The sequence below is a fragment of the Castellaniella sp. FW104-7C03 genome, from assembly GCF_040276085.1.
Taxonomy (GTDB): domain Bacteria; phylum Pseudomonadota; class Gammaproteobacteria; order Burkholderiales; family Burkholderiaceae_B; genus Castellaniella.
In genome coordinates this window covers 342,761-397,655 of record NZ_JBELOK010000001.1, presented here as the reverse complement: position 1 = coordinate 397,655, position 54,895 = coordinate 342,761, and the positions used below count along the sequence as shown (strand labels likewise).

Genomic DNA, 54,895 nt, shown 5'->3' with positions numbered 1-54,895 from the left:
TTGCCCGTGATTTCCCCGGGCTTCCGGCCTGGATCTGCAAAACAGTGGGCGGTACCACAACCCACTGGGCAGGAGCATCGCTGCGCCTGCAAGCGCACGAATTCAAGACCAAGAGCACCTACGGAGATATCCAGGGGGCCAACCTGCTCGATTGGCCGGTGACGCGCGAGGAAATGGATCCCTACTACGAGCGTGCCGAGAAAAAGATGGGTGTCACCCGTACCAACGGCCTGCCCGGATTGCCGGGCAACAATAACTTCAAGGTGATGTACAACGGAGCCACCAAGCTGGGCTACAAAGAGGTCAGCACGGGCCATATGGCGATTAACAGTGTTCCTTATGATGGTCGGGGCGCCTGTATCCAGCAGGGTTTCTGCTTTCAGGGGTGCAAGTCGGCGGCCAAGTGGTCTACGCTCTACACAGAAATCCCCAAGGCTGAAGCCACCGGCAAGCTCGAGCTGCGCGCGGGTTGCCATGTGTCACGCATCGAGCACGATGCAAAGGGCCACATCAGCAGTGTGGTGTATTTTGATGCCGATGGCAAAGAGCAGCGCCAAAAGGCCCGGGTGGTTTGCGTTGCCGGAAACTCCATCGAAAGTCCCCGTTTGCTCCTGCTGTCCGAATCCTCAAAGTTCGCTCACGGGCTGGCAAATGGGTCGGGCCAAGTGGGGCGCAACTACATGCGGCATACCACGGGTTCGGTGTATGCCGTATTTGACCAGCCGGTTCACATGTATCGCGGTACCACGATGGCGGGGATTGTTCAGGACGAGGTCATCCATAAGCCGGATCGTGGTTTTGTGGGCGGCTACGAGCTTGAAACCATCAGTCTGGGCCTGTCGTTTTATGCGGCCTTCCTGGATCCGGGTGCCTGGGGGCAGGGGTTTGCCGGCTTTATGGATGATTACACCCGGACAGCCGGCCTGTGGATCGTGGGCGAAGACCTGCCTCAGGCGTCCAATCGCATCACGCTCAATTCGGCGGTCAAGGATCAATTTGGCCTGCCTGTGGCCAATGTGCATTACGATGATCATGCCAACGATGTGGCCATGCGTGATCATGCTTTCCGCCAGAGCGAGGCCATGTACAAGGCTGCGGGGGCCAGCCGAACCTTCCGGACGCCGCCGTATCCCTCCACGCATAATCTGGGAACATGCCGCATGAGCCAAAAAGCCGAGGACGGCGTGTGTGATCCGCATGGGCGGGCGCATGAAGTTCCCAATCTATATATCTCGGACGGTAGCCAGTTCACCACCAGCGGCGCAGAAAACCCGACACTGACCATCGTGTCTCTGGCAATCCGGCAGGCCGAGCACATTGCGGATCGCATGGCTCGCAAAGAGCTCTGATGTAGGTGTTGCCGGGCCTGTCGCAAGGCTTGTCCGGCAATATGGCGGATAGCTTTAACGTAGCAATCGCATGTATAGAGTGGTCAGGCGAAGTGTTTTCCGGGCAGGAGGCGACATGTGTCACATCTATTACAGCACAGATCCGATTCTCTACGAATCACGCAGCCGGTCTGTGCGGATCGATCGCGTAGTCACCAACATCAAGCTGGAAAATCTCTTCTGGGACATTCTGTCTCAGATGGCTCACGAAGAAAGCATCACCACCAATCAGCTGATTTCCCGGCTGCATGACGAGGTGTTTGCCAGTGGTCACGAGGTCGCCAATTTTGCCTCTTTCCTGCGGGTTACCTGTTTGCGGTATTTCGAGCTGCGCTGCCGCTCGATCCGTGATGCCGGCCGGGTGCTCGAGCGCTCGGCGTCTGTCCCCGAGGTTCAGCGTGTGGGTACGGATGTGCTGGCCGCGATGCCCGTAGCTGGGCGCACGTTGGGCTGGGACGATTAATTTTTCATTCTTGCAATGCTTCAAATTCCAGGGAGATCATGATGGCCAAGAAACTATTGATGCTGGTGGGTGATTACGCCGAAGATTACGAAACCATGGTGCCTTTTCAGGCCCTGCAGGCGGTGGGCCATACAGTGCATGCGGTATGTCCGGGCAAGAAATCCGGAGACACCATTGCCACGGCCATCCATGATTTCGAAGGTGCACAAACCTATAGCGAGAAGCGTGGGCATAATTTCACGCTCAATGCCGATTTCGACCAAGTAGACGTTGCGCACTACGATGGCCTGGTGATTGTCGGCGGGCGGGCCCCCGAATACCTGCGCCTGAATGACAAATTGCTGGATATGGTGCGGGCGTTTGATGCGGCCAAAAAGCCCATTGCGTCAATCTGTCATGGTGCGCAGATTCTTGCGGCGGCCGGCATCCTCAAGGGGCGTACCTGCTCGGCGTATCCCGCCTGCGCACCCGAGGTTCGTCTGGCCGGGGGCACGTATGCCGAGATCGGCATCGACCAGGCACACACCGATGGGCACTTGGTAACCGCACCCGCCTGGCCGGCCCATCCTGCCTGGCTGGCGCAGTTTCTGGCGGTGCTGGGTACGCGCATCTCGCACTAGGTGTTTATTACGGGTGCCGCCGTCTGGCCGGCACCCGTCTGGCATGGGCATTCATCGGCTGCTTCTCTTGCGACACGCTTGGCGTGTGTCGCTGATTGAGGCTAGACTGGTCCATAAAAAAAGATCAGGCCTTTTGTATAGCCCAGCCAGGAGACACTCGCATGTCCAGCAGTTCGTCTGCACCAGAAACAACGCTTCAGTTTGATTACGTCATTGTTGGGGCCGGATCAGCAGGCTGCCTGTTGGCCAATCGCCTTTCCAAACAGCATCGTGTGTTGCTGATCGAAGCCGGCGGTCCGGATGATTGGCGCTGGATCCACATCCCGGTGGGGTATCTGTACTGCATTGGCAATCCGCGCACCGATTGGTGTTATCACACACAACCCGATCCTGGCCTCAATTACCGCTCTCTGGGTTATCCACGCGGGCGTGTGCTGGGCGGGTCATCTTCCATCAATGGCATGTTGTACCTGCGTGGCCAGGCGGCCGATTACGACCACTGGCAGTCGCTTGGCAATCCGGGTTGGAGCTGGCAGGATGTATTGCCGCTGTTTCGGGATGTCGAAGACCACCACGGTGGTGAAAGCGAGTTTCACGGGGCCTCTGGTACCTGGCGGGTAGAGTCCCAGCGTCTGCGTTGGGCTGTACTCGACGCGTTTCGTGATGCGGCGGCACAGGCCGGCATCCAGCGCACGCCCGATTTCAACCGGGGCGACAACGAAGGCTGCAATTATTTCGAAGTCAATCAGCGGCGCGGTGTGCGCTGGAACGCAGCCAAGGCGTTTTTGCACCCGGTCATGGGCCGTGCCAATCTGCAGGTGCTTACTGGTGCCCGTGTCGAGCGCATCGAATTCTCCGGGCGTCGTGCCACCGGCGTGGCGTTTGTGCAAGATGGTCTGCGCCGCCATGCCGTGGCGGGGCGCGAGATCATCCTCGCGGCCGGGTCTATTGGCTCACCACAATTGCTGCAAGTGTCGGGGGTCGGGCCCGCAGAGCGCCTGCGTCAGCTGGGGGTTCCAGTGGTGCACGATCTTCCAGGGGTGGGCGAAAACCTGCAGGATCACCTGCAGCTGCGCATGATCTATCGGCTGTCCAAGGGGATGACACTCAATACCCTGGCCAATGCCTGGTGGGGCAAGGCGTATATGGGGATGCAATATGCCCTGTTTCGCCGTGGGCCGTTATCCATGGCGCCGTCTCAGCTTGGGGCGTTTGCGCGTTCTGATGCGTCTCGTACGCGGGCCAATCTCGAATACCACGTGCAGCCCTTGTCGCTGGATAAATTTGGCGATCCTCTGCACCGGTTTCCGGCGCTCACGGCATCCATCTGCAATCTGCAACCCAGCAGCCGGGGGTATGTGCGTATTACCTCGCCCAATGTTGCCGATCACCCCGATATTCTGTGCAATTATCTGCAAACCTCCGAAGATCGCGCGGTGGCTGCCGACGCCTTGCGCCTTACCCGGCGCATCATGACGCAGCCCGCCATGGCGCCCTATCAGCCGCAAGAGTACCTGCCTGGCGAAGCCGTGCAAACACAGGCACAGCTCGAATCCGCGGCGGGCGATATCGGCACCACCATTTTCCATCCCGTCGGGACATGTAAAATGGGCGTCGATCCTTTGGCGGTGGTCGACCCCCAGCTTCGTGTCCGGGGTATCGAAAACCTGCGGGTAATCGATGCGTCGATCATGCCGGTGATCACGTCAGGCAATACCAATTCGCCCACCATCATGATCGCCGAGAAAGGCGCGCGCATGATTCTAAGCGGCGCCTGACACCCTTCTGGCGAACCCAAAGGCCGTCAGGCAATCCTGTGGTGCCTGTGTTGTCCCTCACAATACAGGTCATTCGAAGACACCCCTTTACCGGACTCGGACATGGTCAGTCACACCGAAGTCGTGGCCAGCATACTGTTTGCCATTGCCATCATCCATACATTTTCTGTTCCCGTCTTTGCGCGCCTGGCCAATAAGGGCGGGACCCACGCCGGCTTGTGGCACATGCTTTCCGAAGTCGAGGCAGTGTTTGGCGTCTGGGCCTGTGCGCTGTTTGTCTGGATGGCCCTCACGCTTGGGGTCAAGGGTGCAGTCGACTATCTCGACACCCGCAACTTTACCGAACCCGCCTTTGTGTTCGTGATCATGGTGGTGGCCGCCAGCCGGCCCATCATCGAGTTGATCCGCATGGTGGTGGAAGTCGTTGCCCGGGCGTTGCCTGTCAACAACGAGCTCTCCCGCTTCTTTGTCATCATGACGCTCGTGCCGCTGTCGGGGTCACTGATCACCGAACCAGCCGCCATGACGCTGGCGGCGCTGCTGCTGCGTCAGGCGTATTTTTGTCGTCCCGGGCAGGATGGTTTCAAGTACCTGGCCATCGGGGTGCTGTTCGTCAATGTCTCTATTGGTGGTGTGTTAACCGCTTACGCGGCTCCTCCGGTCTTGATGGTGGCAAACACGTTTGGCTGGGATTCCGGCTTCATGGCCACCCACTTTGGCTGGCGCGCAGTGGCTGCTGTACTGTTCAACGGTCTGGTGCTTACCTGGATTTGCCGCCCCTTTTTGCTCAATGGCGAGATCGGCGGTACGCCGGCCGACACCCGGCCGCCGGTGTCCCGCGCAGTCATCCTCGTCCATGTACTCTTTTTGCTGGCGGTGGTGCTGTCTTCGCATCACATCAAGATCTTCCTGGGGCTGCTGGTGCTCTTTATGGGCTATGCCCATGCCTATAAGCGCCATCAGTCGCCTCTGCTCTTGCGTGAGGGGCTGATGGTGGGCTTCTTTCTGGCCGGTCTGGTGGTGTTGGGCGGTTTGCAGCAGTGGTGGTTGCAGGATCTGCTGGCAGGTCTGTCGCCCCTGGCGCTGTATGTGGGCGCTACAGCGCTCACGGCGGTTACTGATAATGCCGCACTGACGTATCTGGGCTCTCTGGTCGAGGGTACCGATGAGCTTTGGCGCTATATGCTGGTGGCGGGTGCGGTCACCGGAGGCGGCCTGACAGTTATCGCCAATGCGCCTAACCCGGCGGGCTTTTCGATTCTCAAAGGCTGCTTCAGCGATGGTTCGATCTCGCCGCTGAAGCTGCTGGGGGCGGCTGCTGTTCCTACGCTGGTGGCAGCCGTGATGTTCATGCTGCCCAATGCCTTCAGTTAAATAATCCTTGCAAAAAGGACTAGAATTCAGGCAGTTGAGATTTACAGGACAAGATTGTGCCTATTTATGTTTACCGGTGCAGCCAGTGTGGCCATCAGCAAGACGTGCTGCAGAAAATTTCCGATCCACGCCTGAGCACCTGCCCGGCCTGTGGCCAGGGAACCTACGAAAAACAAGTGACTGCAGCCGGTTTCCGGCTCAAAGGCTCGGGTTGGTACGAAACCGATTTCCGCGGTAAGTCCGGGTCGCACTCCGAAGGCGTGCTGGGCTCATCCAGCCACTCAGATGCTGCCTCCGGCGGAAATTCAAACGCCGCACCCGCCAGTGGGGCGTCGACGGGCGCAACCAGCACGGCGTCTTTGGCCAGCACTGCGTCATCGTCGGCCAGCACGGCCTCTTCAGGCAGTCCGTCTGCCTCACCGGCTTAAGGCCTGTCACAGGACCCATGCGATTTTTCAAACGCTATTTCGTCACTGGGCTGCTGATCTGGCTGCCTCTGGTGATCACCGTCTGGGTGCTGCTGATGCTGGCAAATACCCTGGATTCTCTGGTGCCTTCGTTTTTGTCGCCAGAGGTTTTGTTTGGTGTGGCAATTCCGGGCTTCGAACTCGTTCTGGTGCTGTTGATCATCCTGATCACAGGCCTGCTGTGCGCCAATTTTATTGGCCGTGCCATTTTGTCCCGCTGGGAATCCCTGTTGGGTCGCATCCCGTTGGTGCGCTCCATTTATAATTCAGTCAAGCAGGTCAGCGATACCGTGTTTGCGCCTAACGGCCAGGCATTCAGACAGGCAGTGCTGGTGCAGTATCCGCGCCAGGGTGCCTGGACCATCGGCTTTCTTACCGGCACACCCTGCGAAGAAGTCTCGCAGTGGCTGGTTGACGATTTCATCAGCGTGTATGTTCCCACCACGCCAAATCCTACGTCGGGGTTTTTTCTGATGATGCCGCGTGGCGATGTCCAGGTGCTCGAGATGTCTGTGGATGCCGCCCTGAAGTACGTCGTGTCGATGGGTGTCGTCGCCCCGCCGGTGTTGCCGCGGCCCGGCACGCCATTGCCCCCGGATACGCCTGACGTGTCTCTGTCATCACATTAACCGGCAGTATTGCTTTCAAATTTCCCGGAGTTTTTCTTGAACCGTACCTGCTACACCGGTGAGGTGTCCAAATCCCACCTCGACCAGACCGTCACTTTGTTTGGCTGGGTGCATCGTCGTCGTGACCACGGCGGCGTGATCTTCATCGATCTGCGCGATCGTGCCGGTCTGGCACAAATCGTGGTTGATCCCGACAATCAGGCCGCATTTGGCACAGCAGAACGTATCCGCAACGAGTACTGCCTGCGGATTACGGGTCTGGTGCGCATGCGCCCCGAGGGCACGCGCAATCCCGATCTTCAATCGGGTGATGTTGAGATTCTCTGCCGCGAGCTCGAAATCCTTAATCCTTCAGTTACCCCGCCGTTCCAGCTGGACGATGACAATCTGTCTGAAACCACGCGCCTGACGCACCGGGTACTTGATCTGCGCCGGCCGCAGATGCAACGCAATCTGATGCTGCGCTATCGGGTGTCGATGGTGGCGCGCAACTATCTGGATAAGCTGGGCTTCATCGACATCGAAACCCCGATGCTCACGCGCAGCACCCCCGAAGGTGCACGTGATTATCTGGTGCCGTCGCGCGTCAATCCGGGCGAGTTCTTTGCCCTGCCGCAGTCGCCGCAGTTGTTCAAGCAAATGTTGATGGTCGCCGGTTTCGATCGTTACTACCAGATCACCAAGTGCTTCCGCGACGAAGATCTCCGCGCCGACCGGCAACCCGAATTCACCCAGATCGATTGTGAAACCTCCTTCCTCAACGAAGTCGAGATCCGTGAGATCTTCGAGGGCATGGTTCGTGAGATCTACCGTCAGGTGCTGGATGTTGCACTGCCCGATACCTTCCCTGTGATGGGCTGGGGCGAGGCCATGCGTCGCTATGGGTCCGATAAACCCGATCTGCGTATCAATCTCGAGTTCACTGATGTGGCCGACCTGATGCAGGATGTGGATTTCAAGGTGTTTTCCGGCCCGGCCAAAGATCCGGCCTGCCGCGTGGTGGCCTTGCGGGTGCCGGGTGGCGCCAGCATGCCGCGCAGCGAAATCGATGCCTACACCCAGTTTGTTGGTATCTATGGTGCCCGTGGTCTGGCTTACATCAAGGTCAACGACGCCTCGGCCATCCCCGAGGGCCTGCAGTCGCCGATCGTCAAAAATATTCACGCCCAGGCGCTGCAAGGTCTGATCCAGCGTACTGGTGCCCAAAATGGCGACCTCATCTTTTTTGGTGCGGATCGTAGCAAAGTGGTCAACGACGCCATTGGCGCCTTGCGGGTCAAAATTGGCCTCAGCGAGTTCGGTCGTCAGCATGGTTTGTTCCAGGCTGGCTGGAAGCCGCTCTGGGTGGTGGATTTCCCCATGTTCGAGTACGATGAGGCTGAAAACCGCTATACCGCGGCACATCACCCGTTTACCTGCCCAAAGGCAGGCCACGAAGACTTCCTCGAAACCGATCCTGGCAAGGCATTGGCCCGAGCCTACGATATGGTCATGAATGGCTGGGAAGTCGGTGGTGGCTCCGAGCGTATCCACCGTGCTGATGTTCAAACCAAGGTGTTTAAAGCGCTCAAGATTGACGAAGAAGAGGCACGTGCCAAGTTTGGCTTCTTGCTGGATGCCCTGCAGTTTGGCGCACCGCCGCATGGTGGCCTGGCCTTCGGTCTGGATCGCCTGGTTACCCTGATGGCCGGCGCGGATTCTATCCGCGACGTCATCGCGTTTCCCAAAACCCAGCGGGCACAAGACCTCCTCGTTCAGGCGCCGTCTCCCGTCGACGAAAAGCAGCTTCGAGAACTGCATATCCGTCTGCGCCAGACCGAGGCCAAGTAAGCCAGGAGCGCCGGGTCATGCCAGTCGTGCGGGTCATCAGCTACAACATTCACAAGGGGCGCTCGGCCTCGGGTGGACATGAGTCGCTGTCAGATTTGCGGCTGGGGCTCTACGGACTGCGCCCCGACCTCCTGTTTTTGCAAGAGGTGCAGGGGCGCAACCAACGCCAGGGCAGCCTGGATGCGCAACACGAATCCCTGGCGGCAGCCATGCATATGGATGCCGCGTATGGCCGTAATGCCATTCGTACCGCGACAGACCATGGCAATGCCCTGTTGTCGCGGTTTCCCATTCTGTACCACGAGAACCAGGATATCTCCGATCACCGCCTTGAACAGCGTGGGCTGTTGCATGGTGTCGTGCAGGTCGAGCAGTCACGGGTGCATTGCATTGTGGTGCACCTGGGCCTGCTGGCAGGCGGGCGAACCCGCCAGGTGCAGGCGCTGGCCGACCGCATTGCCCGCCTGGTGCCTGATAATGAACCCCTGCTCATTGCGGGCGACTTCAACGATTGGAACAATCGTCTGGCGCCTCTGTTCGTTCAGCAGCTGGGGTTGGTCGAAGTGTTTGCAGCCGCGCCTCAGGGCGCGGATGAAATCTATCGCCTGCGTCATCGCGTGGCGCAGCTGCGTTCGCGGATGCCGTGGCTGTCGGGGTCTCAGATAGGCCCCTCGCCAGTCCTGTCGATGTCGGGGAATGCCGCCCGCCTGACACCGCCGCCACGTACTTTTCCGTCGGTGTTTCCGTGGTTGCGCCTCGACCGCATCTACCAGCGGGGATTTGCTGTGCGCCGTGCGCGGGTACTGCATGGCGCCCCCTGGAAAAAGCTGTCAGATCACGCCCCCTTGGTGGCGGATCTCGAACTGCCCTGACCCGGCTTGCAGCCGTGTCGGTGACGGAACTTTCCCGCCTGCCTATTGTCCAACCCACATTGCAAGGAAATTAGCACTCCGCCACATAGAGTGCTAACATAAAACCCGTCTCCCAAAGGATTGCCACATGAGCCACACATCATCCTCCCTGGTGTTGGCGCCGGCCCAGCTTGCGCAGGCCATCTCCAACCCAGGCGCTTTGGGCACCATTGAAGCTTACATTGGTGCCGTTAATCGTTTGCCGATATTGTCCGCCAAGCAAGAAGCCGATCTCGGCCACCGCTTGCGTGACGGCAACGATCTTGACGCTGCCCGAGAACTTGTCCTGTCGCATCTGCGGCTGGTCGTTTCGGTGGCGCGTCAGTACTTGGGGTATGGTCTGGCACATGCCGACCTCATCCAGGAGGGCAATATCGGGCTGATGAAAGCGGTGCGCCGGTTCGATCCCGATCGCGGAGTGCGACTGGTTTCCTTTGCCGTGCACTGGATCCGCGCAGAGATCCACGAATACGTGGTTCGTAACTGGCGTTTGGTAAAGATTGCCACCACCAAGGCTCAGCGCAAGCTGTTCTTCAATCTGCGGCGCATGCGGCCAGATGGCCACTCTCTGGCGCCAGACCAGATGGAAGACATTGCCCGCGAGCTGAATGTGCGCCAGGAGGACGTTGCCGAAATGGAAGTCCGGTTGTCTGGTGGCGATTGCGCCCTGGATGCACCCGCAGGAGACGAAGACCATTTCGCACCGATCGGCTGGCTCTCGGATGTCTCACAGGCCCCCGATCAGGTTTTGGCCCGCCGCAGCATGGATACCCTGCAAAGCCAGGGTCTTGCAGATGCGCTTGACACACTTGACGAGCGCTCGCAGCACATCGTCAAGTCTCGTTGGCTGGCCGATGATGGCGGTGCCACCTTGCACGAGCTGGCCGCCCAGTATGGCATCTCTGCCGAACGTGTCCGCCAGATCGAGGCTGCTGCACTTAAAAAACTTCGCTTGGCATTGGCCGATCAGCAACCGGATTTTCAGGCAGCCTGAGGGCACGTCCTGGTGGCCGGTCTCAGCCTGAGGCCACGGGTGCTGTCACGATCATTTACATCTCGACGTGGTAAAGCGCTGAACCTTTCGTACAGACACCAGACTAACTGGATATGGGCAGTTGCCAGGCTTGCTGGCCGTGCGCTGCCTGTCGTCCGGTTCAGCTTCTCCTCTTCCCCTCCCTATCGAGCCGGATGTTCACAGGATGCCTTCTTTGGCATCCTTTTTTTTGCCCAGTGGTGCCACGTGGCATACTGACGTACCGAAACCTGTTCAGTCATCATGAAAATAGGCCTTCTGGTCTTTGGCCTGGCCGGCTTGCTGGCCCTTATTTCATTTATGCCACCCCTGGCTGGGCGTCTACGCCTGCCTTACTCGGTTCTACTGGCCATTGTGGGGTTTGTGCTGGGTGTCATCATCCACGTACATGGCTGGGCGCCTGGCGTTGTCGCCGATTTCCTCGATTCTCTCCAGCATTTCGAGATCTCGTCCGAAACCTTCCTCTATGTTTTTTTGCCGGTGCTGCTCTTCGAGACTGCGTTGGCCATGAATATCAGGCGGCTGATGGATGACCTCAGTCCGATTCTGGTCATGGCCATTGTTGCAGTGGTGGTGTGCACCGTGGTGGTGGGCTTTTCGATCTCAGCCATTTCACAATACGGGCTGATTGTCTGCCTGATGCTGGGCGCCATTGTTGCCACAACTGATCCTGTGGCCGTGGTCGGGATCTTTCGCGAGGTGGGGGCGCCGCGACGTCTCACGACGCTGGTCGAGGGCGAGTCCCTGTTCAATGATGCCGCGTCGATTGCACTGTACTCGGTGCTGCTCAGCGTGATGTTTACAGGCGGCGAAGTCTCCATGACCCAAGTGGCTCGCAGCTTTGTGCTCAGCTTCGTGGGCGGAGGCCTGGCTGGTTTTGCGATGGGGCGTCTGGCCACGACACTATTTGGCTGGCTGCGGGGCTGGCCTGCTGCTGAAGTAACGCTTACCGTGGCATTGGCCTATCTCACGTTCTTTATCGCCGAGCATTACCTGGGTGTTTCGGGCGTGGTGGCTACTGTGATTGCCGGCTTGGTGGTGGGGTCAAATGGCCGTACACGGATGTCTCCCACCACCTTTGAACAGTTGGAAGGCGCCTGGGCACAGTTTGGCTTTTGGGCCAATTCGCTGATCTTTCTGTTTGCCGCCATGCTGATTCCTCGGATGATGGCGGAGATCACCTGGATGCAAGTCTTTCTTATCCTGGTGGTGTTTGTGGCAACCCTGTTTGCCCGTGCCGTGATGGTGTATGGATTGCTGCCCTTGCTGGGGCGCCTGCGTTTAAGCACGCAGGTAAGCCCCGCCTACCGGGCGGTGATGCTGTTGGGCGGCTTGCGTGGCGCAGTGTCGCTGGCTTTGGCTTTGGCGGTTACCGAGCAGCCAGCCGTGCCGCACGAGGCGCGTCAGTTTATTGCGGTGGTCACCACCGGTTTCGTGTTGATGACGCTTTTCATCAATGGGCTTACCTTGCGACCCCTGATCGCCCGGCTGGGCTTGGATCAACTGTCGGTGATCGATCGCACCTTGCGCGACCAGGCCCAGATCGTCGAGCTCGAAGCCCTGCGCGAGCGTATCGATGAAATCGGGCGCAATGAGCATATCGGGCAAGAAGTGCTCGACCGCCTGAGTGCCGTCTTTGATGCCAGCCAGGCAGGGATAGACACGGCACAGGTGCATCAGCTCACCCAAGAGCAAAAAGTGGCTGTGGGGATGGGGATCCTGGCTGGGCGCGAGGAAGAAATGTTCTTCGAGACGCTCAAGGCCCAGGTGGTGGATTGGCGCACGGCAGAATCCCTTCTGGCCCGTGCAGAACGCATGGGAGATGCGGTGCGTACAGGTGGCCTGGCCGGCTTCGAATCCGCACTGGAGGGCGATTTACGGTATGCGACCACATTGCGGGTTGCGCTTCGGCTGCATCACATTACCGGCCGGCCATTTTGGCTGGCTCAGGCGTTGGCTCAACGCTTCACCAATCTGATGAGCAAGTGGGCCGTGGCTCACCGCCTGATCCGCTTTGCGCGTGATGACGTGCAGCCTTTGCTGGGCCCTGATGTGACCAAGATCATTATCGATGCACATCGGCGGCGGCTGGCTTTGCTTGAGGGTGCGCTGCAGGCCATGACCTTGCAGTATCCGGGCTATGCCCAGCATTTGCAGGAGGCCTATCTGGCACGGATGGCGCGTTCAATGGAGCGCCTACGCTATCGCGACATGTTGGCTCAAAACCTGATCAGTGGTGAAACCTATTCCGATCTCGTCAAGCAAGTGGAAACCCGCTGGGCCCCCCTTGAACGGCACGGTGCGCTGGATATTGCCTTGACGGCCGAGGCGCTGGTTGAGAAGGTAAGCTTCTTTGAGGGGCTGGATGACGCCACCAGATCTGCCATCTGCAAGGTGCTTAAACCACGCCTGGCGTTTCCCGGGCAAGACGTCCCTACGCGGGTGGGGCGTAGCCGTGCCATGTACTTTGTGGCGTCTGGGGCCGTGGTGCTGGATTTGCCCGATAACACCACGGCAGAGCTTGGCAGTGGCCAGATCTTTGGCGAAATGGCCTTGGCCATGGATCATGATTTTCAGGCGCGGGTCCGCTCTTTGGGCTATAGCCGCCTGCTGATGCTGCACGAGCGCGACTTCAAGAAACTGGTGGCCAGCTTGCCCGCCTTGCGTGACAAGATCGATACGATTGTGCGTCAGCGGATGCGTGCAGTGGAGGTTTGGCGGCAGTTTGAGTCGGGTGAGCGCCAACATGAGCCCTTGCCAACTTTGACGACAGAGCCGCCGGCGGCAGACGATGCGGCAGGCACTACAGCAAAAGCTTGATGTCGTGGGCCATGTCTTCGGGGGTTAACGAAGGCCCCAGCAGCGCACGGGCTTCGCCCTGAATATCCATCAGGTAAAACGCCGACGAGTGGTTCATGGCGTATTGCTCGGGGGTTGGCCCGGCTTCTTTGGCGTAAAACGCCTTAAATGACCGCGCGGTTTTCTCGAGTTGCTCTGGCGTGCCGGTAAGGCCAATGAAATTGGGATCAAATACCTGCACATAAGCTTGCAGCACCGGTGGGGTGTCGCGGGCGGGATCCACAGAAATCATGATGACCTGCACCTTGCTGGCGTCTTTGCCCAGCAGTTGCAGTGCCTGTGCCGCCTGTGCCATGGCTGTGGGGCAGACATCGGGGCATTGCGTGTAGCCAAAGAACACCATCAGCACCTTGCCGGAAAAATCGGCCAGTGTTTTGTGCTGACCATGGGTGTCGGTCATGTCGAGATCGCGGCCCAAGTGGGTACCGGTGATGTCGCTGCCTTCGAAGGGCAGGGGCTTGGCTTCGGAGGAGCAGCCCAGCAGGGCCAATGGAACGCTTGCAAGCAAGCCTGCCAGCACGGTGCGGCGGGCAGGTAAAAAAGAGACAGACATACATTACCTATGTGGCCAGGGGGCTGGGCTGGCCCCGAGGACGCAGAGGGTTAGGTTGCCAGTGCCAACCCGACCCAGTGATCCAGAAGCAGTGCTGCAAAAAGCAGCGCCAGATACAAAATCGAGTACCAGAACAGTTTACGCGCTCTGGCGTCGGAATAGTGGCGATACACCCCCCAGGACTGCCAGACGAAGTAGCCACTGAGCAGGCAGGCGGCGACGAGATAGGCCGGGCCGCTCATGCGGATGACATACGGCAGCAGCGATGCGGCAAACAGCACGACGCTGTAAAGCAGGACGTGCAACTGCGTGAAATTCATCCCATGGGTAACCGGCAGCATGGGCAGGCCGGATTCTTCGTAGTCGTGGTGGCGATACAGGGCCAGCGCCCAGAAGTGGGGTGGTGTCCAGATGAAGATGATGAGGACAAGAATCCAGGCCTCGGCGGGTACGGCATCGGCCATGGCAGCCCAGCCCAGCGCCGGCGGCATGGCGCCCGAGAAGCCCCCGATGACGATGTTTTGCGGGGTAAGCGGCTTGAGGATGGCGGTGTAGATAAGGGCATAGCCCACAAAAGTGGCAAACGTAAGCCACATGGTGAGGGCATTGACCCACATATTGAGAATGAACATGCCCGCGCCGCCCAGCACACCGGCCATCAGCAGCACCTGATTTGGGGTGATTTCGCCAGATGCCGTGGCACGCCGGGCCGTGCGCCGCATGCGGGCATCGGTTTCGCGCTCGATCAGGCAATTGACTGAAAATGCCGCTGCAGCCAGCAGCCAGATACCCGCGGTAGCGGCCGCAACGCGCAGGAGATCGGGCAGGCCGGGCACTGCCAGAAACATGCCGATAACGGCGCAAAACACGGCCAGCTGGGTGACGCGTGGTTTGGTAAGCACCAGATATTGATGCAGCAGCGAAGGTGAAGAGGAATGCGGGTTGGCAGTGGTGCTTGTCATGGTGTCATTCTAGGCGTGTTGATGGCCTCTGCCGCTAGGGGGTTTCCCTGCTCGGGACAGACGCCACAGCAGTGTGGTGCTGATCAGTACCAAAGCGGCTGCCCCGCCATTGTGGATCACGGCAATCAGTAGCGGCCATTGGAAGAAAATCGTGGTGAGGCCGGTAAGCAATTGCAGTGCCAGCAGTGCCAGCAGGGCGCGTGCGGGGCCTTTCAGGCCGGAGGTATGGCGCCAGCGCCAGGCCAGAACACCCAACAGGGCAATGACCAGAAAGGCGAAATTGCGATGGGTCCAGTGGATGGCCGTCAGGGCGTCCTGGCTGATGATTTCGCCCGAGGAGGCCTGGCCCAGGCCGCGCAGCAATGCAAAGCCGCTGTCAAAGTCCATGGTGGGTAGCCAGGCGCCATGGCAGGTGGGGAAATCCATGCAGGCCAGCGCTGCGTAGTTGGTGCTTACCCAACCACCCAGGGCCAGCTGCAAAAACAGTACGATAAAGCCCAATACCATCCAGATACGGCCGTTACCGGCGTGCGCAGGTACTGCTGCATGGGACTTCTCACGTGCAGCAAGCCAGGTCAGCATGGCCAGAAGGCTCATGCCCAACACCAGGTGCGTGGTCACCACCACGGGCATCAGGCGATGGGTGACTGTCCAGGCGCCAAATGCCCCTTGCAGGCACACCAGCCCAAAAATCACGGTTGCCAGCGTGGGGCGGTAGGGCAGGCTGCGCCGCAGACGCCAGGCTAGGACCATAAAGCCGATGATCAGCATGCCCAGGATGGCCCCCGCATAGCGGTGGATCATCTCGATCCAGGCCTGAAACGCGCTAACCGGGCCGTAGGGCATGGCTTCGAGGGCTTGCTGAATAGAGGCATGTGCCCCCAGCGGCGTGAAATGACCATAGCAGCCGGGCCAGTCGGGACAGCCCAGACCCGAGTCGGTCAGGCGCACGAAGGCGCCAAACATGATCAGATCGAAAGTCAGGAACGCAGCCAGAAAGACAAGCGTCCGGTAGGTTCGGATTCCTTTGGATGCAGCCGCCGTTGCGGTTGATGCAGGCTGTGAAGTGTGGTGCGCCACGTAAACGCCTTAGCCGATGCGCGAATTTTTAAGCAGCACGCGGATATCGTCGCGTACGCCTTCAGGATCCTGGCCGTCAGGAAACATCATCATCAGGTGCCCGAGTGGGTCGATGATCCACATGCCGGTGGACAAGGCTGCGGTGGGGTCTGCCGCATCCGGCACCAACCAGGCAGCCAGTTGTGCGGGGTCGGCCCGCAACACATGAGTACCGACATAAGCCTCCGCAACAACCGGTGCAACGGGGGCGTCATCAGTAACCAGCAGGATGCGGTTGATGCGATCAACCTCTTTGCCCTGACTGGCGTGCGAATTACGCAGCACGAACAGTCCGCGCACGCAGGTTTCCGGGCATGCGCCCGGGCCTGTGCTGAGCAGGATCCACTGGCCCTTGAGCTGATTCAGATCGTAGGGTTTGCCGTCAAGCTCGTGCAAGGACAGTTGCTTGGGGATTTCTCTTTGGGGCTCGATGAGTTGACCATAATGAGGTTTTGAAGGCGGGCGCAGCCCAAGAGACGGGGCATAGTAGGCGAGCAGGGCAAAGACCACGGGGGCGATGCTGATCAGCAAAATGGCATACACCGGCATCATCGAGCGGTGTCGGGCAGTCGTGGTGGTCATGAGAGGGAATCGTCCGAAGTAGAGAGAGATTTGCGTCGCAGGGTGCGCCATAGTGTGATGGCTGCTGCGATCAGGGCGATGGCTGCAAAACTGGACCATTGCAGCGCATAGTTGTAGTTTTGGCCAGCGTTTTCCGAGGGACCGGGCCACTCCTGGATCAAGCCGGCATCCTTGGTGGGGGATTGCTGGATAATCACGGGCAATACCGTGAGGCCGGTGGCTTTGGCAAAGGCGTCCAGCGACAAATTCTGCAGGGCCGGCACTGTGCCGTCTGCAGGCGGAAACGGCTGAGGCAAGGTGTTATCCGGCGTGCCTGTAAAGACGCCCAGATCCAGCAGGCGGGGAATATGATGCAACAGCGTGCCGTTTATTGTCACCAGGCCTTCAGTGGCATACAGCGAAGGCAATTGTGCAGGCGGCATCGGGCGCGGTAACCAGCCACGCAATACCAGCACGACCGTTTGTGCAGCATCCTGCAGTGCCAGTGGAGTGGCTACCCAAAAGCCGGGCCGGCCCTTTAGGTTACGATTATCCAGCAGTACAGTTAAGGGATTAAGCCAGTGGCCCCGTACAGTGGCACGATGCCAATCGGGGCCATCGGTTTGCGAAGCAGAAAGAACCAGCGGTGCTGCCTGCTGGCCCGCCAGGCGGGCGGCATGGATGGCTTCACGGGTGTGGGCACGACGCAGCTGCCATTGGGCGGCTGCGATACAAATTGAGCCCAGCACAACCAGCAACACGATGGCTACCCAGGCCTTGGTCCGTGATGTGGGATGCTGCTGGGTCATAAAGGAAACTATCCATGAAAGTGCTGATTGTCATCCTGTTTCTGGCGATCGTCGCCAGTCTGGGCTCAGCCCTGATCTTTTTGATGCAGGACCGTGGTGGCAGCAACCGGATGGCCTGGGCCTTAACCTGGCGTGTCGGGCTGTCGATTGTGCTGTTTTTATTTTTGCTGCTGGCCCATGCCCTGGGATGGATTGACGCAACTGGCGTGCCGGTTACCGCAAGGTAGGCCGACACGCCCAAACAGCTTAAATCCAGTAAACAAAAATATACAGGCCCAGCCAGACGACGTCGACAAAGTGCCAATACCATGCGGCGCCTTCAAAGCCAAAGTGATGTTTCGGCGTAAAGTGCCCGCGCACCAGCCGGAACCAGATCACGGTTAGCATGGTAGCGCCCAGAATCACGTGGAACCCGTGAAAACCGGTAAGCATGTAGAACAGCGCGCCAAATGCCCCTGAAGTAAACCGCAGGTTGAGCTCGGTGTACGCATGGTGGTACTCGTATGCCTGGCAGGCCACAAAGGCGAAGCCCAGCAGCACGGTAATGCCGAGCCAGACGATGGTCTTGCTGCGATTGGCTGCACGCAGTGCGTGGTGCGCAATGGTAAGGGTAAGGCCCGAGGTAAGCAGCAGTGCCGTGTTGATGGTAGGCAGCCAGAAAGGCCCAACAGACTCAAATGGAGCAATCGTGCCTGCCGGCCCAAAATTGGGCCAGGTACCTGTAAACCCGGGCCACAGCAGTGTTTGCGTGTCCAGGTTGCTTAGCCACGGTGTGGAGACTTCGCGGGTGTACCAAAGGGCGCCGAAAAACGCCGAGAAGAACATCACCTCGGAGAAAATAAACCACGTCATGCTCCAGCGATAGGAGCGGTCGATGTGATGGCTGTTAAGCCCGCCTTCGGATTCGCGAATGGCGTCACCAAACCAGCCAAACAACACGAGGAACAGACACAGGATGCCTGCCGCGCACAGCCATGGGCCGATGGTGTAATTGTTAACCCACAAGGCCGCCCCCACCAGGGTAGCCAGCATGCAGAGGCTGCCACGGATGGGATGGACGGAATTGGGCGGGACGTAGTAGTAAGGAGCCTTGCCGCTATGTGCCGTCTGTGCCACTGTCATGATGCTTCTCCTCGATTTTTTTGTGTTCTAGGCTGCCACCAGCCACACGGCCAGCAACAGCAGCAATACGAAAACCAGACCTCCCAGCAACCCCGCTACCACGATATGGCCTGGCCCAATCTGGGAGAGGTCTTCGTCGTGGCCGGAGCGCTTGCGCAAGCCCAAAAATGCCCAGGCAATGGTGCGCAGCGATCTCAGGAAACTGCCAGGACCTGTGCTCACCCAACAGCCCCATACAAGTTGGCGCGTACAAACGTCCAGACCAGGATGGCCACTGCGAAGAGGCCCAAAATCAATCCCAGGCGGCGATTGCGACGACGTTGTTCAGGGGTCATGTCAGGTGTCCGTGGTTATAGGTGTCAGCCTTCGTATTGCGGCGGCGTGACAAAGGTGTGATAAGGGGCTGGCGAAGGCACTGTCCACTCGAGGCCTTCGGCGCTTTCCCAGGGGCTGGCCGCCACGGTGGGGCCTTTGCTGCGTACGGCCTTGACCACTGCCCAGACGAAGATCAGTTGCGAGAACCCGAACCAGAATGCACCAATGGTGGAAATCTGGTGGAAGGTGGTGAACTGTGCGGCGTAGTCGGCGTAGCGGCGTGGCATGCCGGCCAGGCCCAGGAAGTGCATCGGGAAGAACGCGATATTGAAGGAGATCATGCTGCTCCAGAAGTGCAGCTTCCCGAGGCGTTCGTCGTACATGTGCCCGCACCACTTGGGCAGCCAGTAGTAGGCCGCGCCAAAGAGCGCAAATAGTGAACCGGCCACCAGCACATAGTGGAAGTGCGCCACCACGTAGTAGGTGTCTTGTGCCTGTATGTCGATGGGGGCGATGGCTACCACCAGACCCGTAAAACCCCCGATGGTAAACACGAAGATGAAGCCGATGGCCCACAGCATGGGGGTTTCGAAGGTCATGGAGCCGCGCCACATGGTGGCTGTCCAGTTGAACACCTTGACCCCGGTGGGGATGGAAATCAGCATCGTGCCGTACATGAAGAACAGCTGTGCGGTAACCGGCATGCCGGTGGTGAACATGTGGTGCGCCCAGACCAGGAAGGACAGGATCGCGATGGCGCAGATGGCGTACACCATGGAGGAGTAGCCAAACAGACGTTTACGGGCAAAGGTGGGGATGATCTGCGACACGATGCCGAAGGCCGGCAAGATCATGATGTAGACCTCGGGGTGCCCGAAGAACCAGAAAATATGCTGATACAGCACCGGATCGCCGCCGCCCGCAGCGTTAAAGAAGTGTGTGCCGAAGTGGCGGTCGGTGAGTAGCATGGTGACGGCAGCAGCCAGCACAGGCATCACGGCCAGCAGCAGATAGGCGGTAACCAGCCACGACCAGCAGAACAGGGGCATTTTCATGAGGGACATGCCCGGTGCCCGCATATTGAGGATGGTGACGATGATGTTGATGGCCCCCATGATGGACGAGGCGCCCAGCACGTGCACGGCGAAGATGGCGAAGTCCATGCCTGGGCCCATCTGCAGCGACAAGGGCGCGTACATGGTCCAGCCGGAGGCATTGGCACCGCCCGGCACGAAGAACGAGGCAGTCAGCAAAATGGCGCCCACGGGCAACAGCCAGAAGCTGAAGTTGTTCATCCGGGCAAAGGCCATGTCAGAGGCGCCGATTTGCAGCGGAATCATCCAGTTGGCAAAGCCCACGAAGGCCGGCATGATGGCGCCGAAAATCATGATCAGGCCATGCATGGTGGTGAACTGGTTGAAGAGCTCTGGCTGGAAGAACTGGATGCCGGGCTCGAAAAGCTCGGTGCGCAACAAAAGGGCGAGAGTGCCGCCCTCAAGCAACATGCAGAACGAGAAAATCATGTACATCGTTCCGATGTCTTTGTGGTTTGTGGCGAAAACCCAGCGCCGCCACCCTGTTGGAACGTGGTGGTGTGCGTGGTCGTCATGACCTACAGTGGGCGGAATGTGGTCTGCGGTGACGCTGCTCATTATTGCCTCCTTCGAGGACGCGCCGCACGTTGGCGGCGCGGAAATATCAGTTAATCGATGTGTTCGGGGTGCGGGTCATCAGCGCAGGGCCTTGACATCCGAGGGCTGGACGACGGGGTCGGGCCCTTGTCCGGCGTTATCCCAGGCGTTGCGGGTATAGGTGATGACAGCAGCCAGTTGCACGTCGCTGAGCTGGTCACGGAACGCCGCCATTGCGGTGCCTGGGTGGCCGTTGAGTTCGGTGAGGATTTGTTCTTTCATGGGCGCCAGAACAAAGTTCTTGCTGCCGTTGAGTGCTGGGAAGGTGCCCGGGATACCCTGGCCGTTGGCCTGGTGACAAGCGACGCAGTTGGCGGCAAAAACTTCTTTGCCCTTGGCGACGAGCTCTTCTTTGGTCCATTTCTTGTTGGGATCTTCGGTAACCGCTGCCATCTTGGATTTTTGTTCGTCAGCCCACTTGGCGTAGTCTTCGGCGGATTTGACCTCGACCACAATAGGCATGTAGGCGTGGTTTTTACCGCAGAGCTCGGCACACTGGCCGCGGTATGTCCCTACTTTTTCGGCACGAAACCAGGTGTCCCGCAGGTAGCCCGGGACAGCATCCTGCTTTACGCCGAAATCAGGAACCATCCAGGCGTGGATGACGTCGGAGGCGGTGAGCACGATACGAACTTTTTTGTCGACGGGCACCACCAGAGGGTTGTCGACTTCGAGCAGGTAGGTATTGCTTTTGGGCTCTGTGCCGTCGATTTGCGCTTGCGGGGTAGAAAGCGTGGAAAGGAAATGCACACCAGTGGCGGGGCCGTCGATGTATTCGTAGCCCCATTTCCATTGATAGCCCGTCACCTTGACGGTGAGATCGGCGCCACTGGTGTCTTTCATGGCGACGACCGTCTGGCTGGCGGGGATGGCCATGCCGATAATGATCAGGAACGGGATGACCGTCCAGGTGAGCTCTATGGAGAGGTTTTCATCAAACTTTGCAGCCTTGTAGCCCTTGGACTTGCGGTGGTTGATGATGGAGTACAGCATCGTCCCGAACACGCCGATGAAGATGATCGTACAGATGATCATGATCATCCAGTGCAGCGAGTAGATCTCGTGGGAGATTGGGGTGACCCCGCGTGTGACGTTTATTTGGTCGACCGCCGGGCCGCCTGGAATGTCCTGTACCTGTGCTGTTGCAGCGCTTACCCACAGCAGCGCACCCATGCCCAACAACCTTCTGACCATCTTCATGTTGTCCCTCTGGTTAGTGTGTTCTTTGGGCGGGTTGACCTTCGTCAAAGACACACGAGGGAAAGACAGGCCCTGCACACATAAATCGGATCGTCAGGCCGTAAAATCAAAGTGATTGCGGCCTGCGATGCCCTTATAAGCTTGAAGGGATTATAGCCAAGCGTTGCGGCTTGTACAGTTCTGCGGGCTACTGTTTTCCCTAGTGTAACGGTGTTTGCCGCGTGGTGGCCGGGTTTCTCCCTATCCGGTTCAGGCTTCCACTACAATGTTTCGATGAGCCTCGATTCTGCGGTTTTTACCCTCGACGACATCCTTGCGCGCAACGCGCGGCTGGTACGTCGCGCGCAGCAGTTGCCTCCGCCCGGGGCGCGTCCTGTCACGCTGTGCAGTCGTGTGGCTGGCTGGATAAGCGGTCCTGTCCTCACAGCCATCGCCGATCACCCCGCGGTCCACATCGAGCCTGAAGCCGTTCATGTCAATCCCGGGATGGCGGCCCGTTCCGGGCTGGACACGGTGCTGCGTGAGCTGGCGGAAGCCTTGCAAAAAGCCGGCCGTATCCGCCACTGGCGCAACGAGCAGCTTGACGTTGTGGCTGAGGGGCGCTTGCTGGGATGCATCGAGCGGGGTGCTGTTCGGCCGCTGGGCCTGCTGACCCACGCAATACATCTCAATGCCTGGGCGCCGGATGGCCGTCTGTGGGTTGCTCGCCGTGCACTGAACAAATCCACCGATCCTGGTCTGTGGGACACCCTGTCCGGTGGGCTGGTGTCTGCCGGCGAGGACCCTGAAGCCGCACTGTTGCGCGAATCCTACGAAGAAGCCGGGCTGGCTGCCGTCGAGCTCTCCGGTCATCAGGCTTTGCGTACGGTGCTGCGGATGCACCGGCGCTTGCCGGATGGTTATCAGGTTGAGAATGTCAGTGTCAGTGACTGCGTCCTGGATGCAGCGGCCGCGCCCACCAATCTGGATGGTGAGGTGCTTGAATTCCGCTGCCTTGCCCTGCCTGATCTCTGGTCGATGCTGACACAAGGGGCTTTTACCCTAGAGGCCGATCTCTGTATCCTTGATTCTCTACGTCGGCGCCTGGAGGCGTCGGCTGCGCTTGATCTGTAGTTTGATTCATGCCGGCATGCTGCTGGCGGAGGTAAACACCATCATGGCTCAAGATTCTTCTAATCCTTTTGTGCTTCCGGGCTTTGGCCAACAAGGCGAGGCAGCCGGCAACCCGCTGCTGGCGGGCCTGGACATGATGCGCCAGGCCTGGCAAAACATGGCGGCCGGCAAGTTGCCGGATGCCCCGGCCGGCATGCCGTCGATGTCTCTTGAAGACCTCGAACGGCGCATCCGCGAGCTGCAGACCGTGCAAAACTGGCTGCAACTGAATGCCACCATGCTGGCCAGCACCATTCAGGGGCTGGAGATTCAGCGCAGCACGCTGCAAACCCTGCAATCTTTGTCGGGTGGCGCGTTTGCTTCAGCGGGTGCCCCCAAAGGCCGCGCCCAGGATAAGCAGGCCGCCAGCGCATCTGCAGCTGAGGATACCGGCGGGCAAGCCTATGTTCAGGCTGCCTCCGATTGGTGGAACCTCGTGCAGCAACAATTCGAGCATCTGCGTGAGGCCACGGCTGCCAGCATTGATGAAATGGCTGAAGCTGGCCAGGCGGCAACCGCGGCGGCAACCTCTCCCAAGGCCGCTGCGCGCAAGGCTGCGCCAAAACGCAGCAAATCCGCTACTAGCAAGCCGGCTGCCAAAGCCTCCGGCCGCAAACCGGCCGCCAGGGCATCTGCCAGCCGCAGCACCAACACCCGCAAATCCCGTCTTTCCTGATTCACCGCCTCGTTGCGGTTTTTAAATCCTATGTTGAACATCATTATTTTGGCTGCCGGTTTGGGCAAGCGCATGCAGTCTGATTTGCCCAAGGTATTGCACTCCATTGCGGGGCAACCGATGCTCGGCCATGTGCTGGCAGCCGCCCGTGCCTTGTCTCCCGATCGTATCGTTGTGGTGGTGGGGCATGGCGCCGATCGCGTTCAGGCGGCATACGACACACAAGATCTCAAATTTGCCCTGCAGCAGCCTCAACAGGGCACCGGCCATGCTGTGATGCAGGCACTGCCGCAATTGCTTGAGGGTGATGCCGATGACACCAGCCTGGTGTTGTACGGCGACGTACCTTTGGTGCAGGTTGATACGCTGCGTGCCCTGTTGCAGGCGCGGGGCAATGGCTTGGCACTGCTTACCGAAACACTGGACGATCCCAGTGGTTATGGCCGTATCGTGCGCGACGCACAAGGGCGCGTGCAACGCATTGTCGAGCACAAGGATGCCAGTCCGGCAGAGCAGGCCATTCACGAAGTCAATACCGGCATTTTAGCTGCGCCCACGGCGGCGTTGCGGCGTTGGCTGGGTGAGATCACCAACGACAATGCCCAGGGTGAGTACTACCTCACCGATATCGTTGGCCTGGCAGTTGGCGAGAACCTTCCCGTGGCTCATGCCCAACCCGCTGCGCACTACGAAACCCTCGGTGTCAACAGTCGGGTGCAACAGGCGCAACTCGAGCGCATCTGGCAGGAAGAGCAGGCCAGGCGCCTGCTCGAGCAAGGGGTGACTCTGGCCGATCCGGCGCGTTTTGATTTGCGCGGCAGCTTGCAGTGTGGCCGGGATGTCTTTATTGATGTGGGCTGCGTGTTTGAGGGCACCGTGAAACTGGCCGATGGCGTACGGGTGGGCCCGCACTGCGTGATTCGCGATTCTTCGGTTGCTGCCGGCGCTGTCCTGGATGCCTACTCGCATCTCGAAGGCGCACAAGTGGGTGCGGCGGCACGTATCGGGCCGTATGCGCGGCTTCGTCCGGGGGCGGATGTCGGCCCTGATGCGCATGTGGGCAACTTTGTCGAACTTAAAAAAACCCGTCTGGGACGAGGCTCCAAAGCCAATCATTTGGCGTATCTCGGGGATGCCGTCATTGGAGAACGCGTCAATATTGGTGCGGGCACCATCACTTGCAACTATGACGGAGTAAACAAGTTTCAGACCTACATCGAAGATGACGCTTTTATTGGCTCGGATACGCAGCTGGTGGCGCCTGTCACGGTGGGGCGGGGCGCCACCCTGGGTGCCGGCACCACACTGGTGCAGGATGCCCCCGAAGGCCAGTTGACAATTTCCCGTGCGCGCCAGCAAAGCATTTCCGGCTGGAAGCGTCCGGTGCGCAAATCCTGATTACATGCGTAAACCCATGCGTTTGATTGAGTTCTCTGGCTGGTTGCACGGCATGTAATGCGGATCCTGCAGATCAACCTCGAAAAAGGCTGGCGCGGCGGCGAGCGCCAGACGCTGTTTATTTTGCAGGGGCTGCAGGCCGCCGGCCATTCGGTTGGGCTGGCCGCGCGTTGCGGTGGGCCTCTGGCCCAACGCGCCAAAGAAGCGGGGATCCCCATACTGCCTTGCCGGGGTACAGCCGATCTCTTGCGCGCGCTGTGGCGCGTGCGGGCATCCTTTGATGTCATGCATGCCCAGACTGCCCAGGCCATGACTGTGCTGGCTGTCTTGCGGCCGGTGCTTAAAGCCGCCCTGGTCTTTACCCGCCGCACGGCATTTCAGTCCGGTGGGCGGCCCTGGCGGCAGCGCTGGAAATGGGCACGTGCGGATGCGCTGGTCGCAATCAGCGCAGCAGCGGCGGCAGCCCCCAGAGACTTGGGGCTGGAAGTGCAGCTGATTCCCAGTGCGGTGCAGCCAATGCTGCCTGATCCCGCACAAGTGCAAGCCCTGCGCGCCCGCTTCGGGCTCGATGGACACCGGGTGCTGGTGACGGCTGCGGCCTTGAGCCCCGAGAAGGATCCCTTGACGCTTATTGAAGCCGTGCATCAGTTGCGTCAGCAACATCCGGATGTGGTGTGTTTGCATTGTGGTGCAGAGGGTGCCGCTGCCGCTGGCGCGCGTGCGCGTGTAGATGCGCTGGGCCTGCAACAGCACTATCTGTTTGCTGGTTTTCAGTCGCAGGTGGGCAATGCACTGGCGGTTGCAGATGTGTATGTCAGCAGCTCGCGGTTTGAAGCCCTGGGCACCAGTGTGCTGGATGCCTGCCTGGCCGGCTTACCCGTGGTGGCAACCCGTGTGGGTGGACACCCGGAGATCTTGTTGCCCGATCGCGGTTTGCTGGTGCCCGCAGGTGATGCGGCGCATCTGGCGCAGCGCCTGGCCTGGGTGCTGGATCATCGCGATGCAGCCCGCGAAATGGCCGAACGGGCTCAGGCCCACGTGAGGCAGGAATATTCGGTACCCGCTATGGTAGAGCGCTATCTGCGGTTGTATCGCGGGGTGGTGAGTAATTAAAGCGGCCGCAAGCTTTGGCGGTAGTGGCCGGCACGGGCGGCGTAATCGCGGGCGCTGCGCTCGAGTGCCGCGACTTCGTCGTCTGACAATGTGCGCACCGCCTTGGCAGGGACGCCAAGGATCAGAGAGCGCTCGGGAAATATCTTGCCTTCGGTCACCAGGGCACCTGCACCCACCAGGCTGTGGCGGCCAATCACTGCACCATTAAGTACCACTGCCTGGATCCCGACCAGAGCGCCGTCCTGGATGGTGCAGCCATGCAGCATGGCCTGGTGCCCCACGGTCACCTCGCGGCCGATGGTGAGCGGTTTGCCGGCATCCACGTGCAGCACGGCACCCTCCTGGATATTGGAGTTTTCGCCGATATGGATGGGTTCGTTGTCTGCCCGGATTACTGCGCCTGGCCAGACACTGGTGCCTGCCTCAAGGGTGGCGGCGCCAATAATGGTGGCCTCGGCGGCGATAAACGCAGAGGCGTCGATATGGGGAGTCAGGTCTCCCAGTGCGTAGCAGGTCATGGTGATTCCGATGAATAGACATGGTGAATTGGCTGGTTCAAGGATACTGGCGTCCCGGGGGCTTCACAAGTAATGCCCCCCGGAAACCCGTCATCCAGGACCATGGTGCCGCCTATAATCGCGTCATGACAACCCGTATCCTGATTGTCCGCACGTCCTCTCTGGGCGATCTCGTTCACATGCTGCCCGCGATCAGCGACGTAGCGGCGCATGTGGCCGGCGCAGAGATCGACTGGATCGCCGAAGAATCCTTTGCCGAGATTCCCTCATGGCATCCCGCTGTCCACGAGGTCATCCCCGTGGCGCACCGGCGTTGGCGCAAGCACTGGTGGAGTGCACAAACACGCCGCGAACGCGCCGCCCTGCGCGAAACCCTGGCCGGGCGCCGCTACGACATCATCCTGGATATGCAGGCTTTGCTGAAATCCGTGTGGCTGGTGCGTCAGGCGCGTGGGCGGCGCCACGGGCTCGACTGGAAGTCTGCGCGTGAGCCCCTGGCATCCCTATTTTACGACGTCCGCCACCGGGTCGAGTTCTGGCAACCCGCCATTATTCGCCAGCGCACGCTGGCTGCGGCAGCGTTTGGCTATACCTTTGAGGGTGCTCCCGATTTTGGTCTGCAGGCCATTACTGATGGCGTTGAAGTGCAGCCGGTGGCGCTGATCATGCCGTCGGCCAGCCGTGATGACAAGCTGTGGCCGGCGCCTGCCTGGCAACAGGTGTTTGATAATCTGCAGGCGCGCGGGCTGGGCCTGCGTTTGCTGGCGGGTAACGATGCCGAGCAAGACCGGGCCCGTGCCCTGATTGAAGGTCGCGACAATGCCCAGGTGTTGCCGCGTATGGGCTTGCGGCAAGTGGCTGATGAGCTCGCTCAGGCCCGTATCATGGTCGGGCTGGACAGTGGCCTGACGCACCTCAGCGCAGGTCTTGGGCGGCCCACCATCGGGATCTACAAAGCGTCCACCCCGGTTCGCACACCCTTGCAGGGGCCGGCCTATACCGCCAGTCTGGGCGAGCGTGGCCAGGCACCGGATGCCGGGCAGGTATTGGCTGCCATCGACGAGGCCCTGGATGCTGCGCGGTCGCCTGTTCCTGCGGTGGGGGCTGCATGAGCCGCTACCTGTATTCCTTGCTGCTGATGGTGCTGTCGCCGGTGTTGCTGTGCTGGATGGGTGTGCGGGCACGCCGCGCCGGCGGGAAATGGGCTGTACTGGGTGCCAGCCGGTTTGGGCGCTATGGTAAACAGCCTGTACAAACCGGCGCCATCTGGATTCATGCCGTCAGTCTGGGTGAAACCCGCGCGGCCCACCCCCTGATCCGGGCACTGCTTGATCTCGGTTATTCGGTGTTGCTGACGCATCTCACAGCCACCGGCCGGGCCGAGGGCCAGCGCGCTTATATGGATGAGATTACTGCCGGCCGTGTGCAGCAGGCGTGGCTGCCTTACGATTTTCCTGGCGCCACCCGGCGTTTTTTTCGTCACTACCAGCCGGCGCTGGGGGTGCTGATCGAACGCGAACTCTGGCCCAATCTGGTGCATGCCGCCACCCAGGCGGGGGTGCCCCTGGTGCTGGCCAGTGCCCGTTTGTCTGATGCCGCCCTGTATCGCACGTTGCGGGTGGGCAATTTGATGACGCAAGCATATGGGCAGCTGGCACGGGTATATGCGCAATCTTTGGCGGATGCCCAGCGTCTCGAGCAATTGGGCGTTCAGGGCGTCAGCGTCTCGGGCAACTTCAAGTTTGATCTTCCCCTGGATGCCGACAAGGCCGCGCGTGGACGCGCCTTTGCCGGGCAACTGGGGCGTCAGGTGGTGGCCATTGCCAGCACCCGGGAAGGTGAAGACGCCTGGTTCATTGACGCCATCAAACGCCAGCGGCCGCGCCAGGGTGACGGGATCGAAACCTCTTTGCCAGTGCTGTTCATGCTGATTCCCCGGCATCCGCAGCGCTTTGATCAGGCGGCTGATCAGCTGCGTGCTGCCGGGCTTGTATTTGTCCGGCGTACCGAGCTTCTGTCCCTGGGAGACGATAGCAGCTCTGCCGTGGCGGCCTGCAAAAAGGCGGATGTGGTGTTGGGTGATACCCTGGGCGAGATGCCCTGGTATTACGCCGCCTGCGATGTGGCGATTGTGGGGGGCAGTTTTGCACCGCTTGGGGGCCAGAATTTCATCGAAGCCAGTGCCTTGGGCTGCCCTGTGATTGTCGGGCCGCATGTAGCGCACTTCGAGCAAGCGGTGGCGGATGCCCGCGCTGCCGGGGCCGCCATGCAGGTTGAAGACGCCGGCCGTGCGGTGCGCCAAGCGCTGATGTGGCTGGATCAGCCCGCCGAACGGCACCAGGCCTCAGAAGCCGGACGCCATTGGGTTACCCAGCATACGGGTGCGGTCAGCCGCGTGGTGCATGGGATTCAGTCCTTGCTGGCTGCTAGGCAGCCGGTGCCGGATCAATCCACAGACAGGCCGTGATACTTGCGGCCCAGTGCAATGGTGGCCTTGAAAAAGCCCTCTTTGCTGCCGCAATCATAGCGCTCGCCATCGTAGCGATGCCCCACGACCCGTCGTTGTGACAGCATTGCCGATATTGCATCGGTCAGCTGGATCTCCTGGCCAACCCCGGCACGGGTCTGGCGCAGAAAATCAAAGATCTCCGGCTCCAGTATGTAGCGCCCAACAACTGCCAGATTGGACGGTGCATCCTTGGGTGCCGGTTTTTCGACGATGTACTCGACACGGGTGTTGCGGCTGTCCATGGCCGGACCCGAGATGATGCCGTATTTTTGGCTGTCCTGCGGGTCGATGGTCTGGATGGCCAGCACGCTGCCATCGTGCTGATGGGCGGCGTCCACCAGCTGGCGGGTCACGGCGGTTTCCGCGTCCAGCAGGTCATCGGCCAGCAACACGGCAAAGGGCTCGTTGCCCACAATGGGGGCGGCGCATAACACTGCGTGGCCCAGGCCCAGGGGTTCTGCCTGACGGGTGTAAATGCAGTGCACGTGATCAGGCAATATCGTGCGGATGACTTCCAGCAACTGGTGCTTGTTCTTGGCTTCCAGCTCGCTTTCAAGTTCCGGCATGCGATCAAAGTGGTCTTCGATCGCCCGCTTGTGGCGTCCGGTGATGAAAATCAGCTCGGTGATGCCCGCTGCCAGTGCTTCTTCTACTGCGTACTGAATCAGGGGCTTGTCCACGATGGGCAGCATTTCTTTGGGCATGGCCTTGGTGGCCGGTAAAAAACGCGTGCCCAGGCCCGCAACCGGGAACACAGCTTTACGGATGGGTTTCATTTTTGTGGGAGTTCTGGAGGAAGAGGGGTGGCGACTATCAGTACTTGCTGATTGCGCTGCGACAGGGGACGTGGCGTGCGCCCGGCATCAGCCGGTGGCGGGCCAAAAAAGCCTTGTCCGTAGGCCAGGACGGCTACGTTGGCTACTACGGCGAGAGTCAGCAAAAAGCGCATGAAGTGTGTGCCGTCAGGACCTGGTGTGGGTGCACACCCTGGCCTGTGCGGCGGGTAACAGATTGGAGTCGAGTATAGCAATCAGCCCGGTGTGTGGCTGGTTTCTTGTCTCAGGGTGTGTCTGGCGCGTCGTGCCCGGTGTCCCCCTGGCTGGCAAGGAGTGCCAAGCCGTCCAGCACGGGGCTGTCGAGCACATGGACGGGGCCCGGCGATAAGCTGAGCCGGTGCTGGATGAACGCCAGGCGCGCGCGCACTTCGTCTGCCACCATGGGCCAGCCGCCGCCGCTGGCAAACACAATCGGTGGACGGCCGTGGGCACGGTCGCGGGCGAGTTGCCACTGGCGCATCAGGGCGCCGGCCTGGGCTGCTGCGACACCACTGCTGATGGCATCGTGCGTATTTTGTGGAAAATCGGCCAGATGGCCGGCCGCTAGTGGCAGTTGTGCCGTGCCCTGAGCCAGGCTGTGCAGCATCAGGGACGGCCCCGGAAAAATCAGCCCACCCAAAAACGCCGGCAGGCAGTCTACCTGTGCAGGCGGTGGCATCAATGTGTCGATGGTGGTGGCCGTGCCGAAGCTGGCCAGTAACGCTGGATGGCCATTTTGCCAGGCAGGATCTGCCTGAAGATGCTGCAGCAGGCCCAGCAGGCCCAGCCAGCGATCTGACCCCAGGCGTCCGGGCGGTGTGTAGGGGTTGGAGAGCAAGGTATGTCCGGCCCGGGTATCGCACCAGTGGACGGATACCCCCCAAGTGGCGAGGCAGGCCTGGTTTAACCGCTGGCCGGCCGCAGGGCCCGCCACGTTGGAGCCCAGGATGTGGGTGGGGGGCTGTGGCAGGTAGTGCGCCAGATTGGCCAGATGGCTGTCTTCCAGTGTCAGGGCAGGGGTTTGCCGAGTGAGGGTGACGGGATCCAGCCAGGCGGCTTTACTGCGGGTGTTGCCCGCGTCAATCAGAAGCATCATCGTCGCACCCGCACGGAAATTTCACCCACCGACACCGGGGTGGTGCCGTCGTTGTTACGCAGCAGCAATCGTCCTTGTGGGTCGATGCCGCAAGCCACACCCGTCTGGCGCAGCTTGCCGTTGTCCAGCACATCCAGGATCTGGCCTGCCAGGCCGTCGACTTCTGCGTATTGGGCGGGCAGGCCGGAAAATCCATGGGCGCTGGCCAGGTTCAGGGCCTCGTACCAGGTCTGGGCCAGATGGCAGACGCATTGCCCCGCCTGGACGCCCGCTGCCGTCGCGTCGACAGTGCTGATCTCGGACCAGTCGGCCACCTGGCGGTCGAGTGATAGCGAGAGTGCCCGCGCGTCTTGCAAATTGAGTCCCATGCCGATGATGATGAGGTGGTGATCGGCGGCAGGGGCGGTGCCCGAGCGCGTGGATTCGATCAGGATCCCGGCCAGCTTGGCCTGATCCCACTGCACGTCGTTGGGCCATTTCATGTTGATCCGGCTGCGCACTGCCGGGCCAACCAGGCGGCGCAGGGCCTGGCAACTGACCATGCCGATCAGTGGTGCCAGGGTAGGCAGTTGCCGTGCGGGCAAAAAGACATCGAAGGCGCAGGAAAACATCAGGTTTGAGCCCACGCGGTTTTGCCAGGTGCGCCCCGCACGTCCGCGGCCTTGTGTCTGCAGATGCGTGCCCAGCAGCCAGGGCCGGTTCATGGCGCCGTGGCGTGCACGATCAAGCAGATCAGCGTTGGTGGATCGCGTCTCGGGCAACCAGTCGGTGTGGCCAAAACGCGGCAAACCGGCCTTGATCTGTGCGGCAAGGACCTCGGGTGGGGGCAATGCAAGCGAAGAAGTATCTGAAGAGGAGGCTGTCATGTCAGTAGAATGACGGTATGTGACATACCGGAGAGCCTTTTATGGGTTTGCGAACGCAACAAGCGGCCTTTCAGGGGATGTCGGGAACCGTTGAATATACCGTGGACCATCCCGAACAGTCACCTGTTGGCTGGGCGCTGGTGCTGCACCCGCATCCTTTGCATGGCGGCACACGCGACAATAAGGTCGTCACCACGGTGGCGCGCACCTGCGTGCAGCGTGGCCTGCTGACCATCCGTCCCAATTTTCGTGGTGTGGGTGGTTCCGAGGGTGTGTTCGATCACGCAGTGGGTGAAACCCGGGATATGGTTGCCTGTGTCGAGCATGTGCGCCAGACATGGCCGCAAGCCTGCGCGGGCCCCTGGGCACTGGCGGGGTTCTCGTTTGGCTCTGCTGTGGCTGCGCAGCTATATGCCGAGCTTGCAGACCTCGACGTGCCGTTGCCGCGCCGCCTGATGCTGATCGGTTGCGCCGTCGAGCGCTTTCGCTATCGTGCCTTGTCGTTGCCACCCGATGTCCTGATGATCCATGGCGAGCAGGATGAAGTGGTTCCGGTTTCCGAGGCGCTGGACTTTGCCAGGACGCATCAGTTGCCGTTGACGCTGGTGCCCGATGCCAGCCACTTTTTTCATGGCAGGCTTTTGATTCTGCGCCAGATCGTGCTGCAGGGGCTGGCCGGCCTGCGTGAGGCGCCTGACACCAGCGCCTGAGCAGTACAGAGGCTGCGGCCGTGCCCGCTGTGCTGGTGTGCGTTTGCCGCAGATGGGCTGGAACACGGTGTTTTCGTGGCTGTGTCAGGCGGCCTGCTTTGCGCATCCTTGTTTCAGTTGCTTTCGTTTTGTCTCGATTTCTCCGGCCCGGGCTTTAAGGCGGCCCTCTGACGCTGCCTATAATGGGCCTCATATTTCGCCTGTTTCAACCTTTCACCGTGAACCTGCCCATGAGATTTTCTCTGCTGACCCTCTCCCGCTTTCGCCTGGCACCTTGGGCGCTTAGTTGCGCCTTGTTGCTTGCCCCGAGTGCGGCGTGGTCGGCTGATGCGCCGCAGCCTGCGTCGGCCGAGACCCCCGCTCCCTCCGAGAACATCGGCGTCAGTACCTTGTCCAATATCCCGTTGCCCACCTTGGGTGCAAAGGCTTGGCTTACCCTTGATGCCACCAGCGGACAAATCATTGCAGCACAAAATCCCACGGCCGCAGTCGAACCCGCCTCGCTGACCAAGCTGATGTCGGCTTATGTCATCTTTGAGGCCCTGGAGACAGGCAGGCTGAAGCTGGATCAAACCGTACATGTCTCGGAAAAAGCCTGGCGCACCGAAGGCTCGCGGATGTTCATCAACCCCAATACGGATGTTCTGGTGGACGATCTGTTGCAGGGGATGCTGGTGCAATCTGGCAACGATGCCACCGTGGCGCTGGCAGAAGGCGTGGCTGGCAGCGAGTCTGCCTTTGTGGCTCTGATGAACCAGCAGGCCAAGGCACTGGGGATGACGCATACCCATTTCGTCAACTCCACCGGCTTGCCCGACCCAGACCATGTCACCACAGTAGAAGATCTTGCCGTGCTGGCGCGCGCATTGGTGCAGCGGTTTCCGCAGTATCGGCACTACGACAGCCAAAAAGAATTTACCTACAACAACATCAAGCAAAGCAACCGTAATCGTCTGTTGTGGGCCGACTCCACCGTCGATGGCCTGAAAACCGGGCACACGCAGTCGGCGGGCTATTGTCTGGTGGCCACGGCCTTGCGTGACGAGCGTCGCGTGGTGTCTGTGGTGGTGGGGGCTGCCAGCGATGCCGCCCGCACCGAAGCCAGCCTCAAGCTGCTGAACTGGAGCTTCAAAAACTTTGACACGGTCAAGCTGCTGGACAAGACCAAGCCGGCAGTGGCGGCGCGCGTCTGGGAAGGCGAGTCTGAAACCGCCGACCTCGGCGTCAACACGCCCTTGTGGATCACGGTTCCTCGTGGCCAGGCCGATCAGATCAAAACCGAAGCCCGTTATACGCAACCCCTGATGGCGCCGCTCACCGAAGGGCAAGCGGCCGGAGATCTGGTGATCTCGTTGGGTGATAAAACCCTGAAAAAAGTGCCGTTGCAAGTGATGCACTCAGTGCCTCAGGCCGGGTTCTTTGGCCGTCTGGTGGATAAGGTTCGGTTGATGTTCCAATAACAGCGCATGTCCAGCCTCCCCCCCGAAGACTCCCTGATCCGTTACCCCTGCGACTTCCCCATCAAAGTGATGGGGAAGTCGCAGGATGTGTTTTTGCCGGCAATGTCGGCACTGGTGCAGGGTTTTGTCCCTGATTTCGACCCCGCCACCATCGAGGTTCGTCCCAGTCGCAGTGGCAATTATCTGGGTCTTACCCTCATGGTAAGAGTGCATTCGCGACAGCAACTCGACGACCTGTATCGTGCCCTGCATGGACACGAGCTGGTGTCTGTGGTGCTCTAGGGCAACACCATGCAGCTGCGCTGGCTGGATCGCCCCGCGCCATACCTGCCGGTGTGGGAGGCCATGCAGGCCTATACCGAAAACCGCACGGATCAGTCAGAGGACGCCCTTTGGCTGGTTGAGCACGCGCCGGTCTATACCCTGGGCCAGGCAGGGCTGGAGTCCCATATCCTCAACCCGCACGGGATCCCGGTGGTGCATTGCAATCGTGGGGGGCAAGTCACTTATCACGGCCCGGGGCAGGTGGTGCTCTATACGCTGGTAGATTTGCGCCGCAAAGGGATTTTTGTCCGGGACTACGTCAGCCTTCTTGAGCAGGCTGTTTTGGATACCTTGTCTGCGCTGGGGCTTTCACAGGCATGCCGCAAGCCGGGCGCCCCGGGTATCTATGTGCCGCAATCCGCGCTTGTCCAGCCACAAGGCGAGGCACTGGCCAAAATTGCTGCCTTGGGGATTAAGATCCGTCGTGGGTGCGCCTACCACGGGGTTGCGCTTAACGTGTCCATGGATCTCATACCGTTTCTTGGCATCAACCCCTGCGGATATGCAGGCTTGCAGACGGTTGATTTGCAGTCTTGCGGGATCCGTGCCAATCTCTTTGATGTAGGCAATTTGCTGGCCCAGCACTTCAGGCAGGCTTGGCAGGCTGACCACTCTCAAGGAGACCTTGCACATGTCACACTCACCCGATGATCTGGTGCTTGTTGAGCGCTACCAAGACGTGCTCACGCTGACGCTGAACCGGCCCGACCAGTTCAATGCCATGTCAGAAGACATGCTCGATGCGCTGCAGGTGCAACTGGACGCCTGCCGCGACGACGCTGCTTTGCGTGCCGTCGTTCTGGCAGCCCGGGGACGAGCCTTTTGTGCGGGTCACGACCTTAAACAGATGCGCACTCACGAAGGCGATGCTGATTACTATCGCGAGCTGTTTACCCGCTGCGGCCGGGTGATGCAGGCCCTGGTAGCGTGCCCTGTGCCCGTGATTGCGCGTGTGCATGGCACCGCCACGGCGGCTGGCTGCCAACTGGTGGCCAGCTGTGATCTTGCTGTGGCGGCCGACAGCGCGCGTTTTGCAGTATCCGGCATCAATGTCGGGTTGTTTTGTTCGACACCCGCTGTGGCACTGACACGTAATGTGCCGCTTAAAAATGCCTTCGAAATGCTGGTAACAGGGCAGTTCATCAGCGCTGCCCGGGCCGTCGATACCGGCCTGATCAATCATGCCGTACCTGACGATCAGCTGGACGTGGCGGTTGCCGGGCTGGTGGACACTATTTTGGCCAAGAGCCCGGTGGCGGTTCGCATTGGCAAGGCGATGCTGTATCGGCAGTTGAACATGCCGTTATCTCAGGCCTACGAGTACGCCGCCGGCGTGATGACCGAAAACATGCTCACCGATGATGTCTCCGAGGGCATTGATGCCTTCATGCAGAAACGGCCGCCTCGCTTTACTGGTAAATAAGAGGTTGAATAAGGGTTATCCCTTGGGTTTTTGACCCATCTCAAAATGGTTGTGAGGGGTTGCAGGTTCAATAAGAGGGTACTTCCGGAGCCCCCTATGACAGCACCCTCATCAGCCCTCAATCCGCACTCTTTTTTTCGCCCCGCGTGGCTGCGCCATTGGGTGCGAGCGGCATACTCTTTTACGGGTGTTGTGCTCTTGTCTGGTGTGGCTGCCACACCGTGTGCCTTGGCCTCGGCGCTTGAGACAGTGGTGATTCCGCACGGCACCTTTACCTACCAGGCGCCTGGCGAGTTTCTGGCGCATGGCACGCCTGTGGATGCTCCCATGATCCAGGGGATGGTGGGCAGCGGCCGCGCGATCATGCGTCGTCAGGTGAGCCAGGCCGAATACGCCGGCTGTGTGCAGGCGGGGGCCTGCAAGCCCCTGGACAAAGGCTTTCGGTCCTTGAATTCTCCGGATTTGCCCGCTGTGGGCGTCAGCTGGGCAGACGCCACAGCGTATGCGGCCTGGTTGTCGCAACAAACAGGGCATACCTGGCGCCTGCCGGAGTATGCCGAGTGGGTGCGTGCCGCCGCCGATCGCTATCGCCCGGAAGGCGCCTTGCCGTCCGATCCGTCCGATCCGTCCGTGCGTTGGCTGGCCCAATATGATCGCGAAATCATTCGTGCCCGGGGCCGTATCAAGGCTGCTCAGCCGTTTGGCCATTTTGGACTTAACACGCTGGGTCTGAGCGATATGGCCGGCAATGTCTGGGAGTGGACCAACACCTGCTTTGTCAGCCACCGGGTTGGAGCACTGGATCTGGCGCCTCGTGAGAACTGCAGTGTACGGATCCTTGCCGGTGCTCATATTGCCGCCATGCCCGACTTCATCCGCGACCCGCGCAATGGCGCCTGCTCGATTGGTTTACCTCCCGCCAATCTGGGGTTTCGTCTGATTCGTGAAAACGCAACAGCTTCCTGATGCAGTTTGCGCCAGATCAAACTTTGTTCATCAACATTAACCTTTGCTGAATAAGTTTGATCTGGCGCAATAAGGGTTAACCCAGCCCATGTCACGATGGTGTTGTCGAACAAGACGACATTATCAAACAGGGAGTTGTATATGAAGGTCTTTCGTCTGTGTATGGCCGCCACGGCTTTGGCTTCGTTGTTGGCTGGTGGTGCAGCGTTGGCAGACCCCGCGGATGCCCTGGAGCATATCCGCCCGATGCTGGTCGCCCCGCCCAACGTGATGGCTCATGAGCAAGCCACCACAGCCAAGCCGCGGGTTGTCGAGTTCACCATGACGATTGAGGAAAAGCAGATTGTCATTGATGAAGAAAACGGTACAACGCTGCAGGCAATGACCTTCAATGGCACGATGCCCGGACCAACCATGGTGGTGCATGAGGGTGATTATGTTCAGCTGACGCTCATCAATCCCACTAAAAACACGCTTGAGCACAACATCGATTTTCATGCCTCTACCGGGGCCTTGGGGGGCGGTGCGCTTACCAAGATCAAGCCGGGCGAGCAAACCGTGTTGCGCTTCAAGGCTGATCGCACAGGTGCGTTTATCTACCATTGCGCCCCCGAAGGCATGGTGCCCTGGCATGTGGTATCGGGCATGAGCGGCACGTTGATGGTGCTGCCTCGAGAAGGCCTGAAAGACGGCGACGGCAACAAGCTGCACTACGACAAAGCCTACACGATTGGCGAGTTCGATCTCTACATCCCCAAGGACGAAGAAGGTAATTTCAAGTCGTACGCAACGCCGCTTGAAAGCTATGGCGATACGGTCGAGACCATGCGCAAGCTGGTGCCTTCGCATGTGGTGTTCAACGGCAAGGTGGGCGCACTCACCGGAGAAGGTGCCCTGACAGCCAAAGTGGGTGAGTCAGTGCTGTTTATCCATTCGACAGCCAACCGCGACACGCGTCCGCACCTGATTGGTGGCCATGGGGATTACGTCTGGGCAACCGGCAAGTTCATCAACCGTCCCGAGCGCAATCTCGAAACCTGGTTCATCCCGGGTGGCACGGCAGGGGTTGCTTTGTACACCTTCAAGCAGCCTGGCGTGTATGCCTACGTCAATCACAACCTGATCGAGGCCTTCGAGCTGGGTGCGGCAGGCCACGTCAAGGTCGAGGGCAAATGGGACAACGACCTCATGAAGCAAGTGGTGGCCCCAAGCCCCATCCCCTGACGCACTTTTTCTAATACACCACGTACCAATTACTCGCGGAGATTTTCAGATGTTCATCAAATCCCTAAGCACCGTTGCCCTGGGCCTGGCACTGCTGCCCGCCTTGTCGATGGCCAGCGATGGCGGCACGCTCAAACAAGGCGAAAAGCTGTATAAATCGGCGTGCATCGCCTGTCATAGCACGGGTGCTGCCAATGCGCCCAAACTGGGCAACAAAAAGGCCTGGGAGCCCATTATCGCCCGTGGCATGGATGAAATGATGTCTGTGGCCACGCATGGCAAGGGTGCCATGCCGGCTCGTGGCGGTACCAAGGCGGATGATGCCGCCTTGCGTGCCGCCGTAGAGTACATGGTCAGCCGCGTGCGCTAAGCCTTGCGGCGGTGTGTGGTGTAGCCCGGCCGTTTTGATTCAGGTCTGCCGATGCAGGCCGTCAAAACGAAACAGCGGCTGTTGTTGGCCGGGCTCGTAGACAAGCCACTGTGGGGTATCACTCGAGAGGTTGATATGCACGGTGGCCATGGTGTTTTCGTGGTCGGTATCTTGGGCTGACAGGCGCAGAATCGGCTCTTGTGCATCACTGGTGTCGCGGAGAATCTCCAGGGCGTCGGTGGTGTCTTGCGCGAGTGTGTCGCCCCGTTGCTGCCGGTGTTGCGACGATGCCGTAATGACCTGCGCCAACCCCTGCTGGGTGTCGTGGATGGCATGGTTAGCATGCACGCGGCACCCCTGGCGCACGGGCTGCACAGACACGGCCCCTTGGGTGAACTCGACACTGAAGCTGGCGGGTGCGCCCGCCTGGCCAATCCCCAGATGAAACGCCCCCATGCGTGGGTGCTTGCGCAAGATGGTGATCGCTTGTGCGGGCGATTGTGAGGCCAGCAAGGCGCGGGTGAGCATCATGCGGGGCAAGCCCGTAGCCTGCGCTCCTTGTGCGCGGATATTGTTGACGGTGATGGCAACGCCTGCCTGGTTTACCGCAAAGGTGTGTCCGGGCAAGGAGCCTGGATAGACAAACGAGACAAAGGCGGGTGCGTCAATGGGCCGAACCCGGGCCAGCCCGCAGGCACCCGCAAATCCGGGGTCTCCGTCTTCGTTGTGGCTGAGGGACTGTGGCTGTAGCACTGTGGTGCAGCCATCTGGCACCATTGCCCAGAGATCCCCCCGGCAATTCCATAAAAACACATCCTGGCTGGGCAGGCCCAGGCCTTCGGCAAGGCCTGTGAGTTCGCGCTCTATCCACGGAAAATGGCGATGCAGGAGATCGTGCAGGGCGCCGATGCCCGGGTGATCTCGAAATGCCATGACTTGCGCCCAGGCAGCAGACTGCACCAGGTGTCGCTGACAGGCATCGGCCCCCCATTGTCCCAGTGCCAGGCCAATCTCGTAGTGAGAGCCGTGTGCGTCCAGCCACGACAGGGAAGGATCAGGGGATAAATCAGGCATCATAGATAAGCGCCAGTGGCGTGCAGCTGTGCTTCGGCTTGGGAAAGCGCCTTGATGGCGGACCCGCCGCTGTGCACCAGCCATTGTTGGGCCAGCATTTCGATCAATGACTGCAGGGCGACTGTTGAGGGGAAAAACGAGGGCCCCTGGACGGATGCAATGAGGATATGGTCGGCCAGCAAGGCAATGGGCGCAACCTGGCTGTCGCAAAGTGCCAACAGAGTGCATCCGCGCTGGCGTGCTGCCTGGGCAACCGCCAGGATCTCACGCGAGTAGGGCGTATAGCTGATGACAATAACGGTGTCCTCAGGCTGCAGATGGTGCAGAGCCAGGCTCATGGTGCCCCCGGCATTGTGCAGCAGATGAACGTTGGGGTGAAATAGGCTGCACAAGTAACACAGGCTGAATGCTGGTGGGTACGACGACCGAAAGCCGGCGATGGCGATGCGCTTGGCCTTGACCAGGTGTGCCACGGCCCGCTGCATGGCCTGGTGGTTGGCAGACTCGAGGCTGGCGATATTGCGCGCCTGTTGGCTGCTTGCAGTGTGCCAGTTGGCCTCGCCGGGCTCGGGGCGCTCGAGTAGCGATTGTGCGCGAGCAGTGTAACTGTTGGGATTGTGTTGGAGGTCGCGGGTGAACACCGCTTTTAGCGTTTCCCAGCCCGGATAGCCTAGATGCTGTGCCAGCCGCACCAATGTGGCTGGCTGTACTTCGGCTTGCAAGGCCAGTTTGCGGGCTGAAAGCGTGGATACCTGCGCAGGATGGTCGATGAGGTATCGGGCAGCCTGCTGAAACTGCGGACTAAGCTGGTTATACAGCGACTGAATATGTTGAATCAGCGCGTCAGGCGTAGCAGGTGGCGGCATAAGAAAGCAGATGGGCAGTCGTGGAAAATTGGATTGAATGTTTCATAATATATGATATCAGAAACATTTGTTGAATATAACTTATCGTGTTGTGTAATGGTTATCAGCCCCAATGCCCGATCATGACTCAGTCTTTTCCTTGTCAGTCCCAGCATACGCCGAAAAATGCAGGGGACGCCTGGGGAGTTTCCCTGTCTGATAATATCCATCCCAGTGTTGCAGGCTGCGGTCTGCCGGATGTATCGGCTGCTTGTTAGTTGCTTTGCCGGATGGCCGGCATTACACGGAGGTTCTCATGGCCCGATTGCCATATGCAGATTTAAGCCAAAAGGGCGCCGCTGCCCTGGCGCAACGCATCACTGCCGAGCGCGGCAGTGTGCTTCACTTGTATCAGATGCTCTTGCATAGCCCGCCCGTGGCGCAGGGCTGGCTCGGCTATCTCACTGCGATCCGGCAGCAGTCCGGGCTGGATGGCGCCTTGCGAGAGTTGGTGATCATGCGCATTGCCCATCTCAATCGCGCGCCCTACGAAGCTGATCAGCATGCGCCCATTGCGCTGTCCGAGGGGCTCAGCCAGGATCAACTCAACGGTGTGGCATTGTCTCCGGTGCCCTCGGGGATATTTGATGCGCGCCAGCAGGTGGTGCTGGCCTATGTGGATGCGATGACATTATCTGTGCAGGTTTCAGACAGCGTGTTTCAGGAAGTCCGCCAGTGGTTTTCCGATACCGAGATCGTTGAGCTCACCGCCACGATTGCGGCGTACAACATGGTGTCGCGTTTTCTCGAGGCATTACAGGTGCATTCGGAAGACGCACGTTAAGGTTGGCTGGCAGGGTTTCGCCACAGGACATCAGACGTCTGGGCTGTGCGGTTCAGCTGGCGGGCCAGCACAAAACAAAGGTCTGACAAGCGGTTCAGGTAATGACGCACGGGCGTATTGACGGTGTCGTGATGCGACAGGGCCACCACGGATCGTTCTGCGCGTCGTGCCACCGTGCGGCACATGTGGGCGTGTGCGGCGGCCAGGCAGCCCCCGGGCAGGATGAACTCCCGCAATGGTTCAAGGTTTGCGTTGTAGTGTGTCAGTGCTTTGTCCAGCCGCTCAACATGCGCGGCCTGCAGCGACGTCCAGCCCGGAATGCTTAGTTCTGCACCCAAATCAAAGAGATCGTTCTGGATTTGTGCCAGAAGTGAGTCGATATCGGCAGGCAAGCCCTGAGCGCGCCAGAGGCCGATGGCGCTGTTCAGTTCATCGACATCCCCCAGTGCAACAATGCGCGGTGCGTCCTTGGATACCCGACTTTTGTCACCCAGGCCGGTGGTGCCATCATCCCCGGTGCGGGTGGCCACAATTGAAACGCGAACAGACATACCAATCTCCTGGGTTTTGCCAGGGTACGCGCCCGCGTGCCCTCTGGCTGAAAGTGCCTTAGGGCTGTGTGGCCAGACGCTGCAGCGCATCGCCCGTGACGCGCACCATACGCCAGTCGTCAAGAATCTCTGCACCATGATGCTTGTAAAAGTCGATGGCGTTCTGGTTCCAGTCGAGCACTACCCACTCGAAGCGGCCACAACCCAGCTCAAGGGCTTTGGCGGCCAGGTGTTTCAGTACCCAGCCCCCCAAGCCGCGACCACGATGGGCGGGTGAAATATACACGTCTTCGAGGTACAGCCCGCGCCGGTCGAGAAAGCTGGAATAGTTGTGAAACCACATAATGTACGAAATCGCGGTCTCGGGTGCGGCTTCTGTGGTAATCACAAGGCAGTGGGCGGCGGGCTCAGGGCCAAAAAAACTGGCCTGCAAGGTAGCTGGCGTGGCCTTGAAAATATCCGTCAGTTTTTCAAACTGCGCCATCTCGAGCATCAGCCCGTAGATGGCGGGAATATCGGATGCGGTGGCAGGCCGCAGGATGTAGCCGGAAATGGGGGTAGGCAAAATAAACTCTGTTTGGCGTTATGCTAGATTCAAACCCCAAGGAGTTTAGCTTATGTCTTTTTTGTGTTTCGTTGTGGTGAGCCTGACGGCTGCTGCACGCCGCTTGCTGGGCAGGATGCCCCGGAAAGGCGGCGCGGTCTTGCTGGCTTCGGTGCTGGCGATAGGGGTACCAGTAGCCGTGGTTCAGGCCCAGTCTGTGCAGGCCCAGGCCAGTGGCACTGTGGTGCGGGTAACACCCGATAAGGGCAAGATCACAATTCGTCACTCCGCAATCAGCAAGCTCGATTTGCCTGCCATGACGCTTGTGTATCACCTGGATCCCACCTTGTTGGCGGGTGTTCAGCCTGGCGACAAAGTGGATTTCACCGCCGAACGTCGCAACGGCCAGTATTGGGTGGTCAAACTCGAGAAGCAATAAAAAAATCCCCCCGTGCAGTGTTGCAAAACGGGGGGCTGGGCCAGGCCACTGTGTTTACCGTGTGCGGCAGGCAAGATCAGCGTGCGGCGTGGCTGGCACGCCGGCGGCATGATTACAGTACGTAGCGGGCAAGATCCTGGCTGCCGGCCGCCTCGGCCAGCTTGTCATTGACGTATGCCGCATCAATCACCACAGATTCGGCGCCCGGGTTGGATGCTTCAAACGAGAGGTCTTCGAGCAGCTTTTCCATGATGGTGTACAGGCGGCGCGCACCAATATTTTCGGTGCGTTCATTGACTTCAAAGGCCAGCTCTGCCAGACGCTGGATGCCCTCTTCGGTGAACTCGAGCGTGACGTCTTCAGTGGCCATCAGGGCGCCGTATTGCTTGGTCAAAGCGGCATCCGTGGTGCTTAGGATGCGCACGAAATCCTGTGTCGACAAAGAGTCGAGTTCGACCCGGATGGGAAACCGGCCTTGAAGCTCGGGGATCAGATCGGATGGCCGCGCCAGATGAAACGCCCCTGAGGCAATAAACAGGATGTGGTCTGTATGCACTATGCCGTATTTGGTGTTTACAGTGGTGCCTTCGACCAGCGGCAAAAGGTCGCGCTGAACCCCCTGGCGGGAGACATCGTTGCCACTGGCTTCCTGGCGGTTGGCAATCTTGTCGATTTCGTCGAGAAACACAATGCCGTGCTGCTCAACCAGTGTGACTGCCTGGGTGCGCAGGTCTTCTTCGTTGATGCGCCGACTGGCTTCTTCTTCAGTAAGCAGGCGAAACGCCTCTTTGACTGACAGCTTGCGTGATTTGGTTTTGCCCTGGGACAGGCCGGCAAACATGCCGCGCAGCTGCTCGGTCATTTCTTCCATGCCTGGTGGCGCCATGATTTCCATGTGGGCAGGGGCCTGCGCCACTTCGATATCGATCATGGTGTCGTCCAGCTTGCCCTCGCGCAGGCGCTTGCGAAACACTTGACGGGTATTGTTGTCTTCGCGCTCAGGCTGGCCCTGGGCGTTGCGCGGCGGTGGCAGCAGGGCGTCGAGGATGCGGTCTTCAGCTGCGTCCTCGGCTTGCGTGCGGACCCGGCGCATCTCGGTTTCGCGGGTTTGCTTGACAGCCACATCCACCAGATCGCGGATGATGGTGTCGACATCGCGCCCCACGTAGCCCACTTCGGTGAATTTGGTGGCTTCGATCTTGATAAACGGCGCGTTGGCCAGGCGTGCCAGACGCCGGGCGATTTCTGTCTTGCCCACGCCGGTGGGCCCGATCATCAGGATGTTCTTGGGTACGATCTCGTTGCGTAGTGGTTCGGCCACCTGCTGGCGACGCCAACGGTTGCGCAAGGCCACCGCCACTGAGCGCTTGGCCTTGTCCTGGCCGACGATGTGCTTGTCCAGCTCCGAGACAATTTCTTTTGGGGTCATGGGTGTGGAGGACATGGCAGGCCTATAGCGTTTCAACAATGTGGTTTTGGTTGGTATAGATGCAGAGGTCGCCGGCAATTTCGAGCGATTTTTTGACCACTTCGGCCGGAGACAGATCCGTGGCATCCAGCAGGGCTCTGGCTGCTGATTGCGCGTAGGCCCCGCCCGAGCCGATGGCTGCGATGCCGTGCTCGGGTTCGAGCACATCGCCGTTGCCCGTCAGGATCAGGGTGTGGTCTTGGTCGGCTACGATCAACATGGCTTCCAGGCGCCGCAGGACGCGGTCGGTGCGCCAGTCGCGGGTGAGTTCGACGGCTGCACGCATCAGGTGGCCCTGATGCTTCTCCAGCTTGGCCTCAAAGCGCTCTTGCAGTGTGAAGGCATCCGCAGTAGCCCCGGCAAAGCCGGCCAGTACCTTGTCGTGATACAAGCGGCGGATTTTGCGGGCTGTGCCCTTGATGACGATGTCGCCCAGTGTGACTTGGCCATCGCCGCCCAGAGCGACATCGCTGCCGCGTCGGACACAAACGATGGTGGTGGCGTGAAATTGTTCCATGGTGATCTCTTGGTCCAGAACCAGAGAGATGGGGACACCAGAGGGAAATTTCAAGGGTGAGGGTGGCAAGGCAAGTGCCTGGCACAGGGCCACGGGGTGGCGAGAGGTGCTGGCAGCCAGGCAGCGCCCGTGTGGGCTGTGAGGCTGCCTGTTTGCCGTCTGGCTTAGTCGCCGTAAAGCTTTTGGCGCATTTCGCGCCGCTCTTGGGCTTCGAGTGACAAGGTGGCGGTGGGCCGGGCCAACAGACGCGGCACGCCGATGGGCTCGCCGGTTTCTTCGCACCAGCCGTATTCACCGGCATCGATGCGCGCGATGGCCTGCTGCACTTTTTTCAGCAGCTTGCGTTCGCGGTCTCGGGTGCGCAGCTCGAGGGCGTGTTCTTCCTCGATGGTGGCGCGGTCGGCGGGATCGGGCACGTATTGGGTTTCGCGCAGGTTTTCGGTGGTAGCCCCTGCGTTGGTCAGGATTTCGTGCTCGAGCTGGTGCAGCCGATCGCGGAAGAACGCCAGTTGGGCGCTGTTCATGTAGTCCTTGTCGGACATTGCCAAGAGTTCTTTTTCGGTGAGGGCTTTGGCTGCCGATTTGGTGCCTGATTTGCTAGCCATGTTGTGTCCTTCCTTATTATTTGCCTGGAACTGTCGTCCGCATCCCATTGATGATGCGGGGCAGCGTGGGGTGGGCGGTCAGGCCAGGCATTGCTCTAGCCCCTGAGTAAAGATGTCTTGAGGCAGTTTACGGCCAATGAACACCAGTCGGGTATTCGGTTTTTCACTGGCTTTCCAGGGGGTACCGGGTTCGGCCCCCATCATCATGTGGACGCCCTGGAACACCATGCGGCGTTTGATGCCCTTGATGTACAGGATGCCTTTGTAGCGAAGCAGATCCGGGCCATACACCTGAACAATGCCACCAAGAAAGTCTTCAAGGCGCTCGGGGTCAAAGGGCCGGTTGGCACGAAACACAAAAGCGCCGATGTCGTCGCTGTGATGGGCGTGATGGTGGTCGTGATGATCGTGGGTGCACCCGGTGCCACATACGTGGCCGTCCTCGTCGTGCTCGTGGTCATGGTCGTGATGATCGTGATCGTGGGCGTCTTCTTCGGCCAGGAACTCGGGATCGATATCGAGGATGGCGTCGAGGTTGAAGCCACTGACATCCAGCAGCGTGTTGAGATCGGTTTCGCCAAAGTGCACGGGCGCAATCGATGCCCGTGGATTGATGTGCAACAGGCGCGCACGCAGGGCTTCGTAATCGGCGTCGTTGACCAGATCTTTTTTGGAAATGAGGATGCGATCGGCAAAGCCGACTTGCCGCTGGGCTTCTTCCTGGCGATCCAGGGTAGCCATCCCGTGTTTGGCGTCAACCACGGTGATGACGGCATCCAGGCGGTAGGCCTCGGCGATGTCGTCATCCATGAAAAACGTCTGGCACACGGGGCCCGGGTTGGCCATGCCGGTGGTTTCGATGATGACGCGATCAAACTGGATGGCCCCGGCCTTGCGGCGGGAGGAGAGGTCGTTGAGCGTGCGGATGAGATCACCGCGCACGGTACAGCACACGCAGCCGTTGCTGAGTTCGACGATCTGTTCGTCGCGATCCTGCACCAGCACATCGTTGTCGATGTTTTCTTCGCCAAACTCGTTTTCGATCACGGCGATTCGCTGGCCGTGGAATTCGGTAAGAATACGTCGCAACAGCGTGGTTTTTCCTGAGCCAAGAAAGCCGGTGAGGATGGTAACCGGGATCATGGTGTCGATGGATCGGGCAGTATCAGCAGTGTTCATGGTTAGACCTTTGATTGATGCATGTGCCAGGACAAGCAAACCGACCTGAATCAGGTTTTTAGGTTTGTGATGCTTGTCAAGTGCGTGATGCAATCAGCATGCGATTACATCATAGGCAGGGGTTTAGGGCAAACCTGCCTCGGTGGAGGGCGAAGGGTTGGCCAGGCAGCGGGCGCAGATTGCACGCAGTTCGGTCTCGTGGCCGTCCAGCGCAAAGCCTGTTTGTGCCACGCAGTCGGCCAACCGCTGGCTGAGATCCGGGTCGCTTAGTTCGGCCACCGTGCCGCAGCGGATACAGACGATGAGCAAGTCGTGGCGCGTGCCGCCGGCATCGGTGCAGGCCGTCCAGGCGTTGATGGCGTCCAGGCGGTGGATCAGGCCTTGCTCGGTGAGGAAATCCAGCGCCCGGTACACCGTGGGAGGGGCCACGCCGGGGGTGCTGGTGCGCAAGGCATCGAGAAGCTCGTAGGCTTTCAGGCTGCCATGGTGCCGCAACAGGGTTTCCAATACGCGCTTGCGCAACGGCGTCAGCCGCGAGCCGCGCTGCGAACAGAGATGCTCGGCCGTCAGCAGTTGATGCTGAATTTTTGCCGAAGAATGAGAATGTGCCTGGGTACCCATAATAGTTATGTTATAACATAACAAATCATCCTGATCACCAGCCGTCTCCGGCCACGTCTACTGCTTTCACTTGCCATGCGCTTATTGTTCACTCGTCGCCACCCGCGCACTTACCGGGGGTCTGCCTTGCTGTTATCGGCGGGATGTCGCATGCGGCGCGTGACCTGGGCGTTGCTGCTGCTTTGGGCGCTCACCTTCTGGGCATTGTGATGCAAACTCCCCAGCCGGCCAAGGCCGCTGCCCAGCAAGCTGCGCCTGCCATCGAGCTGCAGCAAGTGTGGCTGGGCTGGCGCGATCACATTGCCGTGCGCGATGTCAGCGGTCAGTTTGTCCGCGGCTCTTTCACTGCGGTGGTGGGCCCCAACGGGGCAGGCAAATCTACACTGGTCAAAACCTTGGCCGGGCAACTCAGCCCACTGCGGGGGCATATTCAAACCGCACCAGATCTCTCGGGCAATCTGGGCTGCCTGCCTCAGGCGGCCGAGCTCGACACCAGTGTGCCTGTCAGCACCTTCGATCTGGTGGCCTTGGGCGCCTGGCATCGTTCCGGGGGGTGGCGCGGTCTGAGCTCATCTGACCTGAACGCTGTGGAAGCGGCCCTGCATACCGTGGGTTTGGCGGGGTTTGGCCATCAGCCGGTTGAGACGCTGTCGGGCGGGCAGCGGCAGCGGGCGCTGTTTGCGCGCCTGATGATGCGTGATGCGCAGGTGATTTTGCTGGATGAGCCCTTCGCGGCGGTCGACCATTCCACCACCGAAGATCTGCTGGCTTTATTGCAGCTGTGGCATGCGGAGGGCCGCACGATCATTGCCGTTCTGCATGATCTCGACATGGTGCGCAGCCATTTCCCAGATACCTTGCTGCTGGGTGGACAGGTGGTGGGGTGGGGGGCCACGGATCAGGTGCTGAATGCGGCCAATCTGCATCTGGCCCGCCATCTGTGCGCGGGGAGCCTGCCATGATGACCTTATGGCATGTGCTGGTACAGCCATTTATTGATTTTGGCTTTTTGCGCCGGGCACTGGCGGGTTCCTGGGCCTTGGCGTTTGCGGCCGGCCCTCTGGGGGTTTTTTTGGTGCTGCGCCGTCTCAGCCTGATGGGGGATGCCATGGCCCACGCGATCTTGCCGGGTGTGGCTGTGGGGTTTCTTACCGCTGGGCTGTCCATGACGGCCATGATGGTAGGGGGACTGATCACCGGGCTGGTGGTGGCGCTGCTGGCAGGGCTGGTGTCTCGCCTGACACCCTTGCGTGAGGACGCCAGTTTTGCGGCGTTCTATCTGGTGTCCCTGGGGCTTGGCGTCTTGCTGGTGTCGCTCAAGGGCACCAGCCAGGATCTCATGCATGTGCTGTTTGGCACTGTGCTGGGGCTCAGTCAGGCCGCCCTGATTCTTGTCACAGTCGTCAGCAGCATCACGTTGCTGGCGCTGGCAGCCATGTTTCGTGTGCTGGTTACCGAATGCCTGGATCCCTCGTTCTTGCGTGCTGAAGGACACATCGGCGCCTGGGCGCATATGGGGTTTTTGTTGCTGTTGGTGCTTAACCTGGTGGCGGGCTTTCAGGTGCTGGGCACCCTGATGGTGGTGGGCATCATGATGCTGCCGGCCACAGCTGCACGCTTCTGGGTGCGCTCCATCAGTGGCCAGATGATTTTGGCCGCTATGCTGGGGGCCCTGGCTTCTTATGCCGGTTTGTTGTTGTCTTATTACACCGATGTTGCGGCCTCGCCGGCCATTATCTTGGCGGCCGGGGCTGCCTATTTTGTATCCGTGGCATTGGGCCCCCATGGGGGGCTGGTGCAAACACTTCGGCAGGCGCGCACCCGGCGCGCCCGTTTATTGCAATCACTCAATCAGGCCCATGAAGACACTCATCCCAACAATCCGCTTGTCTAAGCGAGTGTCGCCGCCGGCGGTTTTCTTTACTGCCATCTGCCACGCCGGGCGTTGCCTGGTGTTATGCCTGCTGATGGTCCCTGCGCTTGTCATGGCGCAGACGGTCTCGGCGGAGGCTTCGGGCGGGACGGCGAAACCCCTGCGGGTGGTGGCATCGTTCTCTATTCTGGGTGATATGGTGCAGGTGGTGGGAGGCCCTGATATCCGGCTGGATGTGCTGGTGGGCCCTATGCAGGATGGTCACGGCTTTGAGCCCAGCCCACGGGATGCGCGGGTTCTGGGGGCTGCCCAGGTGCTGGTCATCAATGGGCTGGGTTTTGAAACCTGGCTGCCACGGCTGCAAGAGGCCTCGGGTTTTGCCGGGCTTGAAGTAGTGGCGTCGCAAGGTGTGCATGCACGGATGCTGAACGATGGCCAAGAGCCGGATCCGCATGCCTGGCAGGATTTGCGCAACGGGGTGCAGTATGTGCGCAACATTGCCGCCGGCCTTGCAAAGGCAGATCCTGCTCATGCGTCGGCATATGCGGCGCGGGCGCAAGCGTACATACAGCAGCTGCAGCAAGAAGATGCCCAGTGGCGCAGCGCCTTGTCTGCAATCCCGCCATTCCACCGGGTGCTGGCCACTTCGCATGATGCCTTTGGGTATCTTGGCGCCGCGTATGACATCCGCATTTTTTCGTTGGTAGGGATTTCAAGCCAGGCAGAACCATCCGCCAAAGACATGGCTGCCCTGTTGCAGGAGATTCGCACCGGACATGTGCGTGCCCTGTTTCTTGAGCAAGGCAGCATGTCTGCCGCCTTGAAGCAGATTGCCTCCGAAGCAGGAGTGTCGATAGGTGGCACCTTGTATGCCGATACGTTGAGCGCCAAAGGTGGCCAAGCCCCGAGCTATCTGGCCATGTTCCGCTGGAACACCCAACAATTGCTGACGGCGTTTTCAGAGCCCGCAAAGTAGTTCAGGGTTTGGTTTTTGGTTTGCGCCGGGCCCTGGGGTGGGCCTGGTCGTAGCTGCTGGCCAGGTGCTGGAAGTCCAGCCGTGTATAGATTTGTGTGGTGGAAATATTGGCGTGGCCCAGCAGTTCTTGCACGGCTCGCAAGTCTTGTGCCGATTGCAGCAGATGGCTGGCAAAGCTGTGCCTGAGGCTGTGCGGATGAACATGCAGGGGCAAACCTACGCGCTGGGCCAGGGTTTGGAGCTGCAACTCGACCACCCGCGGGCTGATGCGCTTGCCACGAACCCCCAAAAACAAAGCAGCCCGCGTGTCGGCGTCCGGGCTGGCCGGCAGCCAGGGTGTCCGCACCTGCAGCCAGGCCTGCACGGCATCTATGGCGTGGCGGCCCAGGGGTACGATGCGTGTCTTGTTGCCCTTGCCGCGCACAATCGCCTCGTGTTCGTCCAGCTGGATCCAGCTGTGGGATTCATATCCGGCTTCGCGCAAGGGTTGGCAGTCCAGCCCCACCAGTTCTGACAGGCGCAGCCCGGCGGAGTACAGCACTTCAAACATGGCCATATCGCGGTGTTCAACCGGTGTGGCGGCGGGTGGCAGGTGACTGCGGTCCAGCAATGCCTGTGCCTGATCAACAGACAAGGCCTTGGGCAGGCTGTGGGGGATACGCGGTGCACGCACGCCGGTGACTGGATTGCGGGCCAGGCCGGCCATCGGGGCGCGCCAGGCAAAATACGAGCGCCAGGCCGACAGGGTGCGGGCCAGGCTGCGCGGTTGCTGGCCTTGAGCATGCAATCGGCCCAGGGCCTGGCGGATCTGGTGCTCTTGTAGTGTGTCCAGGGGTTGGCCCGGGAAAATCGCGATCAAGGCATGGAGATCGCGTCGATAGGCGGCGATGGTGTGAGGCGAGTATCGCTGCCCGCCGGCCAGTTCCTGCAGCCATTGCTCGACAGTGGGCGCATCGACATCCGACATCTCGGGGCTCAGGCGACGTCTGGCGCCACCACCGCCAAACGGCCCAGTGCAGCGCCTGCCAGCGAGGCGATCAGTTGCAGGAAGTCGGTGCTCATGTCAGTCGTGAAGCGCTGCGGATCGGCCGAGCCCATGACCAGCAGCCCTACTGGCTGCTCTTGGTTGAGCGCACGCAGTGGCAGTATGGCCAGTGATGCCGGCTCTGTGGCCAGCCAGCCGGCTGCGGCCTGATCTTTGAGCGGGCCACAGTAGGGCTGTTGCAGCGCCGCGGCCTGCTGGCGGATCTCATCGTTGACATCCTGCGCCAGACCCGTGTCCGTCAAGGCGGGAAGATTCCATACGCGCAGGGCAATTGCGTCGAGATCGAATTGGTCAGTGAGGCTGCGGACGATGTGGGCAGGGATTTGCTGCGCGTCTGGTTCGGCCAGCATGCGGGCGCACCATTGCATGAGCGCCTGGTGGATGCGCTCGTTGCCGCCTGCGTGATGCAGCAACTGCATGAGCCGTTGTTCTTGCTCTTTTACGCGGCCTCGCAGGGTAAGAATCTGGCGCTCGCCCAGCGAAATGGCCCGGGCCTGATGTGGATGTGGCACCGTCAGAGAAGCAAACACATCAGCATGGTCTTCAAAGAACGCCGGGTTCTGACTGAGATAGTCGGCTACTTCCTGAGCGGTTAAGGCGTCTTGATTCATGTCTGTGTTCCGTTGAAAGTGGACAGGAGCTGGTCGATGTCGACTTGGCCGTGAAAGACTGTGACTGCCGCGCCGCGCATGTGAAGCGTCTGGCCGTCCCATTCGATGTGCAGTGTTCCGCCACGGGTGTCCACCTGCACAGGGCTATCCAGCAGGCCGCGGCGTATGCCGGCCACTGCCGCGGCGCAGGCCCCTGTGCCACAGGCCAGGGTTTCACCGGCACCGCGTTCGTAGACACGCAGGCGTATCTGGTGGCGATTGAGGATTTGCATGAAACCGGCATTTACCCGTCGGGCAAAGCGGGGATGGCTTTCGATGGCCGGGCCAATAAGGCCAACCGGATACGTCGCTACATCCTCCACCAGAACCACAGCGTGGGGGTTGGAGATGGCCACCAGTGAGCACCAGACGGGGTCGATGCCCGTACCTGGTTCCAGTTGGTACAGGGTGTCTCCGCCGGCTGTCTGGCTGGGTAGGCCGCTGGCATCAAAGGGCAGATCGGATGGTGCAAAACGGGTGCGTCCCATTTCGACGGACACCTGGCCGTCCTCGGCCTCGTGCAGCACGATCAGGCCTGTGGCGATTTCGGCCTTGAGCGGGTTGCGGCGCGACAGGCCCTGCTGATGCACGAAGCGCACAAAACAGCGGGCGCCGTTGCCGCAGTGTTCAACTTCGCTGCCGTCGGCATTAAAAATCCGGTAGCGAAAATCGGCTTCTGGATCGAGCGGGTTTTCGACCAGCAGGATCTGATCTGCGCCGATGCCAAAATGGCGATCGGCCAGCGCCCGGGCTTGTTGGGGTGTGAGATGTATGGCTTGCCGCACGCCGTCGAGTACGATGAAGTCGTTGCCGGCGCCCTGCATTTTGGTGAAGTTCCAGATCATGATTAGATTATGCGACAAATAGGTGTGGGAATATTTGGGTATCGAAATAATCGCTGGTGGCGGGCTTGTCGCAAGGTGGCTTAGTAAAATCCTGCCTCGCCTTCGGGCCGGGTTTTAAAGCGTCGATGCACCCAGTAATATTGTGCCGGGTCTTTCAGGATTTGTGCTTCGATCAGGCGGTTTAAACGCGCAGTGGCCTCTTCCGGGCTATCGTTGCCTGGAAAGTCCTGTAACGGTGGCTGAACCCATGCCTGGTAGCGGCCCGTCTCGAGATCCAGATGGCTGATGACAGGGATGACGGCAGCATCCCAGTTGAGGGCAATCTGGCTGGCCGATAGTAAAGTGGCGGTGGGAATGCCAAAAAAAGGCACAAATGCCGCACCCTGTCGGCCGAAGTCCATGTCGGGCAGGTAGTACACCGGGACACCTTTGCGCAGCAGGCGAATCAGCCCGCGCACGCCTTCGTGGCGGCCCACCAAATACACCTGGCTGAAACGCGTGCGTCCCTGGCGCACGATTTCATCGACGTCGGCATCACTTTGCCGGGTGTACATCGAGGCAGCCTCTTTGAGAAACAGCTGCAATCGGGTGGCGGTGGCATCCAGGGCCACAAAGTGTGGTGCAAACATCAACACCGGGCGGCCTTGATCCAGCAGGGCTTGCAGGTGATGTTCGCCCCGCAGCTCGATGGTATCCAGGATGCGTTGCTCACTACCAAACCAGCATAGGCCGCGATCAATAAACGATTGCGCCAGCAAATGGAAATGCCGCTTCTCGATGCGGGTGCGCTCGGCAGGTGTGAGATGAGGAAAACAGCGCGCCAGATTTACCCGCACGATATGCGCGCGGGACCTCAGCAAGCGGGGCACGAGCCAGCCCAGTACGCGGCCCCAACGCAGGCGGGTACGATCCGGGCAACGGCCAAAGTATCCCAGAACCGCCCGCAACAGAGGTTTCTTATCCATGGGCTTCGTCCGGATAGGGCGGGGCGTCATCCGGACGTTTATAGCGGTTGTAGCTCCAGAGATATTGCTCGGGAAACCGCCGGATGAGTGTCTCCATCGACTGGTTGATCAGCAAGGTGAGTGCCTCTGGCGTGTCGGGCAGGGGCTCGGGCAGACGCAGATAGTGGATGCGCCAGCCCTTGCCGTGGGGCAGGCGCTGGCCTGCCGTCAGGATAACCGCCACTTTGGTTTGCAGTGCCAGCCGGGCGGCCAAGGTCATCGTCAGGGCGTAGTCGCCAAAAAACGGCAGCCACACGCCATCGCCTTCGCGTGGCACCTGATCGGGCAGCATGCCCACCGACTCGCCGCGCCGCAGTGCGCGCACAAACTCCCGTATCCCCTGGCGGTTGGCGGGCACGGCCCGTAGATTATGCATGTCTCGAGCCGATTCGACGATGGGATCCAGGAGTCGGCTGCGCGAAGGGCGAAACATCACAGTCAGCGGGCCGTACGTGGCGCCGTAGCGGGCCGTCATCTCGAAGCAACCCAGGTGCGGGGTCAGATGCAGCACGCCGCGACCTGCAGCCATCGCCTCCCGGAGGATATGTACGTCATCGCAGTGGGTGATGGCCATGCATTGTTGGGTACGCCACCAGATTTTCGGCATTTCGAAGATCATCGCACCGGATTGCGCGGCCGCTTGCCGAAAAAACGCCGGTGAGTGGTACCCGGCCCGCCGTGCATTAGCCTGCAGCCGACGTCGGTAGCGCCCGGGAAACGCGTAGACAATGACACCCACCACACGCCCGATGGCCTGCAGCCAGGAGAGCGGCAAAATAGCAAGAGAACGAACCAGAAACAGCAACATATGGATGTGAAATATCCCTGTCGGGCAGGGTACTTTGTGCGAATGAAAGCTATTTTCGCTTAAAATCAATCTGATCGCTGAGTTAACCGACAACTTGCGGAGCGATCCCCACGCCGTTTGCGGTGTGGTTTTACCCGCTAAAGCGTCGCGCCCCGATATCAGAGGTGCAACGCGTTCCGTTCAACCTTGCACCGGTCGGTCCGGTGTTCATACAGGACGTATCGCTGTGGCAAACAACGATTTTCTCTTTACTTCCGAGTCCGTCTCCGAAGGTCATCCCGACAAAGTCGCCGATCAAATCTCCGACGCCATCCTCGACGCATTGCTCGAGCAAGATCCAAACTCCCGCGTCGCTGCAGAAACCCTTTGCAATACCGGCTTGGTGGTATTGGCCGGCGAAATCACTTCGCGCGCCAATATCGATTACATCCAGGTGGCACGCGATACCATCCGGCGCATCGGCTACGACAACACCGAGTACGGTATCGACTACAAAGGTTGCGCTGTGCTGGTGGCCTACGACAAGCAGTCGCCCGATATCGCCCAGGGGGTTGATCGCTCCCCCGAAGAAATCCTCAACCAGGGCGCCGGCGACCAAGGCCTGATGTTTGGCTATGCCTGCGACGAAACCCCCGACCTCATGCCGGCTCCCATTTGGTATGCGCACCGCATCGTGCAGCGCCAGGCCGAGTTGCGCAAAGAT

The 54,895-nt window shown here is 60.0% G+C and carries 61 protein-coding genes (2 of these 61 cut by a window edge); 32 read left to right on the top strand and 29 right to left on the bottom strand.

The window, feature by feature from the left end; genetic code table 11:
- The 11 genes from ABS758_RS01840 to ABS758_RS01790 all read left to right on the top strand — a co-directional run.
- Positions 1-1,349, top strand: partial view of a GMC family oxidoreductase gene (locus ABS758_RS01840; protein ID WP_350380129.1) — the 3' portion only. The gene continues 220 nt to the left of window position 1, outside the view; 1,349 of the gene's 1,569 nt are visible here — the last part of the coding sequence; its start codon lies beyond the left edge, outside the window; it ends in the stop codon at positions 1,347-1,349.
- Positions 1,350-1,464: 115 nt separating this feature from the next.
- Positions 1,465-1,851, top strand: a complete 387-nt coding sequence (locus ABS758_RS01835; RefSeq protein ID WP_350380127.1) for a ribbon-helix-helix domain-containing protein — start codon at positions 1,465-1,467, stop codon at positions 1,849-1,851.
- 41 nt (positions 1,852-1,892) lie between these two features.
- Positions 1,893-2,471, top strand: a complete 579-nt coding sequence (locus tag ABS758_RS01830; RefSeq protein ID WP_350380245.1) for a DJ-1/PfpI family protein — start codon at positions 1,893-1,895, stop codon at positions 2,469-2,471.
- 161 nt (positions 2,472-2,632) lie between these two features.
- Entirely contained in the window at positions 2,633-4,249 is a 1,617-nt protein-coding gene (locus tag ABS758_RS01825) for a GMC family oxidoreductase (RefSeq protein WP_350380126.1), read from the top strand.
- A gap of 102 nt (positions 4,250-4,351) precedes the next feature.
- Positions 4,352-5,623 (top strand): putative Na+/H+ antiporter, encoded by a 1,272-nt coding sequence (locus ABS758_RS01820; protein ID WP_350380124.1) that lies wholly within the window; start codon positions 4,352-4,354, stop codon positions 5,621-5,623.
- A 56-nt stretch (positions 5,624-5,679) separates the two neighbouring features.
- On the top strand, positions 5,680-6,051 hold the full coding sequence (locus tag ABS758_RS01815; protein WP_350380122.1) for an FmdB family zinc ribbon protein: 372 nt from the start codon (positions 5,680-5,682) through the stop codon (positions 6,049-6,051).
- Positions 6,052-6,068: 17 nt separating this feature from the next.
- A complete protein-coding gene (locus ABS758_RS01810; protein ID WP_350380121.1) occupies positions 6,069-6,719 on the top strand; it encodes a DUF502 domain-containing protein in 651 nt (216 codons plus the stop codon).
- Between the two features lie 36 nt (positions 6,720-6,755).
- Positions 6,756-8,549, top strand: a complete 1,794-nt coding sequence (gene aspS / locus ABS758_RS01805; protein ID WP_350380118.1) for an aspartate--tRNA ligase — start codon at positions 6,756-6,758, stop codon at positions 8,547-8,549.
- A 17-nt stretch (positions 8,550-8,566) separates the two neighbouring features.
- Positions 8,567-9,421, top strand: coding sequence for an endonuclease/exonuclease/phosphatase family protein (locus ABS758_RS01800; protein ID WP_350380116.1), 855 nt, complete (start codon positions 8,567-8,569; stop codon positions 9,419-9,421).
- 127 nt (positions 9,422-9,548) lie between these two features.
- Complete coding sequence (gene rpoH / locus ABS758_RS01795) at positions 9,549-10,454, top strand: RNA polymerase sigma factor RpoH (RefSeq protein ID WP_350380113.1); 906 nt, start codon at positions 9,549-9,551, stop codon at positions 10,452-10,454.
- A gap of 282 nt (positions 10,455-10,736) precedes the next feature.
- Positions 10,737-13,313, top strand: coding sequence for a cation:proton antiporter (locus ABS758_RS01790; RefSeq protein ID WP_350380110.1), 2,577 nt, complete (start codon positions 10,737-10,739; stop codon positions 13,311-13,313).
- Here ABS758_RS01790 and ABS758_RS01785 read toward each other — a convergent pair.
- The 5 genes from ABS758_RS01785 to ABS758_RS01765 all read right to left on the bottom strand — a co-directional run bounded on the left by ABS758_RS01785 (position 13,297) and on the right by ABS758_RS01765 (position 17,356).
- Positions 13,297-13,905: an SCO family protein gene (locus ABS758_RS01785; protein WP_350380107.1), complete on the bottom strand. Its 609-nt coding sequence runs from the start codon at positions 13,903-13,905 to the stop codon at positions 13,297-13,299. The genes ABS758_RS01790 and ABS758_RS01785 overlap by 17 nt on opposite strands.
- 50 nt (positions 13,906-13,955) lie before the next feature.
- Complete coding sequence (cyoE, locus tag ABS758_RS01780) at positions 13,956-14,867, bottom strand: heme o synthase (RefSeq protein ID WP_350380105.1); 912 nt, start codon at positions 14,865-14,867, stop codon at positions 13,956-13,958.
- 9 nt (positions 14,868-14,876) lie between these two features.
- Complete coding sequence (locus tag ABS758_RS01775; protein WP_350380243.1) at positions 14,877-15,890, bottom strand: COX15/CtaA family protein; 1,014 nt, start codon at positions 15,888-15,890, stop codon at positions 14,877-14,879.
- Between the two features lie 66 nt (positions 15,891-15,956).
- Entirely contained in the window at positions 15,957-16,568 is a 612-nt protein-coding gene (locus ABS758_RS01770) for an SCO family protein (RefSeq protein WP_350380103.1), read from the bottom strand.
- Positions 16,565-17,356 (bottom strand): SURF1 family protein, encoded by a 792-nt coding sequence (locus ABS758_RS01765; RefSeq protein ID WP_350380100.1) that lies wholly within the window; start codon positions 17,354-17,356, stop codon positions 16,565-16,567. The genes ABS758_RS01770 and ABS758_RS01765 overlap by 4 nt, the downstream gene beginning before the upstream one ends.
- Positions 17,357-17,370: 14 nt before the next feature.
- Between ABS758_RS01765 and ABS758_RS01760 the strand changes: the two genes are divergently transcribed.
- Complete coding sequence (locus ABS758_RS01760; RefSeq protein WP_350380098.1) at positions 17,371-17,583, top strand: twin transmembrane helix small protein; 213 nt, start codon at positions 17,371-17,373, stop codon at positions 17,581-17,583.
- A gap of 19 nt (positions 17,584-17,602) precedes the next feature.
- Here ABS758_RS01760 and ABS758_RS01755 read toward each other — a convergent pair whose 3' ends face one another.
- The 5 genes from ABS758_RS01755 to coxB all read right to left on the bottom strand — a co-directional run bounded on the left by ABS758_RS01755 (position 17,603) and on the right by coxB (position 21,684).
- Entirely contained in the window at positions 17,603-18,478 is an 876-nt protein-coding gene (locus tag ABS758_RS01755) for a cytochrome c oxidase subunit 3 (RefSeq protein WP_350380096.1), read from the bottom strand.
- Between the two features lie 27 nt (positions 18,479-18,505).
- Positions 18,506-18,700 (bottom strand): DUF2970 domain-containing protein, encoded by a 195-nt coding sequence (locus tag ABS758_RS01750; protein WP_350380093.1) that lies wholly within the window; start codon positions 18,698-18,700, stop codon positions 18,506-18,508.
- Positions 18,697-18,813, bottom strand: coding sequence for a cytochrome oxidase small assembly protein (locus ABS758_RS01745; RefSeq protein WP_350380090.1), 117 nt, complete (start codon positions 18,811-18,813; stop codon positions 18,697-18,699). The genes ABS758_RS01750 and ABS758_RS01745 overlap by 4 nt, the downstream gene beginning before the upstream one ends.
- Before the next feature lie 24 nt (positions 18,814-18,837).
- Positions 18,838-20,445, bottom strand: coding sequence for a cytochrome c oxidase subunit I (gene ctaD, locus ABS758_RS01740; protein WP_350380088.1), 1,608 nt, complete (start codon positions 20,443-20,445; stop codon positions 18,838-18,840).
- 78 nt (positions 20,446-20,523) lie between these two features.
- On the bottom strand, positions 20,524-21,684 hold the full coding sequence (gene coxB, locus ABS758_RS01735) for a cytochrome c oxidase subunit II (RefSeq protein WP_350380086.1): 1,161 nt from the start codon (positions 21,682-21,684) through the stop codon (positions 20,524-20,526).
- A 273-nt stretch (positions 21,685-21,957) separates the two neighbouring features.
- Here coxB and ABS758_RS01730 point away from each other — a divergent pair, with 273 nt between their 5' ends.
- The 4 genes from ABS758_RS01730 to ABS758_RS01715 are packed head-to-tail and all read left to right on the top strand — an operon-like array spanning position 21,958 to position 26,023.
- Positions 21,958-22,797: an NUDIX hydrolase gene (locus ABS758_RS01730; protein WP_350380084.1), complete on the top strand. Its 840-nt coding sequence runs from the start codon at positions 21,958-21,960 to the stop codon at positions 22,795-22,797.
- Positions 22,798-22,840: 43 nt separating this feature from the next.
- Positions 22,841-23,512: a PhaM family polyhydroxyalkanoate granule multifunctional regulatory protein gene (locus ABS758_RS01725; protein ID WP_350380082.1), complete on the top strand. Its 672-nt coding sequence runs from the start codon at positions 22,841-22,843 to the stop codon at positions 23,510-23,512.
- A gap of 30 nt (positions 23,513-23,542) precedes the next feature.
- Positions 23,543-24,910 carry a bifunctional UDP-N-acetylglucosamine diphosphorylase/glucosamine-1-phosphate N-acetyltransferase GlmU gene (gene glmU / locus ABS758_RS01720; protein ID WP_350380080.1) on the top strand — a complete coding sequence of 456 codons (1,368 nt, stop codon included), beginning with the start codon at positions 23,543-23,545 and terminating at the stop codon, positions 24,908-24,910.
- A gap of 57 nt (positions 24,911-24,967) precedes the next feature.
- Positions 24,968-26,023 (top strand): glycosyltransferase, encoded by a 1,056-nt coding sequence (locus tag ABS758_RS01715; protein WP_350380078.1) that lies wholly within the window; start codon positions 24,968-24,970, stop codon positions 26,021-26,023.
- Here the strand turns inward: ABS758_RS01715 and ABS758_RS01710 are convergent.
- Positions 26,020-26,541 (bottom strand): gamma carbonic anhydrase family protein, encoded by a 522-nt coding sequence (locus ABS758_RS01710; protein WP_350380076.1) that lies wholly within the window; start codon positions 26,539-26,541, stop codon positions 26,020-26,022. The two genes, ABS758_RS01715 and ABS758_RS01710, sit on opposite strands and share 4 nt — an antisense overlap.
- A gap of 125 nt (positions 26,542-26,666) precedes the next feature.
- Here ABS758_RS01710 and waaC point away from each other — a divergent pair, with 125 nt between their 5' ends.
- Both waaC and ABS758_RS01700 read left to right on the top strand, forming a co-directional pair.
- Positions 26,667-27,653 (top strand): lipopolysaccharide heptosyltransferase I, encoded by a 987-nt coding sequence (gene waaC, locus ABS758_RS01705; protein ID WP_350380073.1) that lies wholly within the window; start codon positions 26,667-26,669, stop codon positions 27,651-27,653.
- Positions 27,650-29,008: a 3-deoxy-D-manno-octulosonic acid transferase gene (locus tag ABS758_RS01700; protein ID WP_350380072.1), complete on the top strand. Its 1,359-nt coding sequence runs from the start codon at positions 27,650-27,652 to the stop codon at positions 29,006-29,008. The genes waaC and ABS758_RS01700 overlap by 4 nt, the downstream gene beginning before the upstream one ends.
- On the opposite strand, the gene galU is transcribed toward ABS758_RS01700, so the two are convergent.
- From galU to ABS758_RS01680, 4 genes are all read right to left on the bottom strand, one after another.
- Entirely contained in the window at positions 28,987-29,826 is an 840-nt protein-coding gene (gene galU / locus ABS758_RS01695; protein ID WP_350380070.1) for a UTP--glucose-1-phosphate uridylyltransferase GalU, read from the bottom strand. The genes ABS758_RS01700 and galU overlap by 22 nt on opposite strands.
- The gene (locus ABS758_RS01690; RefSeq protein ID WP_350380068.1) at positions 29,823-29,999 is read right to left on the bottom strand and encodes a hypothetical protein; all 177 of its coding nucleotides are present in this window, start codon (positions 29,997-29,999) and stop codon (positions 29,823-29,825) included. The genes galU and ABS758_RS01690 overlap by 4 nt, the downstream gene beginning before the upstream one ends.
- A gap of 110 nt (positions 30,000-30,109) precedes the next feature.
- Positions 30,110-30,961: a type III pantothenate kinase gene (locus tag ABS758_RS01685; RefSeq protein ID WP_350380065.1), complete on the bottom strand. Its 852-nt coding sequence runs from the start codon at positions 30,959-30,961 to the stop codon at positions 30,110-30,112.
- Positions 30,958-31,827, bottom strand: coding sequence for a biotin--[acetyl-CoA-carboxylase] ligase (locus ABS758_RS01680; RefSeq protein ID WP_350380063.1), 870 nt, complete (start codon positions 31,825-31,827; stop codon positions 30,958-30,960). Before ABS758_RS01680 ends, ABS758_RS01685 begins: the two co-directional genes overlap by 4 nt.
- 41 nt (positions 31,828-31,868) lie before the next feature.
- On the opposite strand from ABS758_RS01680, the gene ABS758_RS01675 reads away from it, so the two are divergent.
- The 8 genes from ABS758_RS01675 to ABS758_RS01640 all read left to right on the top strand — a co-directional run bounded on the left by ABS758_RS01675 (position 31,869) and on the right by ABS758_RS01640 (position 38,304).
- The gene (locus tag ABS758_RS01675; RefSeq protein ID WP_350380061.1) at positions 31,869-32,537 is read left to right on the top strand and encodes an alpha/beta hydrolase; all 669 of its coding nucleotides are present in this window, start codon (positions 31,869-31,871) and stop codon (positions 32,535-32,537) included.
- A 230-nt stretch (positions 32,538-32,767) separates the two neighbouring features.
- A complete protein-coding gene (locus ABS758_RS01670) occupies positions 32,768-33,997 on the top strand; it encodes a D-alanyl-D-alanine carboxypeptidase family protein (protein WP_350380058.1) in 1,230 nt (409 codons plus the stop codon).
- A 6-nt stretch (positions 33,998-34,003) separates the two neighbouring features.
- A complete protein-coding gene (locus ABS758_RS01665; RefSeq protein WP_350380055.1) occupies positions 34,004-34,279 on the top strand; it encodes a DUF493 family protein in 276 nt (91 codons plus the stop codon).
- A gap of 9 nt (positions 34,280-34,288) precedes the next feature.
- Entirely contained in the window at positions 34,289-34,972 is a 684-nt protein-coding gene (gene lipB / locus ABS758_RS01660; RefSeq protein WP_350380053.1) for a lipoyl(octanoyl) transferase LipB, read from the top strand.
- A complete protein-coding gene (locus ABS758_RS01655) occupies positions 34,953-35,744 on the top strand; it encodes an enoyl-CoA hydratase (RefSeq protein ID WP_350380052.1) in 792 nt (263 codons plus the stop codon). Before lipB ends, ABS758_RS01655 begins: the two co-directional genes overlap by 20 nt.
- A 96-nt stretch (positions 35,745-35,840) precedes the next feature.
- Positions 35,841-36,710 (top strand): SUMF1/EgtB/PvdO family nonheme iron enzyme, encoded by an 870-nt coding sequence (locus ABS758_RS01650; RefSeq protein WP_350380049.1) that lies wholly within the window; start codon positions 35,841-35,843, stop codon positions 36,708-36,710.
- 141 nt (positions 36,711-36,851) lie between these two features.
- Positions 36,852-37,934, top strand: a complete 1,083-nt coding sequence (gene nirK / locus ABS758_RS01645; RefSeq protein ID WP_350380047.1) for a copper-containing nitrite reductase — start codon at positions 36,852-36,854, stop codon at positions 37,932-37,934.
- Positions 37,935-37,983: 49 nt separating this feature from the next.
- Complete coding sequence (locus tag ABS758_RS01640; protein ID WP_350380045.1) at positions 37,984-38,304, top strand: c-type cytochrome; 321 nt, start codon at positions 37,984-37,986, stop codon at positions 38,302-38,304.
- A 39-nt stretch (positions 38,305-38,343) separates the two neighbouring features.
- Here the strand turns inward: ABS758_RS01640 and ABS758_RS01635 are convergent, their stop codons facing one another.
- Together ABS758_RS01635 and ABS758_RS01630 are read right to left on the bottom strand one after the other, a co-directional pair.
- Complete coding sequence (locus tag ABS758_RS01635; RefSeq protein ID WP_350380042.1) at positions 38,344-39,381, bottom strand: C45 family autoproteolytic acyltransferase/hydrolase; 1,038 nt, start codon at positions 39,379-39,381, stop codon at positions 38,344-38,346.
- Positions 39,378-40,244, bottom strand: coding sequence for a MurR/RpiR family transcriptional regulator (locus tag ABS758_RS01630; protein WP_350380040.1), 867 nt, complete (start codon positions 40,242-40,244; stop codon positions 39,378-39,380). The genes ABS758_RS01635 and ABS758_RS01630 overlap by 4 nt, the downstream gene beginning before the upstream one ends.
- A gap of 295 nt (positions 40,245-40,539) precedes the next feature.
- Between ABS758_RS01630 and ABS758_RS01625 the strand changes: the two genes are divergently transcribed.
- A complete protein-coding gene (locus ABS758_RS01625) occupies positions 40,540-41,067 on the top strand; it encodes a carboxymuconolactone decarboxylase family protein (RefSeq protein ID WP_350380038.1) in 528 nt (175 codons plus the stop codon).
- Here ABS758_RS01625 and ABS758_RS01620 read toward each other — a convergent pair.
- Positions 41,064-41,618 (bottom strand): cob(I)yrinic acid a,c-diamide adenosyltransferase, encoded by a 555-nt coding sequence (locus ABS758_RS01620; RefSeq protein ID WP_350380035.1) that lies wholly within the window; start codon positions 41,616-41,618, stop codon positions 41,064-41,066. The two genes, ABS758_RS01625 and ABS758_RS01620, sit on opposite strands and share 4 nt — an antisense overlap.
- 58 nt (positions 41,619-41,676) lie before the next feature.
- Positions 41,677-42,183: a GNAT family N-acetyltransferase gene (locus ABS758_RS01615; RefSeq protein WP_350380033.1), complete on the bottom strand. Its 507-nt coding sequence runs from the start codon at positions 42,181-42,183 to the stop codon at positions 41,677-41,679.
- Between the two features lie 115 nt (positions 42,184-42,298).
- Here ABS758_RS01615 and ABS758_RS01610 point away from each other — a divergent pair, with 115 nt between their 5' ends.
- A complete protein-coding gene (locus tag ABS758_RS01610) occupies positions 42,299-42,601 on the top strand; it encodes a copper-binding protein (RefSeq protein WP_350380241.1) in 303 nt (100 codons plus the stop codon).
- Between the two features lie 112 nt (positions 42,602-42,713).
- Here ABS758_RS01610 and hslU read toward each other — a convergent pair whose 3' ends face one another.
- The 5 genes from hslU to ABS758_RS01585 all read right to left on the bottom strand — a co-directional run bounded on the left by hslU (position 42,714) and on the right by ABS758_RS01585 (position 46,991).
- Positions 42,714-44,045: an ATP-dependent protease ATPase subunit HslU gene (hslU, locus tag ABS758_RS01605; RefSeq protein WP_350380030.1), complete on the bottom strand. Its 1,332-nt coding sequence runs from the start codon at positions 44,043-44,045 to the stop codon at positions 42,714-42,716.
- Between the two features lie 7 nt (positions 44,046-44,052).
- On the bottom strand, positions 44,053-44,586 hold the full coding sequence (gene hslV / locus ABS758_RS01600) for an ATP-dependent protease subunit HslV (protein ID WP_350380028.1): 534 nt from the start codon (positions 44,584-44,586) through the stop codon (positions 44,053-44,055).
- Between the two features lie 164 nt (positions 44,587-44,750).
- Positions 44,751-45,191, bottom strand: a complete 441-nt coding sequence (gene dksA / locus ABS758_RS01595; RefSeq protein WP_350380025.1) for an RNA polymerase-binding protein DksA — start codon at positions 45,189-45,191, stop codon at positions 44,751-44,753.
- A 78-nt stretch (positions 45,192-45,269) separates the two neighbouring features.
- Complete coding sequence (locus ABS758_RS01590) at positions 45,270-46,370, bottom strand: CobW family GTP-binding protein (RefSeq protein ID WP_350380023.1); 1,101 nt, start codon at positions 46,368-46,370, stop codon at positions 45,270-45,272.
- Between the two features lie 123 nt (positions 46,371-46,493).
- Positions 46,494-46,991 carry a Fur family transcriptional regulator gene (locus tag ABS758_RS01585; RefSeq protein WP_350380021.1) on the bottom strand — a complete coding sequence of 166 codons (498 nt, stop codon included), beginning with the start codon at positions 46,989-46,991 and terminating at the stop codon, positions 46,494-46,496.
- 209 nt (positions 46,992-47,200) lie between these two features.
- Here ABS758_RS01585 and ABS758_RS01580 point away from each other — a divergent pair, with 209 nt between their 5' ends.
- The 3 genes from ABS758_RS01580 to ABS758_RS01570 are packed head-to-tail and all read left to right on the top strand — an operon-like array spanning position 47,201 to position 49,840.
- Positions 47,201-47,953, top strand: a complete 753-nt coding sequence (locus ABS758_RS01580; RefSeq protein WP_350380018.1) for a metal ABC transporter ATP-binding protein — start codon at positions 47,201-47,203, stop codon at positions 47,951-47,953.
- Complete coding sequence (locus ABS758_RS01575; protein ID WP_350380239.1) at positions 47,953-48,885, top strand: metal ABC transporter permease; 933 nt, start codon at positions 47,953-47,955, stop codon at positions 48,883-48,885. The genes ABS758_RS01580 and ABS758_RS01575 overlap by 1 nt, the downstream gene beginning before the upstream one ends.
- Positions 48,851-49,840, top strand: coding sequence for a metal ABC transporter solute-binding protein, Zn/Mn family (locus ABS758_RS01570; RefSeq protein WP_350380016.1), 990 nt, complete (start codon positions 48,851-48,853; stop codon positions 49,838-49,840). Before ABS758_RS01575 ends, ABS758_RS01570 begins: the two co-directional genes overlap by 35 nt.
- A 1-nt stretch (position 49,841) precedes the next feature.
- On the opposite strand, the gene xerC is transcribed toward ABS758_RS01570, so the two are convergent.
- The 5 genes from xerC to ABS758_RS01545 form a co-directional block, all read right to left on the bottom strand.
- A complete protein-coding gene (gene xerC / locus ABS758_RS01565; protein ID WP_350380013.1) occupies positions 49,842-50,807 on the bottom strand; it encodes a tyrosine recombinase XerC in 966 nt (321 codons plus the stop codon).
- An 8-nt stretch (positions 50,808-50,815) separates the two neighbouring features.
- Positions 50,816-51,496 (bottom strand): DUF484 family protein, encoded by a 681-nt coding sequence (locus ABS758_RS01560; protein ID WP_350380011.1) that lies wholly within the window; start codon positions 51,494-51,496, stop codon positions 50,816-50,818.
- The gene (gene dapF / locus ABS758_RS01555) at positions 51,493-52,380 is read right to left on the bottom strand and encodes a diaminopimelate epimerase (RefSeq protein ID WP_350380009.1); all 888 of its coding nucleotides are present in this window, start codon (positions 52,378-52,380) and stop codon (positions 51,493-51,495) included. Before dapF ends, ABS758_RS01560 begins: the two co-directional genes overlap by 4 nt.
- A gap of 80 nt (positions 52,381-52,460) precedes the next feature.
- Entirely contained in the window at positions 52,461-53,345 is an 885-nt protein-coding gene (locus ABS758_RS01550; protein WP_350380008.1) for a lysophospholipid acyltransferase family protein, read from the bottom strand.
- On the bottom strand, positions 53,338-54,192 hold the full coding sequence (locus ABS758_RS01545) for a lysophospholipid acyltransferase family protein (RefSeq protein WP_350380006.1): 855 nt from the start codon (positions 54,190-54,192) through the stop codon (positions 53,338-53,340). Before ABS758_RS01545 ends, ABS758_RS01550 begins: the two co-directional genes overlap by 8 nt.
- A 226-nt stretch (positions 54,193-54,418) precedes the next feature.
- Here ABS758_RS01545 and metK point away from each other — a divergent pair, with 226 nt between their 5' ends.
- Positions 54,419-54,895 carry the 5' end (the start) of a methionine adenosyltransferase gene (gene metK / locus ABS758_RS01540; RefSeq protein ID WP_350380003.1) on the top strand. It continues 687 nt past the right edge of the window, so only the first 477 of its 1,164 coding nucleotides appear in the window; it begins with the start codon at positions 54,419-54,421; its stop codon lies off the right edge, out of view.

Coding starts and splice junctions, on each gene's coding strand:
- ABS758_RS01830 (WP_350380245.1), top strand. CDS start 1,893: ATGGCCAAGAAACTATTGATGCTGGTGGGTGATTACGCCGAAGATTAC.
- dapF (WP_350380009.1), bottom strand. CDS start 52,380: ATGATCTGGAACTTCACCAAAATGCAGGGCGCCGGCAACGACTTCATC.
- rpoH (WP_350380113.1), top strand. CDS start 9,549: ATGAGCCACACATCATCCTCCCTGGTGTTGGCGCCGGCCCAGCTTGCG.
- ABS758_RS01620 (WP_350380035.1), bottom strand. CDS start 41,618: ATGTCTGTTCGCGTTTCAATTGTGGCCACCCGCACCGGGGATGATGGC.
- ABS758_RS01560 (WP_350380011.1), bottom strand. CDS start 51,496: ATGAATCAAGACGCCTTAACCGCTCAGGAAGTAGCCGACTATCTCAGT.
- ABS758_RS01685 (WP_350380065.1), bottom strand. CDS start 30,961: ATGATGCTTCTGATTGACGCGGGCAACACCCGCAGTAAAGCCGCCTGG.
- ABS758_RS01800 (WP_350380116.1), top strand. CDS start 8,567: ATGCCAGTCGTGCGGGTCATCAGCTACAACATTCACAAGGGGCGCTCG.
- ABS758_RS01785 (WP_350380107.1), bottom strand. CDS start 13,905: ATGTCTGTCTCTTTTTTACCTGCCCGCCGCACCGTGCTGGCAGGCTTG.
- coxB (WP_350380086.1), bottom strand. CDS start 21,684: ATGAAGATGGTCAGAAGGTTGTTGGGCATGGGTGCGCTGCTGTGGGTA.
- ABS758_RS01790 (WP_350380110.1), top strand. CDS start 10,737: ATGAAAATAGGCCTTCTGGTCTTTGGCCTGGCCGGCTTGCTGGCCCTT.
- ABS758_RS01585 (WP_350380021.1), bottom strand. CDS start 46,991: ATGGGTACCCAGGCACATTCTCATTCTTCGGCAAAAATTCAGCATCAA.
- hslV (WP_350380028.1), bottom strand. CDS start 44,586: ATGGAACAATTTCACGCCACCACCATCGTTTGTGTCCGACGCGGCAGC.
- glmU (WP_350380080.1), top strand. CDS start 23,543: ATGTTGAACATCATTATTTTGGCTGCCGGTTTGGGCAAGCGCATGCAG.
- ABS758_RS01575 (WP_350380239.1), top strand. CDS start 47,953: ATGACCTTATGGCATGTGCTGGTACAGCCATTTATTGATTTTGGCTTT.
- ABS758_RS01835 (WP_350380127.1), top strand. CDS start 1,465: ATGTGTCACATCTATTACAGCACAGATCCGATTCTCTACGAATCACGC.
- ctaD (WP_350380088.1), bottom strand. CDS start 20,445: ATGAGCAGCGTCACCGCAGACCACATTCCGCCCACTGTAGGTCATGAC.
- ABS758_RS01755 (WP_350380096.1), bottom strand. CDS start 18,478: ATGACAGTGGCACAGACGGCACATAGCGGCAAGGCTCCTTACTACTAC.
- ABS758_RS01700 (WP_350380072.1), top strand. CDS start 27,650: ATGAGCCGCTACCTGTATTCCTTGCTGCTGATGGTGCTGTCGCCGGTG.
- ABS758_RS01665 (WP_350380055.1), top strand. CDS start 34,004: ATGTCCAGCCTCCCCCCCGAAGACTCCCTGATCCGTTACCCCTGCGAC.
- ABS758_RS01820 (WP_350380124.1), top strand. CDS start 4,352: ATGGTCAGTCACACCGAAGTCGTGGCCAGCATACTGTTTGCCATTGCC.
- ABS758_RS01825 (WP_350380126.1), top strand. CDS start 2,633: ATGTCCAGCAGTTCGTCTGCACCAGAAACAACGCTTCAGTTTGATTAC.
- dksA (WP_350380025.1), bottom strand. CDS start 45,191: ATGGCTAGCAAATCAGGCACCAAATCGGCAGCCAAAGCCCTCACCGAA.
- galU (WP_350380070.1), bottom strand. CDS start 29,826: ATGAAACCCATCCGTAAAGCTGTGTTCCCGGTTGCGGGCCTGGGCACG.
- ABS758_RS01725 (WP_350380082.1), top strand. CDS start 22,841: ATGGCTCAAGATTCTTCTAATCCTTTTGTGCTTCCGGGCTTTGGCCAA.
- ABS758_RS01545 (WP_350380006.1), bottom strand. CDS start 54,192: ATGTTGCTGTTTCTGGTTCGTTCTCTTGCTATTTTGCCGCTCTCCTGG.
- ABS758_RS01655 (WP_350380052.1), top strand. CDS start 34,953: ATGTCACACTCACCCGATGATCTGGTGCTTGTTGAGCGCTACCAAGAC.
- ABS758_RS01670 (WP_350380058.1), top strand. CDS start 32,768: ATGAGATTTTCTCTGCTGACCCTCTCCCGCTTTCGCCTGGCACCTTGG.
- ABS758_RS01680 (WP_350380063.1), bottom strand. CDS start 31,827: ATGACAGCCTCCTCTTCAGATACTTCTTCGCTTGCATTGCCCCCACCC.
- ABS758_RS01675 (WP_350380061.1), top strand. CDS start 31,869: ATGGGTTTGCGAACGCAACAAGCGGCCTTTCAGGGGATGTCGGGAACC.
- xerC (WP_350380013.1), bottom strand. CDS start 50,807: ATGTCGGATGTCGATGCGCCCACTGTCGAGCAATGGCTGCAGGAACTG.
- ABS758_RS01745 (WP_350380090.1), bottom strand. CDS start 18,813: ATGACCCCTGAACAACGTCGTCGCAATCGCCGCCTGGGATTGATTTTG.
- ABS758_RS01590 (WP_350380023.1), bottom strand. CDS start 46,370: ATGAACACTGCTGATACTGCCCGATCCATCGACACCATGATCCCGGTT.
- ABS758_RS01710 (WP_350380076.1), bottom strand. CDS start 26,541: ATGACCTGCTACGCACTGGGAGACCTGACTCCCCATATCGACGCCTCT.
- ABS758_RS01625 (WP_350380038.1), top strand. CDS start 40,540: ATGGCCCGATTGCCATATGCAGATTTAAGCCAAAAGGGCGCCGCTGCC.
- cyoE (WP_350380105.1), bottom strand. CDS start 14,867: ATGACAAGCACCACTGCCAACCCGCATTCCTCTTCACCTTCGCTGCTG.
- ABS758_RS01730 (WP_350380084.1), top strand. CDS start 21,958: ATGAGCCTCGATTCTGCGGTTTTTACCCTCGACGACATCCTTGCGCGC.
- ABS758_RS01630 (WP_350380040.1), bottom strand. CDS start 40,244: ATGCCGCCACCTGCTACGCCTGACGCGCTGATTCAACATATTCAGTCG.
- ABS758_RS01650 (WP_350380049.1), top strand. CDS start 35,841: ATGACAGCACCCTCATCAGCCCTCAATCCGCACTCTTTTTTTCGCCCC.
- ABS758_RS01765 (WP_350380100.1), bottom strand. CDS start 17,356: ATGACCCAGCAGCATCCCACATCACGGACCAAGGCCTGGGTAGCCATC.
- hslU (WP_350380030.1), bottom strand. CDS start 44,045: ATGTCCTCCACACCCATGACCCCAAAAGAAATTGTCTCGGAGCTGGAC.
- ABS758_RS01760 (WP_350380098.1), top strand. CDS start 17,371: ATGAAAGTGCTGATTGTCATCCTGTTTCTGGCGATCGTCGCCAGTCTG.
- nirK (WP_350380047.1), top strand. CDS start 36,852: ATGAAGGTCTTTCGTCTGTGTATGGCCGCCACGGCTTTGGCTTCGTTG.
- ABS758_RS01640 (WP_350380045.1), top strand. CDS start 37,984: ATGTTCATCAAATCCCTAAGCACCGTTGCCCTGGGCCTGGCACTGCTG.
- ABS758_RS01690 (WP_350380068.1), bottom strand. CDS start 29,999: ATGCGCTTTTTGCTGACTCTCGCCGTAGTAGCCAACGTAGCCGTCCTG.
- ABS758_RS01635 (WP_350380042.1), bottom strand. CDS start 39,381: ATGATGCCTGATTTATCCCCTGATCCTTCCCTGTCGTGGCTGGACGCA.
- ABS758_RS01770 (WP_350380103.1), bottom strand. CDS start 16,568: ATGACCACCACGACTGCCCGACACCGCTCGATGATGCCGGTGTATGCC.
- ABS758_RS01810 (WP_350380121.1), top strand. CDS start 6,069: ATGCGATTTTTCAAACGCTATTTCGTCACTGGGCTGCTGATCTGGCTG.
- waaC (WP_350380073.1), top strand. CDS start 26,667: ATGACAACCCGTATCCTGATTGTCCGCACGTCCTCTCTGGGCGATCTC.
- ABS758_RS01570 (WP_350380016.1), top strand. CDS start 48,851: ATGAAGACACTCATCCCAACAATCCGCTTGTCTAAGCGAGTGTCGCCG.
- ABS758_RS01580 (WP_350380018.1), top strand. CDS start 47,201: ATGCAAACTCCCCAGCCGGCCAAGGCCGCTGCCCAGCAAGCTGCGCCT.
- lipB (WP_350380053.1), top strand. CDS start 34,289: ATGCAGCTGCGCTGGCTGGATCGCCCCGCGCCATACCTGCCGGTGTGG.
- ABS758_RS01610 (WP_350380241.1), top strand. CDS start 42,299: ATGCCCCGGAAAGGCGGCGCGGTCTTGCTGGCTTCGGTGCTGGCGATA.
- ABS758_RS01715 (WP_350380078.1), top strand. CDS start 24,968: ATGCGGATCCTGCAGATCAACCTCGAAAAAGGCTGGCGCGGCGGCGAG.
- ABS758_RS01550 (WP_350380008.1), bottom strand. CDS start 53,345: ATGGATAAGAAACCTCTGTTGCGGGCGGTTCTGGGATACTTTGGCCGT.